The organism is Azospirillum sp. RU38E (assembly GCF_900188385.1).
GTDB lineage: Bacteria > Pseudomonadota > Alphaproteobacteria > Azospirillales > Azospirillaceae > Niveispirillum.
In genome coordinates this window covers 1-57671 of the sequence record NZ_FZOI01000022.1, presented here as the reverse complement: position 1 = coordinate 57671, position 57671 = coordinate 1, and the positions used below count along the sequence as shown (strand labels likewise).

Annotated in this window: 51 protein-coding genes and 1 pseudogene (1 of these 52 running past the window's edge); 39 read left to right on the top strand and 13 right to left on the bottom strand. The window is 65.0% G+C overall.

Going from position 1 to position 57671, the window contains the following annotated elements:
• The 8 genes from CHB97_RS22990 to CHB97_RS22955 all read left to right on the top strand — a co-directional run.
• Positions 1–70 carry the 3' end of an acyl-CoA dehydrogenase family protein gene (locus CHB97_RS22990; RefSeq protein WP_089290362.1) on the top strand. It extends 965 nt beyond the left edge of the window, so only the last 70 of its 1035 coding nucleotides appear in the window; its start codon lies off the left edge, out of view; its stop codon occupies positions 68–70.
• Positions 67–1236 (top strand): acyl-CoA dehydrogenase family protein, encoded by a 1170-nt coding sequence (locus CHB97_RS22985; protein WP_089290361.1) that lies wholly within the window; start codon positions 67–69, stop codon positions 1234–1236. Before CHB97_RS22990 ends, CHB97_RS22985 begins: the two co-directional genes overlap by 4 nt.
• An 88-nt stretch (positions 1237–1324) precedes the next feature.
• Positions 1325–2614, top strand: coding sequence for a MaoC family dehydratase N-terminal domain-containing protein (locus CHB97_RS22980; RefSeq protein WP_200820087.1), 1290 nt, complete (start codon positions 1325–1327; stop codon positions 2612–2614).
• A gap of 26 nt (positions 2615–2640) precedes the next feature.
• Entirely contained in the window at positions 2641–3783 is a 1143-nt protein-coding gene (locus tag CHB97_RS22975) for an acyl-CoA dehydrogenase family protein (protein ID WP_089290360.1), read from the top strand.
• A gap of 58 nt (positions 3784–3841) precedes the next feature.
• Positions 3842–4819: a nitronate monooxygenase family protein gene (locus CHB97_RS22970; RefSeq protein ID WP_089290359.1), complete on the top strand. Its 978-nt coding sequence runs from the start codon at positions 3842–3844 to the stop codon at positions 4817–4819.
• A gap of 11 nt (positions 4820–4830) precedes the next feature.
• On the top strand, positions 4831–5607 hold the full coding sequence (locus CHB97_RS22965; RefSeq protein ID WP_089290358.1) for an SDR family NAD(P)-dependent oxidoreductase: 777 nt from the start codon (positions 4831–4833) through the stop codon (positions 5605–5607).
• 33 nt (positions 5608–5640) lie between these two features.
• A complete protein-coding gene (locus CHB97_RS22960; protein ID WP_089290357.1) occupies positions 5641–6804 on the top strand; it encodes an acetyl-CoA C-acetyltransferase in 1164 nt (387 codons plus the stop codon).
• 24 nt (positions 6805–6828) lie between these two features.
• Positions 6829–8877, top strand: coding sequence for a 3-hydroxyacyl-CoA dehydrogenase NAD-binding domain-containing protein (locus CHB97_RS22955; protein WP_089290356.1), 2049 nt, complete (start codon positions 6829–6831; stop codon positions 8875–8877).
• Between the two features lie 63 nt (positions 8878–8940).
• Here the strand turns inward: CHB97_RS22955 and CHB97_RS22950 are convergent, their stop codons facing one another.
• Positions 8941–9948, bottom strand: coding sequence for an NAD(P)-dependent alcohol dehydrogenase (locus tag CHB97_RS22950; protein ID WP_089290355.1), 1008 nt, complete (start codon positions 9946–9948; stop codon positions 8941–8943).
• Between the two features lie 156 nt (positions 9949–10104).
• On the opposite strand from CHB97_RS22950, the gene CHB97_RS22945 reads away from it, so the two are divergent.
• From CHB97_RS22945 to CHB97_RS22920, 6 genes are all read left to right on the top strand, one after another.
• Positions 10105–10884, top strand: coding sequence for an enoyl-CoA hydratase-related protein (locus CHB97_RS22945; protein WP_089290354.1), 780 nt, complete (start codon positions 10105–10107; stop codon positions 10882–10884).
• Positions 10885–11013: 129 nt separating this feature from the next.
• Positions 11014–11793, top strand: a complete 780-nt coding sequence (locus CHB97_RS22940) for an SDR family NAD(P)-dependent oxidoreductase (RefSeq protein ID WP_089290353.1) — start codon at positions 11014–11016, stop codon at positions 11791–11793.
• 24 nt (positions 11794–11817) lie between these two features.
• Positions 11818–12654: an enoyl-CoA hydratase-related protein gene (locus tag CHB97_RS22935; RefSeq protein WP_089290352.1), complete on the top strand. Its 837-nt coding sequence runs from the start codon at positions 11818–11820 to the stop codon at positions 12652–12654.
• 39 nt (positions 12655–12693) lie between these two features.
• Positions 12694–12933 (top strand): hypothetical protein, encoded by a 240-nt coding sequence (locus CHB97_RS22930; protein ID WP_089290351.1) that lies wholly within the window; start codon positions 12694–12696, stop codon positions 12931–12933.
• 49 nt (positions 12934–12982) lie between these two features.
• Positions 12983–14302: an amidohydrolase family protein gene (locus tag CHB97_RS22925; protein WP_089290350.1), complete on the top strand. Its 1320-nt coding sequence runs from the start codon at positions 12983–12985 to the stop codon at positions 14300–14302.
• 56 nt (positions 14303–14358) lie between these two features.
• Entirely contained in the window at positions 14359–15489 is a 1131-nt protein-coding gene (locus CHB97_RS22920) for a CaiB/BaiF CoA-transferase family protein (RefSeq protein WP_089290349.1), read from the top strand.
• A 266-nt stretch (positions 15490–15755) separates the two neighbouring features.
• On the opposite strand, the gene CHB97_RS22915 is transcribed toward CHB97_RS22920, so the two are convergent.
• Positions 15756–17252 (bottom strand): FadR/GntR family transcriptional regulator, encoded by a 1497-nt coding sequence (locus CHB97_RS22915; protein ID WP_089290348.1) that lies wholly within the window; start codon positions 17250–17252, stop codon positions 15756–15758.
• Positions 17253–17719: 467 nt separating this feature from the next.
• On the opposite strand from CHB97_RS22915, the gene CHB97_RS22910 reads away from it, so the two are divergent.
• The 18 genes from CHB97_RS22910 to CHB97_RS22825 all read left to right on the top strand — a co-directional run bounded on the left by CHB97_RS22910 (position 17720) and on the right by CHB97_RS22825 (position 39679).
• The gene (locus CHB97_RS22910; RefSeq protein ID WP_089290347.1) at positions 17720–18127 is read left to right on the top strand and encodes a Zn-ribbon domain-containing OB-fold protein; all 408 of its coding nucleotides are present in this window, start codon (positions 17720–17722) and stop codon (positions 18125–18127) included.
• Between the two features lie 18 nt (positions 18128–18145).
• Positions 18146–19291 carry a thiolase family protein gene (locus tag CHB97_RS22905; RefSeq protein WP_089290346.1) on the top strand — a complete coding sequence of 382 codons (1146 nt, stop codon included), beginning with the start codon at positions 18146–18148 and terminating at the stop codon, positions 19289–19291.
• A 98-nt stretch (positions 19292–19389) separates the two neighbouring features.
• Positions 19390–20241 carry a MaoC/PaaZ C-terminal domain-containing protein gene (locus tag CHB97_RS22900; RefSeq protein WP_089290345.1) on the top strand — a complete coding sequence of 284 codons (852 nt, stop codon included), beginning with the start codon at positions 19390–19392 and terminating at the stop codon, positions 20239–20241.
• A gap of 46 nt (positions 20242–20287) precedes the next feature.
• Positions 20288–21436 carry an acyl-CoA dehydrogenase family protein gene (locus CHB97_RS22895; RefSeq protein WP_089290344.1) on the top strand — a complete coding sequence of 383 codons (1149 nt, stop codon included), beginning with the start codon at positions 20288–20290 and terminating at the stop codon, positions 21434–21436.
• A 3-nt stretch (positions 21437–21439) separates the two neighbouring features.
• Positions 21440–22381 (top strand): acyl-CoA dehydrogenase family protein, encoded by a 942-nt coding sequence (locus tag CHB97_RS22890; protein ID WP_089290343.1) that lies wholly within the window; start codon positions 21440–21442, stop codon positions 22379–22381.
• Positions 22381–23355 carry an acyl-CoA dehydrogenase family protein gene (locus tag CHB97_RS22885; protein ID WP_089290342.1) on the top strand — a complete coding sequence of 325 codons (975 nt, stop codon included), beginning with the start codon at positions 22381–22383 and terminating at the stop codon, positions 23353–23355. The genes CHB97_RS22890 and CHB97_RS22885 overlap by 1 nt, the downstream gene beginning before the upstream one ends.
• 5 nt (positions 23356–23360) lie before the next feature.
• The gene (locus tag CHB97_RS22880; RefSeq protein ID WP_160106186.1) at positions 23361–24467 is read left to right on the top strand and encodes an acyl-CoA dehydrogenase family protein; all 1107 of its coding nucleotides are present in this window, start codon (positions 23361–23363) and stop codon (positions 24465–24467) included.
• Positions 24468–24506: 39 nt separating this feature from the next.
• Complete coding sequence (locus tag CHB97_RS22875) at positions 24507–25337, top strand: SDR family NAD(P)-dependent oxidoreductase (protein ID WP_160106184.1); 831 nt, start codon at positions 24507–24509, stop codon at positions 25335–25337.
• Positions 25338–25362: 25 nt separating this feature from the next.
• On the top strand, positions 25363–27462 hold the full coding sequence (locus CHB97_RS22870; RefSeq protein ID WP_089290339.1) for an acetate--CoA ligase family protein: 2100 nt from the start codon (positions 25363–25365) through the stop codon (positions 27460–27462).
• Between the two features lie 11 nt (positions 27463–27473).
• Positions 27474–28256, top strand: coding sequence for a thioesterase family protein (locus CHB97_RS22865; RefSeq protein ID WP_160106182.1), 783 nt, complete (start codon positions 27474–27476; stop codon positions 28254–28256).
• 27 nt (positions 28257–28283) lie between these two features.
• Positions 28284–29807 carry a class I adenylate-forming enzyme family protein gene (locus CHB97_RS22860; protein ID WP_089290337.1) on the top strand — a complete coding sequence of 508 codons (1524 nt, stop codon included), beginning with the start codon at positions 28284–28286 and terminating at the stop codon, positions 29805–29807.
• A gap of 142 nt (positions 29808–29949) precedes the next feature.
• Positions 29950–31173 carry a cytochrome P450 gene (locus tag CHB97_RS22855; RefSeq protein WP_160106180.1) on the top strand — a complete coding sequence of 408 codons (1224 nt, stop codon included), beginning with the start codon at positions 29950–29952 and terminating at the stop codon, positions 31171–31173.
• Between the two features lie 484 nt (positions 31174–31657).
• Complete coding sequence (locus CHB97_RS22850; protein ID WP_143271137.1) at positions 31658–34075, top strand: TonB-dependent receptor; 2418 nt, start codon at positions 31658–31660, stop codon at positions 34073–34075.
• 74 nt (positions 34076–34149) lie between these two features.
• Positions 34150–34941, top strand: coding sequence for an enoyl-CoA hydratase-related protein (locus CHB97_RS22845; RefSeq protein WP_089290334.1), 792 nt, complete (start codon positions 34150–34152; stop codon positions 34939–34941).
• Between the two features lies 1 nt (position 34942).
• Positions 34943–36112: an acyl-CoA dehydrogenase family protein gene (locus CHB97_RS22840; RefSeq protein WP_089290333.1), complete on the top strand. Its 1170-nt coding sequence runs from the start codon at positions 34943–34945 to the stop codon at positions 36110–36112.
• Positions 36109–37176 (top strand): acyl-CoA dehydrogenase family protein, encoded by a 1068-nt coding sequence (locus CHB97_RS22835; protein ID WP_089290332.1) that lies wholly within the window; start codon positions 36109–36111, stop codon positions 37174–37176. Before CHB97_RS22840 ends, CHB97_RS22835 begins: the two co-directional genes overlap by 4 nt.
• 2 nt (positions 37177–37178) lie before the next feature.
• Positions 37179–37994, top strand: coding sequence for an enoyl-CoA hydratase-related protein (locus CHB97_RS22830; protein WP_089290331.1), 816 nt, complete (start codon positions 37179–37181; stop codon positions 37992–37994).
• 56 nt (positions 37995–38050) lie between these two features.
• The gene (locus CHB97_RS22825) at positions 38051–39679 is read left to right on the top strand and encodes a GMC family oxidoreductase (RefSeq protein WP_256387135.1); all 1629 of its coding nucleotides are present in this window, start codon (positions 38051–38053) and stop codon (positions 39677–39679) included.
• Between the two features lie 48 nt (positions 39680–39727).
• On the opposite strand, the gene CHB97_RS22820 is transcribed toward CHB97_RS22825, so the two are convergent.
• The 10 genes from CHB97_RS22820 to CHB97_RS22775 form a co-directional block, all read right to left on the bottom strand.
• Positions 39728–40567, bottom strand: a complete 840-nt coding sequence (locus tag CHB97_RS22820; RefSeq protein WP_200820086.1) for an alpha/beta fold hydrolase — start codon at positions 40565–40567, stop codon at positions 39728–39730.
• Between the two features lie 85 nt (positions 40568–40652).
• Positions 40653–41513 carry an SDR family oxidoreductase gene (locus tag CHB97_RS22815; RefSeq protein ID WP_089290328.1) on the bottom strand — a complete coding sequence of 287 codons (861 nt, stop codon included), beginning with the start codon at positions 41511–41513 and terminating at the stop codon, positions 40653–40655.
• Positions 41514–41683: 170 nt separating this feature from the next.
• Positions 41684–42496, bottom strand: coding sequence for an enoyl-CoA hydratase/isomerase family protein (locus CHB97_RS22810; protein ID WP_089290327.1), 813 nt, complete (start codon positions 42494–42496; stop codon positions 41684–41686).
• 16 nt (positions 42497–42512) lie between these two features.
• Positions 42513–43766 carry a CaiB/BaiF CoA-transferase family protein gene (locus CHB97_RS22805; protein ID WP_089290326.1) on the bottom strand — a complete coding sequence of 418 codons (1254 nt, stop codon included), beginning with the start codon at positions 43764–43766 and terminating at the stop codon, positions 42513–42515.
• Positions 43767–43777: 11 nt separating this feature from the next.
• The gene (locus CHB97_RS22800) at positions 43778–45223 is read right to left on the bottom strand and encodes an aldehyde dehydrogenase (RefSeq protein ID WP_089290325.1); all 1446 of its coding nucleotides are present in this window, start codon (positions 45221–45223) and stop codon (positions 43778–43780) included.
• A gap of 26 nt (positions 45224–45249) precedes the next feature.
• Positions 45250–46482 carry an acyl-CoA dehydrogenase family protein gene (locus tag CHB97_RS22795; protein ID WP_200820085.1) on the bottom strand — a complete coding sequence of 411 codons (1233 nt, stop codon included), beginning with the start codon at positions 46480–46482 and terminating at the stop codon, positions 45250–45252.
• A 6-nt stretch (positions 46483–46488) separates the two neighbouring features.
• Positions 46489–47574 carry an acyl-CoA dehydrogenase family protein gene (locus CHB97_RS22790; protein ID WP_089290324.1) on the bottom strand — a complete coding sequence of 362 codons (1086 nt, stop codon included), beginning with the start codon at positions 47572–47574 and terminating at the stop codon, positions 46489–46491.
• Between the two features lie 64 nt (positions 47575–47638).
• Positions 47639–48907: an MFS transporter gene (locus CHB97_RS22785; RefSeq protein WP_089290323.1), complete on the bottom strand. Its 1269-nt coding sequence runs from the start codon at positions 48905–48907 to the stop codon at positions 47639–47641.
• 80 nt (positions 48908–48987) lie between these two features.
• Entirely contained in the window at positions 48988–49665 is a 678-nt protein-coding gene (locus CHB97_RS22780) for an SDR family oxidoreductase (protein ID WP_089290322.1), read from the bottom strand.
• Positions 49666–49681: 16 nt separating this feature from the next.
• Entirely contained in the window at positions 49682–50443 is a 762-nt protein-coding gene (locus tag CHB97_RS22775; RefSeq protein WP_089290321.1) for a methyltransferase domain-containing protein, read from the bottom strand.
• A 134-nt stretch (positions 50444–50577) separates the two neighbouring features.
• Between CHB97_RS22775 and CHB97_RS22770 the strand changes: the two genes are divergently transcribed.
• The 7 genes from CHB97_RS22770 (at position 50578) to CHB97_RS22740 (ending at position 56695) form a co-directional block, all read left to right on the top strand.
• On the top strand, positions 50578–51279 hold the full coding sequence (locus CHB97_RS22770) for a CoA transferase subunit A (protein WP_089290320.1): 702 nt from the start codon (positions 50578–50580) through the stop codon (positions 51277–51279).
• Positions 51276–51941 carry a 3-oxoacid CoA-transferase subunit B gene (locus CHB97_RS22765; RefSeq protein ID WP_089290319.1) on the top strand — a complete coding sequence of 222 codons (666 nt, stop codon included), beginning with the start codon at positions 51276–51278 and terminating at the stop codon, positions 51939–51941. Before CHB97_RS22770 ends, CHB97_RS22765 begins: the two co-directional genes overlap by 4 nt.
• Positions 51942–51980: 39 nt before the next feature.
• Positions 51981–53159, top strand: a complete 1179-nt coding sequence (locus tag CHB97_RS22760) for an acyl-CoA dehydrogenase family protein (protein ID WP_200820084.1) — start codon at positions 51981–51983, stop codon at positions 53157–53159.
• Complete coding sequence (locus CHB97_RS22755; protein WP_089290318.1) at positions 53156–54223, top strand: phosphotransferase; 1068 nt, start codon at positions 53156–53158, stop codon at positions 54221–54223. The genes CHB97_RS22760 and CHB97_RS22755 overlap by 4 nt, the downstream gene beginning before the upstream one ends.
• Before the next feature lie 42 nt (positions 54224–54265).
• Positions 54266–54583: a 2Fe-2S iron-sulfur cluster-binding protein gene (locus CHB97_RS22750; RefSeq protein ID WP_089290317.1), complete on the top strand. Its 318-nt coding sequence runs from the start codon at positions 54266–54268 to the stop codon at positions 54581–54583.
• A gap of 67 nt (positions 54584–54650) precedes the next feature.
• The gene (locus tag CHB97_RS22745; protein WP_089290316.1) at positions 54651–55910 is read left to right on the top strand and encodes an NAD(P)/FAD-dependent oxidoreductase; all 1260 of its coding nucleotides are present in this window, start codon (positions 54651–54653) and stop codon (positions 55908–55910) included.
• Positions 55907–56695: an enoyl-CoA hydratase/isomerase family protein gene (locus CHB97_RS22740; RefSeq protein WP_089290315.1), complete on the top strand. Its 789-nt coding sequence runs from the start codon at positions 55907–55909 to the stop codon at positions 56693–56695. The genes CHB97_RS22745 and CHB97_RS22740 overlap by 4 nt, the downstream gene beginning before the upstream one ends.
• 269 nt (positions 56696–56964) lie before the next feature.
• On the opposite strand, the pseudogene CHB97_RS22735 reads toward CHB97_RS22740, so the two are convergent.
• Positions 56965–57576 (bottom strand): annotated as a pseudogene (locus CHB97_RS22735) (IS3 family transposase); the annotation flags it as partial.
• Between the last annotated feature and the right edge of the window lie 95 nt (positions 57577–57671).

The following is a 57671-nucleotide window of genomic DNA, read 5'->3' as shown; positions in this document are numbered from 1 at the left end:
CGGCGGCTACCGGCAGCAGCAGCGGTTTCTGCTGGAAGAGCCGGCGCCGGGAGAGGAGCCCGTCGCATGAATCTCGACTTTACCCCCGACGAGCGCCATTTCCGGGCCGAAGTCCGCGACTGGCTGCGCACCCATGTGCCCAAGGAGACCCGGCCCGATGATGGGCCGGAGATGCTTGCCTTCGACAAGGCATGGCAACGCCGGCAGTTTGAGGCCGGTTGGGCCGGCATCGCCTGGCCGAAGGAATATGGCGGTGCCGGCCTGTCGCTGATGCAGCAACTGATCTGGTTCGAGGAATATGCCCTGGCCGGCGGGCCCTATCTGGGCTGCTTCTTTGTGGCCTTGAGCCATGCCGGGCCGACGCTGATCGCCCGCGGCACCGACGCGCAGAAGGCCTTCTATCTGCCAAAGATATTGGCGGGGGAGACACCCTGGTGTCAGGGCTTTTCCGAACCCGGATCGGGTTCCGACCTCGCCTCTCTGCGCTGCCGCGCGGTCATCGAGGACGACCATCTGGTGGTGAATGGCCAGAAAATCTGGACCAGCCTCGCCAACTGGTCAAAATATCAGGAGCTGCTGGTTCGCACAGACCCCAATTCCCGCTACAAGGGCATCACCTGGGTGATCGGCGACATGGAACTGCCGGGCGTCACCATTCGGCCGATCAAATGTATGCATGGGGCCGCCGATTTCTGTGAAGTCTTTTATGATGATGTGCGCATCCCGCTGAAAAATGTGGTGGGTGAGGTCAATGACGGCTGGAATGTCGCCATGGCCACGCTGGGGTTCGAGCGCGGCACGGCGGCCCTGGCCGAACAGATCGAGATGAGCCGGGTGGTCGAGGATCTGATCGACCTGGCCCATGACCGACCCGGTCCGGACGGGCTGCGCCCCGCCATTCAGGATGACGAATTCGCCGCCCGTCTCGCCACCTTGCGGGCGGAGGTGGCCGCCCTGCGCGCCATGAGCTATGCCGCCATCAGCCGTGGCCAGCGCGATCTGGTGCCGGGAGCTGAGGGTACCCTGATCGCCCTTTATAATACTGAGACGATGCAGCGCATCTTCCGCACCGCTGCCGACATGATGGGGCCGGAGATGCTGGATCTGGAGGCCAGCCCCAGCCGCTGGACCAGCCAGTATCTCCGCTCCGTCATGCAGACCATCGCCGGCGGCACCTCGGAAATCCGCCGCAACATTATCGGGGAGCGTGTGCTGGGCCTGCCGCGCGGGCGATAGGGGCATGGGATCCCGCCGATGGCTGATCGGCTAAAAATATAAATAGTATACCAAATATAGGTCAAACCTGAGCCAGGGAGGAAGGGGCATGTCCGTGACGGCGGAAACCGAAATCACCAAGAGTGAGGAATGGCGCAAGGCCACCAGCTATACGATCTCGGACGAGGATGTGGCGCGCGGCAGCACGCTGACCGGCTATGATCAGGCGTCCCGCGACGCCGAATATGTGCAGACCGTTTCCTTGGATGCGATCCGCAATTTCGCCCATGGGTGCGGCAATGATAATCCGTTATTCTGCGATCCGGCCTATGCTGGCGGCACCCGCTGGGGCAGCGTCATCGCGCCCGGGATGATGGCGGGGATCATCAATGCGCCGATGCGCGGCGACCCCGCCCCGGACTGGGTGAAGGCGGCCCGCAAAAGCCTGTTCCGGGGCATCCATGTCTTCGTTTCCGGCTCCACCTGGGATTGGTACCGGCCGATTTATCCCGGTGACACGCTGTACAGCTTCCGCGGACAGGAAAGCCTGGAGCTGAAGAAATCGGAATTCTCCGGCCGGTCGGTCATCCAGGTTCTGCGCGATGTGAAGGTCAATCAACGGGCCGAAGTGGTCGCCGTGTACAAGATCCTGCAGGTGCTGACCGAACGGAAATCGGCGGTGGACAAGGGTAAGTACAGCGCCATCCAGCCCGCCCACTATACGGACGAGGATATTGCGGCAATTGATGCGGTCTATGCCCAGGAAGAGGTGCGTGGGGCGGTGGCGCGGGATTTTGCCGATATCCAGGTCGGCGATGCACTGGGCAAGATGGCCAAGGGGCCGCTGACGGTCACCGATGTCGTCTGTTTCCATGCCGGCGGCTATGGTTTCGTGCCCTACAAACCCTGTGTCGGCCGGCTTGCCTGGCAGAACCGCCAGCGTATCCCCGCCTTTTATATCAAGAACGAGCAGGGGATTCCCGACGTGGCGCAGCGGCTGCACTGGGACCCGAAATGGGCCCAGGCCGTCGGCAACCCCATGGCATATGATTATGGCGTCATGCGGGAAAACTACCTCTACCATTATCTCACCGACTGGTGCGGTGACGATGGCGTCGTGCTGCATGTCCATGATGAAATCCGCAAGTTCAACTATATCGGCGACACGCAGTTCATCACCGGGGAGGTGACGGGCAAGCGTGAAGAGAATGGCCGTAACCTCGTTGATGTCGCCGTGCGCTTCACCAACCAGCGCGGGGAAGAGACGATGAAGGCGACGGCGGTGATCGCCCTGCCATCGGCCGGCCGGCCCGTGCTCTATCCTGATGTTCCCGCCGATCTGGCCGAACGTGCTGCCCGGATGATGGCCCGGCACTGGGAATTGGGCCGCCGTTCCTGACCCGCCCGGCAAAGGAGTATTCGAGAATGCTGGTAACCACGACCCGTACCGCCTTTACCGAGGAACATGCCCTGTTCCGCGATACGGTCCGCAAGTTCTTCAAGCGCGAACTGGAACCCAATCTGGAGCGGTTCGAATGCGAGGGGATTGTTGACCGCAAATTCTGGCTGGCCTGTGGGGAGGCGGGGCTGCTGTGCCCGACGGTCAAGCCGGAATATGGCGGTCTAGGTCTGGATTTCGGCTTCAATGCGGTGATTGACGAGGAACTGGCCTATGCCGGGTCCTCGGCCGGGCTGGCGCTGCAATCCGACATCGCGGCGGATTATCTGGAGGCCTATGGCTCGGAGGAGCAGAAGCGGACCTATCTTCCCCGGATGATCAGCGGCGAGGTGATTGCCGCCATCGCCATGACGGAGCCGGGCACGGGTTCCGACCTGCAGGGCATCAAGACCCTGGCCCGTAAGGACGGCAACCATTACGTCATCAACGGGTCCAAGACCTACATCACAAATGGCCAGAATGCTGATCTTATCATTCTTGTGGCCAAGACCGATGCCACGCTGGGGGCCAAGGGTATTTCCCTGATCCTGGTGGATGCCGACACGCCCGGTTTTGCCCGCGGTCGCAACCTGGACAAAATCGGCCAGCATTCCGCCGATACGTCGGAGCTGTTTTTCGCCGATGTGCGGGTGCCGATGACCAATTGCCTGGGCGAGGAAGGCAAGGGTTTTGCCTATTTGATGAATCAGTTGCCGCAGGAGCGGCTGTCCATCGCCATTTCCGCCCAGGCCGCGGCCCAACGGGCCTATGACGAGGCGGTGGCCTTCGTCAAGGATCGCAAGGCCTTTGGCAAGACAGTGTTCGATTTCCAGAATACCCGCTTCACCTTGGCGCAGTTGAAGACGGAATTGCAGGTCGGCTGGGCGCATCTGGATTGGGCCATCAACCGGCATGTGGCCGGCGCCCTGACCACGGCAGAGGCATCGGCTGCCAAGCTCTGGCATTCCGAGCTGCAGGGCCGGGTCTGCGACGCTGCCCTGCAACTGCATGGAGGGGCGGGATATATGAATGAATATCTGGTGGCGCGCCTGTGGCGGGATGCCCGCGTCACCCGCATTTTCGGCGGCACCAGCGAAATCATGAAGGAAGTAATTGGCCGGTCGATCTGACCGCGGCGCGCCAACAGGGAACCCGTCCCGCAGACGGGCCGAACAGAAAGGGTGAGGGATGAAGACGCGGTTCACCGAAGCATTCGGGATCAAATACCCGATCGTCCAGGGCGGGATGCAGTGGATCGGGCGGGCGGAGCTGGTGTCGGCCGTGTCGAATGCCGGCGGGCTAGGCATGTTGACGGCCCTGACCCAGCCCACACCCGACGATCTGCGGCGGGAAATCGACCGTTGCCGGTCAATGACGGACAAGCCGTTCGGCGTCAACCTGACCATCCTGCCCTCCGTCAACCCGCCGCCCTATGCCGCCTATCGCCAGGCCATCATCGACAGTGGCGTGACCATTGTGGAGACGGCTGGTCACAAGCCGCAGGAACATGTGGAGGATTTCAAGGCGCATGGCGTGCGGGTCATCCATAAATGCACCGCCGTCCGCCATGCCCTGTCGGCCGAGCGGATGGGGGTGGACGCCATCTCCATTGACGGGTTTGAATGTGCCGGCCATCCGGGCGAGGATGATATCCCCGGCCTGATCCTGATCCCCGCCGCCGCTGACAAGGTGAAAGTGCCGATGATCGCCAGCGGCGGCTTCGGCGACGGGCGCGGGTTGGCCGCCGCCCTGGCGCTGGGGGCCGATGGCATCAATATGGGCACACGCTTCTGCGCCACGGTGGAGGCTCCTATCCATGAGCGCATCAAGCAGTTGCTGGTGGCGAATGATGAACGCTGCACCAACCTGATCTTCCGCAAGTTCCATAATACGGCGCGGGTCGCCAAGACTCAGGTTTCCGATCTGGTGGTGGAATTGTCGGCCAAGCCCGATGCCGTGTTCGAGGATATCCGCCATCTGGTAACCGGGGCTCAGGGCCGCGCGGCCCTGGAAAGCGGCGATATCGGGGTGGGGCTGGTCTGGGCCGGGCAGGTGCAGGGGCTGATCCATGATATTCCCACCTGCCATGATCTGATCGAACGCATCGTCGGGGAGGCGCGCGCCATCATCACCCAACGCCTGGCCGCCATCGCCGGTCCGGCGTAAGGGGGTGAGAGATGGCGCACTCTCCAATTTTTGACCTTACCGGCCGCACGGCCCTGGTAACGGGGGCGTCGTCCGGCCTGGGGGCACGCTTCGCGCGGATATTGTCGGCGGCCGGCGCCAATGTGGTGCTGGCCGCCCGCCGGGTGGACCGGCTGGAAACATTGCGGCAGGAGCTGGAAGCGGCGGGCGGGCGGGCCATCGCAACGCCGATGGATGTGTCGGATGAGGCCTCCACCCTGGCCGCCTATGACGCGGCAGAGGCGGCCTTCGGGACCGTTGATACAATCATTGCCAATGCCGGCATGAACTGCGAGGGGGCGGCCACCGACCTGCCCATGGAGGCGTTCGATCAGGTGATGGGGGTCAATCTGCGCGGTGTCTATCTGACCGTGCGCGAGGGGGCACGCCGGCTGATCGCCGCCGGGTCGAGGGAACGCCAGCACGGCCGGATCGTCATCCTGTCTTCCATCACGGCGACAAAGGTGGATCCCGGCCTTGCCGTCTATAGCGGCAGCAAGGCTGCCATATTGCAGATGGGCAAGGTTCTGGCACGCGACTGGGCGCGCAGCGGCATCAATGTCAACATGCTGCTGCCCGGCTATATCAAGACGGAGATCAATGGCGACTGGCTGGAGACCGAGGCCGGGGCGCGAATGATCGGCAAGTTCCCCCGCCGTCGCCTGATGGAACCCGGCGACCTGGATGCCGCCCTGCTGTTCCTGTGTTCCGATGCCGCCCAGGCGGTGACCGGGGCCGGCTTCACCATTGATGACGGCCAGTCGCTGTGAGCGATGGCGTTTCTTCCTGCGAAAGGCAATGACATGACCGCAGCCTATCTTGTCGAGGCGGTGCGCACGGCCGGCGGCCGGCGCAATGGCCGTCTTTCCGGCATCCATGCCAATGATCTGGGCGGCATCGCCCTGACCGCCATTGCCGAGCGTACGGGCATTGATCCCGAGGCCATTGACGATGTGATTTTCGGGTGTGTCAGCCAGGCCGGCGAACAGTCGATGCATATCGGCCGCTCTGCCGTGCTGGCGTCCTGCCTGCCGCAATCGGTACCGGCGGTGACCATCGACCGGCAATGCGGCTCCTCCCAGCAGGCCATCCAGTTCGCCGCCCAGGCCGTGATGTCCGGCACCCAGGATATCATCATCGCCGGCGGGGTGGAGAGCATGAGCCGGGTGCCGATGGGCACGCCCTCGCTGCCCGGCACCGGTGCTGCCCCCTGGTCGGCCAAGGTTCTGGACCGCTATGGGGTGGCGGGTTTCAGCCAGTTCAGCGGGGCGGAAATGATCGCCGCCAAGAATGGCTTCAGCCGTCAAGTGCTGGACGAATATGCCCTGGAAAGCCATCGTCGTGCGGCGGCGGCCATCGCGGCCGGTGTCTTCACCCGCGAAATCATTCCCGTCCCCATCACCCTGGCGGATGGAACCAGAGCCATCCATACCCAGGATGAAGGGGTGCGCCTGGATGCCAGCCTGGACGCCCTGGCCGGGCTGAAGACCCTGGTTCCGGACGGGGTGGTGACGGCCGGCAATGCCAGCCAGGTCTGTGACGGGTCGTCGGCGGTGCTGGTGGTGTCGGAACGGGCCCTGAAGGAACATAATCTGACCCCCATCGCCCGTATCGTCAACATGACCGTGACGGCCGGCGACCCGGTGATCATGCTGGAGGAACCGCTGTTCGCCACCGACAAGGCATTGAAGCGGGCCGGCCTGCATATTGATGATATCGACCTGTATGAGGTGAACGAGGCGTTTGCCCCGGTTCCCCTGGCCTGGCTGCGCCATGTCGGCGCCGATCCGGCCAAGCTGAACGTGCATGGCGGGGCCATCGCCCTGGGCCACCCGCTGGGGGCCAGCGGCACCAAGTTGATGGCGACCCTGGTGCACGCCCTGCGGACGCGCGGCAAGAAATATGGCCTGCAGACCATGTGCGAGGGCGGTGGCATCGCCAATGTCACCATAGTGGAAGCGCTTTAATAGAACGTGTGAAGGGGAAGCGCCATGGCCGGCATTGCCAGCTATAGGATTGAAGATGGGATCGGCCTGATCAGCATTGATGCCCCGCCGGTGAATGCGCTGGGGATCGCCGTGCGGCGAGGTGTCTGGGAAGGGTTGGAGCGTTTCATCGCCGATACGGCCGTAACGGCCATTGTCGTGATCTGCGGCGGCCGCACCTTTTTCGCCGGTGCGGATATCAGCGAATTCGGCCGGCCGTTCGAGGCGCCGACACTGGGCGACCTGCTGACCGCCATTGATGACAGTCCCAAGCCCATCGTGGCCGCCATCCATGGTACGGCCCTGGGCGGCGGGTTCGAACTGGCCCTGACCTGCCATTACCGCATTGCCCTGCCCACGGCCAAGGTCGGCCTCCCCGAGGTCAATCTGGGCCTGCTGCCGGGGGCCGGCGGCACACAGCGCCTGCCGCGTCTGGTCGGGGTGGCGGCAGCCCTGGACATGATCACCAGCGGCCGCCCCCTGGCAGCAGCCCAGGCGCTGGAGCTGGGGCTGCTGGACCGGCTGGTGGCCGACAGCGGCACCCTGCAGGATGCCGCAATCGCCCTGGCGCGGGAGGTGGCGGCCACCCGCCCGCTGCCGCGGGTGCGCGACCGGGACGACAGGATTGCCGGGGACCGCGGCAAACCGGAGATCTTCACTGGTTTCCTGGCCCGCAATGCCCGCGCCTTCCGGGGCTTCAAGGCACCGGGCCATATTGTCCAGGCCATTCAAGCGGCGGTCGAACTGCCGTTCGATGAAGGCATCGAACGTGAACAATCCCTGTTCTGGGAACTGGTCGATACGGTGGAATCCCGCGCCCAGCGCCATGTCTTCTTTGCCGAGCGGGAAACGGCCAAGATCCCCGATGTGCCGAAATCCACCCCCGTCCTGCCCATTGCCAGCGTCGGCATCATCGGGGCCGGTACCATGGGCGGTGGGATCGCTATGAATTTCCTGAATGTCGGCGTGCCGGTGACCCTGGTGGAGATGAATCAGGCGGCACTGGATCGCGGCATCGGCGTCATCCGCCGCAATTACGAGGGGACGGCCGCCAAGGGGCGCATGACCAAGGCGCAGGTGGAAGAGCGCATGGCGCTGATCACCCCGTCCTTGTCGCTGGAGGCGCTGGCCGCCGTCGATCTGGTGATCGAGGCGGTGTTTGAAAGCATGGCGGTGAAGCGGGAGGTGTTCGGCAAGCTGGACGCCATCACCAAGCCCGGCGCCATCCTGGCGTCCAACACCTCCTTCCTCAATCTTGATGAGATCGCCGCGGCGACCACGCGGCCGGAATGGGTGGTGGGGCTGCATTTCTTCTCCCCCGCCAATGTGATGCGGCTGCTGGAGGTGGTGCGCGGCAAGCACACCGCCCTGTCCGTCATCGCCACGGCGATGGATCTTGGGCGGAAGATCGGCAAGGTGCCGGTGCTGGCCGGCGTCTGCGACGGCTTCATCGCCAACCGGCTGATGAAGCCCTATATGGGCCAGGGCGATGCGCTGGTCCTGGAAGGGCCAACCCCGGCCGAGGTCGATCAGGCCATTGTCGATTATGGTTTCGCCATGGGGCCGTTCCAGATGATCGATCTGGTCGGGCTGGACGTGATCGGCCGCGACAATCCCGACCGCACCTTGAGCGGTGATCTGGTGGCCCTGGGGCGGCTGGGGCAGAAGCAGAATGGCGGCTTCTATGATTATGACGAGAAGCGCCGCGCCACCCCGTCGCCCGTCGCGGCGGCGGTGATTGCTACCCTGGCGGCGCATAAGGGCGTGACGCCGACGGGGCCCAAGCCGGCGGCGGAGATCGTGGCCCGGCTGCTCTATCCCGTGGTCAATGAAGGCGCCCGCATCCTGGAGGAAGGCATCGCGCTGCGGGCGTCCGACATCGATATGGCGGCAATCCTTGGCTATAATTGGCCGGTCTTTACCGGTGGGCCGATGTTCTGGGCTGATACGGTGGGTCTGCCGGTGGTTATTGCCGGCCTGAAAGCCATGGGCATCCAGCCGGCCCCCCTGCTGGAACGGCTGGTCGCCGACGGAAAATCCTTCACCCAAGGGTGAGGGATGCACCCTTCCTTGCCCGTCCCGCTCCCCCCCGGGGGCGGGCAGGGAAGGGGGTTGCTTTTAGATATCGATCACGATCTTGCCGAAATGGCCGCCCTTCTCCTGCAGGCGGAAGGCGTCGGCCAGCCGGTCCAGGGGAAAGCGCTGGGCATCGATGACCGGCCGGAGGCCGGTGGCCTCAATGGCGCGCACCATTTCTCGTTGCTGGCGATGGGTGCCCACCGTGATGCCGGTGAGGCGGAGCTGCTTGGCCATGATCAGGGTGGTGGGGATGGGGGCCTGATGCCCGCTCAATACCCCGATCACACTGATATGGCCGCCGTGGCGGGCCGCGGCGATGGATTGCGCCAGGGTGCCGGCGCCACCGACCTCCACCACATGGTCAACCCCCCCGCCCGACCAGAGCCGGGCCGCCGTTCCCCATTTTTCGACGGACTTGTAATTGATCACATGATCAGCGCCGAGGCCGCGCAGCCGGTCCAGCCGTGCATCGGATGACGAGGTGGCGATGACGGTCGCTCCCATCGCCTTGGCAAATTGCAGGGCGAAGATGGAAACGCCGCCGCTGCCCTGGACCAGCACCGTCTCCCCGGCCTTGATCCGGCCTTCCACGACCAGGGCCCGCCAAGCGGTCAGGGCGGCACAGGGCAGCGTGGCCGCTTCGGCATGGGTGTACCCGGCCGGTGCACGGGTGAAGCAGCGCGCCGGCGCCACCACCAGGTCGCGGGCGTAACCATCGGCGGAATCGCCGGGGACGGTTCCGGCGATCCCTTCCAGCGGGCGGCCATCCTGCCAGTCGGAAAAGAAGGTGGAGATGACGAGGTCACCGGGCGTGAAAGCGGTGACGCCCTCGCCCACCGCCAGTACATCGCCTGCCCCGTCCGACAGGGGGATCCGGCCATCCTCCACCCTGATCCCACCGGTCACCACGACATAATCGTGATAGTTCAAGGAGGAGGCGCGGAGCCTGATCTTGATCTCCCCCGGCCCAGGCGGCCCCGGATCAGGCAGATCAACGTTGATAAGCTGGCTCAGCGCGGCCGGCTGGCGCAGGCGGACGGCTTTCATCCCATATCCTTTCTGGTCATCTCTGGTCATCAAGCGGGCCGGGTGGACTCGCTGGGCAATCCATGCTGATAATGCTTAATAGGTTACTATTTATACATCGACAATGGCCAGATTGTCGCTTAAAGCAGAAGGCCCCCCTCTGACAGGAGTGCCCGCATGTCCGAACGCCCGATCCTGGTTGCCAGAAGCGGCGATGTCGCGATCATCACCTTGAACCGCCCCACCCGCATGAACGCCATGTCCATGGAGATGATGGAAGGGATGATATCGGCGGTGGATGAGGCGGGCCGCAGCGCGCGGGCCCTGCTGATCACCGGCGCCGGCCGGGCATTCTGCAGCGGCGCCGATCTGCAGGGCGGACCGGCGCTTCAGGAAGGGGCGGATATGGGCCTGTCGCTGGAACAGGTCATCAATCCGCTACTGGACCGCATCGCCGGCCTGCCGATCCCGATCGTCACCGCCATTAACGGGGCTGCCGCCGGGGCGGGGGCGGGGCTGGCCCTGGCCGGTGATTTCGCCATTGCCGGCCGGTCGGCCTATTTCCTGCTGGCCTTCGTCAATGTCGGGCTGGTGCCGGATGCCGGCCTGTCCTTCCTGCTGCCGCGGCTGGTCGGCCGCCAGCGGGCGCTGGCCCTGATGATGCTGGGGGAGAAGCTGCCGGCGGAAACGGCCGAATCCTGGGGGCTGATCCATCGTGCCGTGGCGGATGATGAATTGCCCGACCAGGCACTGCAGCTGGCCACCCGGCTGGCTGCCGGGCCGACCCGTGCCTTTGGCATCATCCGTCGCACCATGCGGACCAGCCTGGATGGCAGTTGGACCGAGACGGTGCAGGCCGAACGGATCGGCCAGCGCGAAGCCGGCTACAGCGCCGATTTCCGCGAAGGTGTGGCCGCCTTCACCGAGCGGCGGAAACCTGTCTTTCAGGGGCGGTAAAAGGATACTGATAAGGCGGCGGCCCCAAATCCACTCTTGCATTTAAATAGTATACCAGTTATTCAGAAGACCGTGGTCGGCGCGGGTCGCAAAGAACCCCGTTAAAGAAACCTGATGAGGAGGAAGTCCATGGACGTGAGCGGTTTGGCGGCGGTGGTCACCGGCGGTGCATCCGGGCTGGGGGAGGCGACCGCGCGGGCCCTGGCGAGCCTGGGCGTCAAGGTAGCGATCTTCGATCTGAATGCGGACAAGGGGAATGCCGTCGCGGCGGAGATCGGTGGCACCTTCTGCCCGGTCAATGTCACCTCAGACGCATCGGTTGATGAAGGGTTCGCCAAGGCGCGGGCGGCCCATGGTCAGGAACGCATCCTCGTCAATTGCGCCGGCACAGGCAACGCCATCAAGACAGCGGGTCGCGACCGCAAGACCGGCGAGATCAAGGCGTTCCCCATGGACGCCTTTGAGTTGATTATCCAGATCAATCTGATTGGCACCTTCCGCTGCCTCAGCAAGTCGGCAGCGGGGATGCTGACCGTCGAGCCGCTGCCTTCCGGCGAGCGCGGGGTCATCATCAATACCGCCAGCGTCGCGGCGCAGGACGGCCAGATGGGCCAAGCGGCCTATTCCGCCTCCAAGGGCGGTGTGGTTGGCATGACCCTGCCGATTGCCCGCGACCTGGGGGCGGAGGGCATCCGTATCAACACCATCCTGCCGGGCATCTTCAATACGCCGCTGATGAACGCGGCCCCCGACAATGTGAAACAGGCGCTGGCGGCGTCCATTCCCTTTCCGGGCCGGTTCGGCCATCCGGCCGAATATGCCAGCTTGGCGCTGGAGATGATCCGCAACCCCTATTTCAACGCCGAACATGTGCGCCTGGATGGCGGCATCCGGATGGGGCTACGCTGAAGCAGCAGGTGGGGAGGAAAACCGGTGACGGAGCAGAGGGCCGAGGGCACGGCCGAAACCATTGCCTATGATCAGGTCAGTCTGGTGATAGACGGACCGTTGGCCACCATCACCCTGGAGGATGGCGCCCGGTTGAACGCGATCAGTCCCGCCATGGCCGAGGCCCTGGCTGAGGCGTTAGGAGAGGTGCTGAAACCGCGCCGGCGGGTGCGGTGCCTGCTGCTGACCGGCGCCGGCCGCGGCTTCTGTGCCGGGGTCAATCTGCTGCAAGAGGCCCGGGCTGTTTCCGCCGGGGCGGGGAAAGTGCCGGCCCTCAGCTCGGTGGAGACCTTGTTTCACCCGCTGCTGCGCCGGCTGCATGCCTTGCCGATCCCACTGGTGGTGGCTGTTAATGGCCCCTGTGTCGGGATCGGCGTCGGCATTGCCCTGGCGGCCGACCATGTTGTCGCCTCGGCCGATGCCTATTTTCTCCTGCCATTCCGCTCCCTGGCCTCGGCCCCGGATTCCGGCCTGACTTGGCTGTTGCCGCGAATGGTGGGGATGGCCCGGGCGCGCCGCCTGTTGCTGCGGGCCGAACGCCTGCCGGCCGCCACGGCGCTGGACTGGGGAATGATCGGGGAGGTATTGCCGGCCGAGGGGTTCGCCGCGGCGGCCCGGACGGTCGCCCTGGATTTCGCCCATGGCCCAACGGCGGCCCTGTCGGAGATGAAGCGGCTGCTGGCCGATGGGCTGCGCCAGGACCTGGACGCGGCGATGGAGGCTGAGGCGCGCGCCGTCGCCCGCACCTCTCGCACACGCGACAATGTCGCTGCCATGCGCCTGTTCGGGTCGAAGGAAAAGCCCGTGTTCCATGGGGAATAGGGCACACCCCCCGCCATCAACCGCACACCAGGAGCGGACATGATCAGCCTGACGCGATTTGCCCAAGAGGGGTACGACGCCGTCCCCGAGGCCAGCACCGAATACACCCACGGGTCGGCGGCTTTCGTCGCCTGGCGGGTCGGACAATGGTTGCGCCGCCATGGCGGCATCCGCCCCACCCACGTCACGTCGGAGTCCGGCTATGCCGTGCGCGTCGATGGCGTGAAGGTGATGATTCCCGCCGGCGCGACGGGGGAGCCTCAGATCGTCGGCGAGTGACACTGCCATCTGAAATAATCGAGGCCGGGAGCCTCACCAAGGGAGGTTGATGATGCGCAAGGAAGACATGGTGATCTTCAGCGTTGATGACCATATTGTCGAAGGGCCGACGATTTTTGACCAGCATATCGGGGCCAGATGGAAGGATGAGGCCCCGAAATGCGTCGAATCTGACGAAGGCTTCACCTGGGTTTATCAAGGCAAGCCCAGTGTCAATTTCGCGCTGAATGCCGTGGCCGGCCGCCCGCGGGAGGAGCTGGGCTTCGAGCCCAATCGGTTCGACCATATCCGCAAGGGCTGTTACGATCCGCGCAGCCGCGTTGACGATATGAGCGTCAATGGCGTTTTCGCCGGGGTCAACTTCCCCACCTTTCCTGGCTTCGCGCTGGAAATGTTCCAGGACCGCAAGCACAAGGACCTGAATACGGCCATTATCCAGGCCTATAATGATTGGCATATTGACGAGTTCTGTGCGGTTGCTCCGGACCGGTTGATCCCGATGGTCAGCCTGCCGCTTTATGACATTGACGCTGCCGTGGCAGAAATGAAGCGCGCCATCGCCAAGGGGGCGCGTACCGTCACCATGCCCAGCCTGCCGCATCAGCTTGGCCTGCCCAACATCCATGATGATTATTGGCGCCCGCTGTGGAAGCTGCTGGATGAGGAGCGGGTGCCGATCTCCATCCATATCTCGGCCCTGGATTCCACCGGCACGGAACATCTGACCCTGGATTCTCCCATGGGGGCCTTTCTGACCAAGGCAGGCCTGGCGTCGATGGCGGTGTTTGCCGAATGGCTGTGGTCAGACTTCATCCATGATTATCCGCACCTGAAGGTCATTCTGTCGGAAGGCGGCATCGGCTGGCTGCCCTATACGCTGGAGCGGGCGGAACTGGTGCATAAGAACCATGGCCCCTGGATGCGCCATAATTGGCGTGGAAAGCGTCCGACCGACGTGTATCGGGAGCATTTTATCTCCTGTTTCATCCAGGATGAAGCCGGGGTAGCCCTGCGCGATCTGATCGGGGTGGAGACGATCACCTTCGAGAATGACTATCCCCATGCCGACATCACCTGGCCCAACACCCCGGAACAGCTCTGGAACGGGGAGTTCCAAAAGGGCGCCATCGGCCAGCGCGACATCGATCTGATCAGCCATCAGAATGCCGCCCGCCTCTATCGGTGGGACGCGGTGGACCGGCTGGGGCGGGAAAACTGCAATGTCGCGGCCCTGCGGGCCCAGTCAGGTCATGTCGATCTGACGCCGCTGAAAGGGGGGGGCAAACCGCCGGCGGAACATTCCGGCACCGTGCGTGCGCGGGACATCCTGCGCCTGTTCCCGCAGAGCAATACGTTCAAGACCGCCTGAACGGTTCCCTGGGTGGCGGCTTCCGGCCCCACCCCGGTATTTTCGGGGATAGACAGATGGCAGGACCATTGGCGGGCATCCGCATTATCGAACTGGCCGGGATCGGGCCGGCACCCTTCTGCGGGATGATGCTGGCCGATCATGGGGCGGAGGTGATCCGCGTCGAGCGGCCGGGCGCCCGGCTGGATCCAGAGGATCCGCTGGGCCGGTCCCGCCGGTCGATCATCGTCGACATGAAGCAGGCGGCCGGTGTGGCAGTGGTCCGCGATCTGGTGCGCCATGCCGATGGCTTCATTGAAGGGTTTCGCCCCGGCGTCGCCGAGCGGCTGGGGTTGGGGCCGGACGTGTTGATGAAGGAGACCCCCCGGCTGGTTTATGGCCGAATGACGGGGTGGGGCCAGTACGGACCCTATGCGCAGGCGGCGGGACACGATATCAATTACATCGCCCTGTCCGGCGTGCTGCACACGGTGGGGGAGGCGGGGCGGCGGCCCATTCCCCCGGTCAATTATGTCGGTGATTTCGGCGGCGGCGGCATGATGCTGGCCTTCGCCATGGTCAGTGCCCTGTTGGCGGTGAAGATGGGGGGCAAGGGCGATGTCATCGACTGCGCCATGACCGATGGATCGGCGCTGCTGGCGGCGATGACTTGGTATGGCCATGCCATCGGCATGAATCAGGACAGGCCGGGCGTTAATCTGCTGGATGGCGGCGCCCATTTTTATGACACCTACGAAACGGCAGACGGCAAGTATGTCGCCTTTGGTGCCATCGAACCGCAATTCTATGCCCAGTTCCGCCAGTGCCTGGGCATTGCCGATGATCCCGACTTCGCGGCTCAGATGGATGAGACGGCATGGCCACGGCTGAAACAGCGGGTGGCGGATATTGTGCGGACACGGACCCGCGATGAATGGTGCGCGCTGATGGAAGCGACGGATGTGTGCTTCGCGCCCGTCCTGTCCCTGGCCGAAGCCCCTAACCACCCGCATAATCTGGCGCGGGGTACCTTTCTGGAACTGGCCCAAGGCGTGCAGCCCGCCCCCGCCCCCCGCTATTCCGGCCGTTCCCTGACCCGCCCCACGCCGCCGACGGTGGCGGGCGCCGATACGGACGGCGTCCTCTCTGCCATGGGATATGATGCGCAACGCATCGGCCGGCTACGGGAAAGCGGCGCGATCCAGTGATACCAGCGGCACGAAATCATGACCGATGGTCACGTTTTCGTGCCCCTCAATCGCCGGCGGGCGCTTCCGCGCCCTTGGCTACGCGGCACGGGCCGCGCGGCGGCAGTCGCCGCCGTACCATCGGTAAAGAATTTTGACCGATGGTATGAGGCCCGCAAACCAGGGACGCCAGGGACAGCCAACGGATGGCCCTCCCCGCGTCCAGATGCACAGCATGGCGGGCCGGCGACGCTGGACCAGCATTGCCGCCTTTGCTTTTCTTGGGATCAGAGCTGGCCGTTGACCCAACGCCGCGAATGGAGGAAGAGCTGCAGGGTCTCGGCCTTCGCCAGCCCGACATCATGGGCCTTGATGGCGGCGACAATATTCATGTGCGCGCGCATCAGCCAGGGAATGCGGATCGGATCGACCGGCGGCAACTCATCAAGCCCGTAATTGACCAGAATGTGGATGAACAGGGCCAGTGCCCGGTTGCCTGCCCGTTCGGCGATCTCATCATGCAGAGCGGAGGCAGTGGTCAGGAAATCGTCCGGTTTTGCCCGTTCCATCCGTCGGATATGCCGGTCCAGTGCTTCCATATCCGCGCCGGTGGCCATCTGGGCAAGTTGCGTGACGGCATAGATTTCCAGGCAGGACTGTGTCTCCCACAAATGGATCATCTTGATCCGCGATGAATGCAGATAGGTCTTCACAAGATCGATCGTGTAAGAGGGGTCGACCCGACCGATGATCACCCCGCCCTGGACACCGCTTTTCACCTGGGCGATGCCGAGCAGTTCCAACTGGCGTAGGGCTTCCCGCAGCACCGCCCGGCTGACGGAATATCGTTGCTGAAGGGCGACTTCCGTTCCCAGGTTCAAGCCCGCCTGCCAGCCGGTCCGGGCAATGTCGGCGACGATGCGGGAGGCGATCTTCTCGCTGAGTTTTTGTGTCCGTTCCGCCGCCTCCGACCAGCCGGGCAGCCGCTGACCCGACTCCATGGTGCCGGTGGCCGCCGCCGTCATCAGCGATGTCATCGCCACCAGCCGGCGTCGCACATCATGCTGCACCAGCAGGTCGGCCCGTTCCCCATCGCGGGCGACGATGGCATTGACCAGTTCCCGTTTAAAAAGGACAGATAATTCCCGGTCACGCTGAAAATCACGCTGGTCCACCTGCAGCACGGCCAGAATATCCCGCAGGACGCCGTTCAGAGCCTCAATGAACAGGGGCAGGGAGGGATTGCCCGTCGCCTGCGCCACCGCCACCCGGATCTTCATGTTACCGGTGATATTGCCGGCAATATCCTCGGCCTGCTGTAGCTCGTCCACCAGGGCCGACAGATGTTCGGCACCGTCCGGCGTGATGCGCTCCGATGCCAGCCGGGCGATGGTGCGTTCCAATTGCTCACGCACCTCATGCTGCTCATGGAAGCTGATGCGGGAAAATTCCAGGAAGGTGATAATGGCGCGGACGGCCGCGTCCCGCGGTGGCGCGGAGACCAGCAGCCCCCCCCCGGCGCCGCGGCGCATGGCAGCGGCGCCATGGCGTTCAACCTGACGGATCGCTTCCCGCAAGGTGGCACGGGAGACACCGTAATGGGCCATCAGCTCCTTTTCCGTGCCGAGATTTTCCCCTTCCTTCCAGCCCTGCTGAATGATGTCGGCGAGGATTCTGGCCGCCACCTTCTCCCCGAGCTTGCGCTTGCGCGCCCCTTCTGCTGGCAGTGCGACGTGTCGCTCTGCTGTGGCAGCCGGAACGCTGGTGTCCGTGGTTGCGCCCAAGATTGAAATGCCCCGCTTGGATTCTGATTTTACGACATTGACCGATCAGCGCCCGCCCCCAATCCCTGTACCGGGATGTGGTAAGCCCTCTGCCGACGCCTAGACCCAATGTAGGCTACTGGAGCAATGACGGCAAGCACATCGCGCAGGCCTGGAGGATTCCCTGCTCTCTGCGGTGTCTGTCCCGGTCATGTAACGAATCGCTATGGGTGAATCCCATTATAGTATGCTGATTTAACCGGTCATTCCGGGGAGGGCAACACCCTCCTCCTCACGCCGGTCAAGGGTGGGGTGGTGTCGCTGCCTGAAAGTACAACCCGTTTCCGCGCTCTCCACTAGGCATCCCGGGCGGAGAGCCGTCCCTTATGACCTATTTGCGCATACGGGCGCGCCGGTGGCTGGACAAGGCGAATTTAAATAGTATACTTGTTAAAAAATGAGGATCCCAATTTAAGGAGGGGAGATCAATGGCCATCCCGAAAAGTGTGGCGCCCTGGCTGGTGGTGGATGCGGAGGGGCGAGCCCATGTCGAAGCACGGCGCTGTTCCGTCTGTGCGGCGATATTGACGGCGCCATCGCTGGCTTGCCCGTCCTGCGGGGCGCGGGGGACCCTGCAGCCCTTCATGGTCACGCCGACCGGTCGGCTGCATAGTTATTCCATCGTCCACCGTTCCTTCCCCGGTGTGACCGTCCCGTTCATTTCCGTCGTCGTCGACATGGATGATGGGACGGTGCTGAAGGGCAATCTGCGCGGTGTGGCGCCGACGCCGGACGCCATCTGCTTCGACATGCCGGTCAGGTTGGTCTTTGACGATGCCGGCCGCCAGGACCGCGAAGGCAACCGCTATGTCAGCTATTTTTTTGAAGCCGCCTGAACGCCGGAGCGCAAGATCATGAGAGACGTCTATATCGTCGGCATCGACATGCTGCGCTTCGGTCGGTTCCCCGGCAAGACCCCCGGGGAGTTGGGGGCCGAGGTGGCGCTGGGCGCCATGGATGAGGCGGGGGTGAGCATCCGCGACATCCAGGCGCTTTATTGCGGCAACCAGTTCGATCCGGTGGGCATGATCGCCCAGGATGTACAAAAGCAGATCGGGCAGACCGGCATCCCCTCTGCCAACATCAAAAATGCCTGCGCCACCGGCGCCACGACCCTGCGCGAAGCCATGTTCCTGATCAAGGCCGGGGCGGCTGACATCACCCTGGCTGTGGGGTGCGAGGTGATGCCGCGCGGTCTGCTGGGTGGCGGGGAACCGGCAGCCGGCATTTCCACCGAGGGGCTGCTGGGCTCTGGTTCCATGCCCTGCGTCTTTGCCGAGGCCGGCCATGCCTATGCCCGCGACTATGGCACCAGCTTCGCCCAGTTCGCCCAGGTCAGTGTCAAGAACCATTGGCATTCGACGATGAATCCAAAGGCGATGTACCAGAAGGAGACGCCGCTGGAAGAGGTGATGCAGGCGGAGATGATCGCCTATCCCAACACCAAGCTGATGTGTTCGGTGAATGTCGACGGGGCGGCGGCGGCCGTGCTGATGAGCGAGGAGGAGGTGCGGCGGCGCGGGCTGATGGGACAGGCCGTCAAAATCCGTGCGTCGGCTTTGGCCTCCGACCCCTATACACCGCGTAATCTGGCCATGTGGGATATCAATACCGCCACCAGGATGGCCGCCGACAAGGCCTATGAACAGGCGGGGCTGGGGCCGGACGATATCGATCTGGTGGAGCTGCATGATTGTTTCGCCACGGCGGAACTGCTGCATTATGAAAATTTGCGGCTCTGCGGCGTGGGTGAGGCCGGTCGCATGATCGATACCGGCGAAACCCGGTTGGGGGGCCGCATTCCCGTCAATGTCTCCGGCGGGCTGCTTTCCAAGGGACACCCGATCGCGGCGACGGGCATTGCCAACATGTATGAGGTGGTGGCCCATCTGCGCGGCACGGCAGGGGCCCGCCAAGTGGAAGGGGCGCGGCTGGGCATGACCCATGTTGTCGGTCTGGGGACCGTCGCCGCCGTGCACATCCTGGAAAAGAGCCTCTGATTCAAAAGGCTGGGGGGCCAGCACCGTCCCGGCCTACTGACCGGTTGCCTGGAATTTGCCAAGGCCCCGCACGCCAAGTGCTGGGCGAGGGGAGAAATATGCCCGTGAATGCGCAAGCCGTCCTGGATTGGCGCTTCGATCCGGTGACAGAGAAATATAACAGGACGCGGACCATCCTCTATGCGCTTGGCCTGGGGGCCGGTGCCGCCGAGGCTGATCTGCCCCTGGTTTATGAAAAGGACCTGAAGGCGCTGCCGACCATGGCGGTGGTACTGGCCGGTGAGCCGATGTGGATGGACGACCCACGGGCCGGCATCACCTTTACCCATGTGCTGCATGGGGAACAGGGGCTGGTCTTGCACCGGCCCCTGCCGCCGGCCGCCACGCTGGTCGGCCAGGCTGTCAACGAGGCGCTCTATGACAAGGGCGCAAAGGGGGCGGTGCTGGTGATGAAGCGGGAATTGCGGGATGCCGCCAGCGGTGAGCTGGTGGCGACGGTGCGTTCCACGGCCTTTCTGCGGGCGGATGGCGGGTTCGGCGGGTCGGGGGAGGGGCAGCCGGCCCCGCATCCGCTGCCCGACCGTGCTCCCGATCACAGCGTCACCCTGGGCACACGGGTTGATCAGGCGCTGCTCTACCGACTGTCGGGAGATTTCAACCCGTTGCATATTGATCCGGTGGTCGCCCGGTCGGCCGGCTTCCCGCGGCCGATCCTGCACGGCCTGTGCAGCTATGGCATCGCCGGCCGCGCCATCATTCAGGCCCTGTGCGACGGGGATCCGGAGCGGTTGACGCGCCTGGATGTGCGCTTCGCCACCCCGGTCTATCCGGGTGAAACCCTGGTGACGGAAATCTGGCGTGAGGGGCCGGGCCAGGCCGCCTTCCGCGTCAAGGTGGCCGACCGCGATGTCGTCGCCCTCAATAATGGCCGCGCGGATTTCCGGGCCTAGAGTCGGTGGGAAGATAAAGGACCGGAAAGGTCCGTGGGAGGGAAGGATGGATTTCGCCTGGACGGAAAGTGAGCAGGCCTATCGGGCCGAACTGGTTTCCCTGCTGGAACAGCAATTGCCGCCGGACTGGTGGGACGCCTATGCCTATGACGGCCCGGCCGGGCCGGAACTGATGGTTCATGCCCGTCGATTCAATGCCGAACTGGCCCAGCGTAATCTGGTGGTGCGGCACTGGCCGCGCGCCTATGGTGGGCAGGAGGCAAGCGCCTGGAGCCAGATCATCCTCAGTGAGGAAATGTGGAGCAATGGTGAGCCCCGCTCCTCCCTCTATCTGGGGGCCAACTGGGCCGGGCCGGCGATCATGAAATTCGGCACAGAGGCGCAGAAGCAGCGGTATCTGCGCCCCATCGCCGACGGCAAGCTGCTGTGGTGCCAGGGATTCTCCGAACCGGAAGCCGGGACCGATCTGGCCAACATGAAGACCCGGGCTGAGCCCGATGCCGATGGCTATGTCATCAACGGGTCGAAGGTCTGGACCTCCTACGCATCGCGGGCCGACATCATGTTCCTGCTGGCCCGTGTGGGCGGCAGCGGCAAGGGCGGGGTGAGCTGTTTCATCCTGCCGGTCAACTCACCGGGAATGGAGGTGCGGCCGATCCCGGCCATCCATAGCCCGCATGATTTCAACGAGGTGTTCTTCACAGATGTGCGTGTTCCGGCCGACGCGTTGCTGGGCGAGCCGGGCAAGGGCTGGGACATCGTCACCACCATCCTGCATTATGAACGGATCGGGGCCGCCCGTTACGAATTTTCCCGCCGCACCCTGGACCGGGTGGTGGCGCATCTGAAGCAGCGGGGCCTGTTCGACGACCCGACGGTGCAGGCCGAACTGGCGACGGCCCTGGCGGCGACGGAGGCGGCGCGGCTGTTGACCTATGTGGTCATTGATGGCCGGGCCAAGGAACGGCCGCCCGGCCCCGACACCTATGTCGCGCGCTATGCCATGGTCCAGGCCGATCACGCCGTCGCCAACATCGCCTCCACCTACCTGTCCGATCTGCTGACGGAGCAGGGGGACGGCATGTTGCGCTCCCATTTCACCTCCGCCATCACCGCCGGCATCGCTGCCGGTGCGGCGGAAGTGCAGTTGAACATGATTTCCGGCCGCTATCTCGGCCTGCCGCGGGGGGCCTGAGCCATGGATCTGGAGCTGACCAGCGACCAGCGCGCCATTCACGATGCCATCGTACAGATGGTGTCCAATCATATGGACGTGCCGCGTTCCGGTGCCACCCTGAAGCCAGTAGAATATTGCTATGCCGACCAGCTGGACCGTGATCTGGCGGAAGGCGAATTCTTCTCCCTGGCTCTGACAGAGGGTTGTGGCGCCCTGGAAGCGGCCCTGCTGGTCTATGAGACGGGGCGGTCGCCGCTGGTCCTGGAGACGGCGGGTGCGGCCTTCATCGGCCCGCTGCTGACCGGCCGCGACCTGCCCCGGCCGGTGGCGGTGGCCCGGCTGGAGGATCTGACTCGCGCCGTCCGCTTCCTGGACCGCGCCCGGACCCTGATCGTCGATTTGGGCGATGATGTCGCTGTGCTGTCGACGGACGGGCTGGCGGTGGAACCGATCCATTCCATGTTCGCCTATCCTCTGGGTCGGCTGATGACTCTGCCTGACTTCACCGCAGCGGAGCGGCTAGGGGCCGCGGCGGTGCCGCGCCTGCGGCGCCTGTGGCGCGTCGGCCTTGCGCTGGAAACGGCTGCCGCCTTGCAGGCGGCCGTGGATTTCACCACGGCCTATGTCAAGGACCGGCTGGTCTTCGGCCGGCCGGTCGGTTCCTATCAGGCCGTACAGCACCGTCTGTCCGCCGATATTCAGCGCGTCCGCGCCGTCTACTGGTTGGCGCTGAAGGCGGCCTGGAGCGGCGGTGACCAGGATGCAGCCTTGGCCGCTCTTTATGCCCAGCAGGCGATCACCCCCATCAATTACGACACCCACCAGTTCAATGGCGCCCTGGGGATGACCCTGGAACATACCCTGCATTTCTGGACCTTCCGTCTGCGCCTGCTGCAAGGCGAGATGGGCGGCGCCCGGACCCAGGCGGCCGCGACGGTGGCCGCAACCTGGGCAGGTGCCTGATGGGCGGGGGAGCGAGAAGTCTGGATCTGGCCCTGCCGCCCGAGGCTGTGGAACTGGAAGAGTCCGTCCGGCGCTTCTGCGAGCGCCGCCTGGGCAAGGATGTCAATGCCCGCCGCGACATGCCGTTTTCCTGGGAATTATGGGCGGAAATGGCGGCCCTGGGCCTGCTGGAAATGGCCGGTACCGACATGGAACAGGCGCAGCTTTTCGCCTGTATCGGGGCCGAGCAACTGGGCTATCACGGTTTTCCCGGCCCGGTGGCGCAGTCCATCGCCGCCGCTGCGGCCGGTCTGGCCGATTGGGATGCCGTGGCCGCCGGGGAGCGGCTGGCGACGGTGGGGGCCGGCACGACGGTGGCCTGGGCCGCTCTGGCCGATGATATCGTGCTGATCACGCCTGCTGGCCTGTGCTCCGGCATAGCCGGCGCCGCCATCGACACGTTGGGACGCAGTGCGGTGGCAGAGGTCGGCGCGGGTGCCGCGCTGCCGGGCGATGCGCACACGGTGCGGGCGCGTTTCGACATGGCGCTGGCGGCTTATACCGGCGGGGCGGGTCGTTTCCTGGTCGATATCGCCGCCGACCATGCGCGCACCCGGCGGCAATTCGGCAAGGCGCTGGGGGAATTCCAGGCCGTCGCCTTCCCCCTGGCCGAAGCCCTGATGCGGTTGGACGGGGCACAGCAACTGGCCCGCGCGGCGGCCCTGGCCATCGATGCCGCCCGAGCGGATGCCGCCGATCTGGCCGCCGCCGCCCGGTTGTCGGCCAGCCGCGCCGCCCTGCGTGCCGCCTTTGCCGCCCACCAGACCTTCGGTGCCTATGGGGTCATGGAGGAAGGGCCCGTCGGCTGGCTGTCCCGCCGCATTCAGGAGTATGCTGTCCTGGAACCCTCCGTGCGCGGCATCCGGCAGACACTGCCCCTGCAGGGCGCCGCGGTCCTTGATCCCGAATTATGGCCCGTCGTGGAGGAAACCTGATGCAATTGGCATATTCATCCGCGGAACGGGCCTTCCTGGCCGAGGTACGGGCCTTTCTGGCCCCCTGGCGGGGGCTGGGACAATATCTGCAGGGTAGGGACCATGCGGGCCTGCGGGCCTTCTACAAGGCGTTGGGGGTGAAGAACTGGCTGTCACTGGGCTGGCCGGTGGATCATGGCGGCCGCGGGCTGCCGCCGATCTATGAGTTCCTGCTGTGGGACGAAATGGCTCATGCCCGCATCGCCCGTCCGCCGCTATCGGCCGGGATTGTCGCCAAGACGATCATCCGCTATGGCACCGATGCCCAGAAGGCGCGCTGGCTGGAGCCGATCCGCACCGGCGAGCTGATGTTCTCCCTGGGCTATTCGGAGCCGGAGGCCGGTTCTGATCTTGCCTCGTTACGCACCCGGGCGGAATTGGGGCCGGAGGGCTACCGTATCAATGGCACCAAGATCTGGAGCTCGTCGGCCCAGGACTCCGATTATCTCTGGCTGCTCTGCCGCACGGGGGAGGTGGCCAGCCGCGCCGCCGGCCTGTCCCTGCTGATCGTCGATCTGCGGGCACCGGGCCTGCGTATCCGGCCGATGGCGAAGATGAGCGGCAATGTCTTCTGCGAGCTGTTCTTCGATGACGTCATCGTCCCTGTCGATCAGCGGATCGGGCCGCAGGACGGCGCCTGGAAGATGATGAATGCCAGCCTGGCCGATGAACGCCATGTGCAGTTTCCGCCCAAGCGAGTGCTGGCCGATTATGAAACGGTGCGCGACTGGGCGATGGCCCACGGTCTGGACCGCGATCCGGTGGTGCGGGAGCGGTTGGCGGAACTGGCGGTCGATGTGCTGGAATGCCAGGCCCATGCGCTGCGCGTCCTGACGGCCCAGGGCGATGATGTGCGGGCCAGCATTGCCGCGGCGGCCAACAAGCGCGCCTCCACCGACACGATTCAGGCCATTGCCCGGGCGGCGATGGATTTCGGAATTCCGGCGGCCCTGACGACGGCGGCCCCCATCGAACAGCTCTGGCGGCAGACGCTGGAGGAATCTCTGGGCGGCGGGACGACGGAAATCATGACCAGCATCATCGCCCGGCAGGGGCTGGGGCTGAAGGCTTGATCCCCGCTGCCAATGAACAAGAACAGTATGGGAGGCACCATGTCGATCAATCTGACGGGGCGGACGGCCCTGGTGACCGGGGTAAGCGCCGGGTTGGGCGAGGGAGTGGCCCGGGTCTTCGCCGCCATGGGCGCCCATGTGGTGGGTATTGCCCGCCGGGCCGAGCGGGGGGAGGTGCTGGCGGCGGAGATCAGGGCCGCCGGCGGTCACCTGGATTTCATCGCCGGTGACATTACCAACCCGGCTTGCCGTGAACGGGCCGTCGCCGCCTGCCTGTCGGCGACAGGGCGGCTGGACATCCTGATCAACAATGCCGGGGTCGGCGGGATCCTGGCCCCAGTTCAGGACTACCCGGACACCGCCTGGGATCAGACCATCGCCGTCAATCTCAGCGCCGCCTTTGGCCTGTGCCGTCTGGCATTGCCGACGATGCGGGCGCAGCGCGACGGCGTGATTCTCAATATCGCCTCCATCAATGCCCACTTCGGCATCACCAAGATGGCGGCCTATTGCGCCGCCAAGGCCGGGCTGGTGCATCTGACCAAGGTGCTGGCTGCTGAAGGGGTGGATGCCAATGTCCGCGCGAATGCCATCATCCTCGGGGGCGTGGAATCGGAAATGAACCGCGCCACCACCATCGCCATGGCGCAATCGGCCACCGGGTCCGGTGCCGTTCCCAGCGATGAAAGGCTGGCGCATTACCGGTCATTGATGATGAAGCCGGCCGATGTTGCCGCTGCCCTGGCTGCGCTGTGCCTGCCGGAAGCGGCCCTGATCACCGGATCGGAAATCGCCATTGACCAGGCCATGACCGCCGGTGCTGCCGCCAGCGCCCTGATCCATGGCGGGGCCGCCGCGCTGCTGGCTTGAAATCCGCTTAAAGGGAGTTTGCCTGATGACCACCAGCCCCCTCCAGCGGCTGTTCAATCCGCGCAGCATTGCCATTCTGGGTGCTTCGGAGAAAAATCCCTGGGGCGCCATGGCGCTGAAGCTGCTGGATAATTTCAACTTCACCGGTCCGATCCATCTGGTGAACCGGCGCGGCGGCACGGTGTTGGGCAGGCCCACCGTTACCGCCGCCACTGGCATCGGGGAGCCGGTGGATGCCGCCTTCATCGCCGTGCCAGCGGCCGGTCTGGCCGAAGCGGTCGAGGAGATGGCGGCGGCCGGCATTCGCCAGGGGGTCGTCGTCACGTCCGGCTTTGCCGAGATCGGGCCGGAAGGGGCGGCAGAGCAGGCGCGGGTCTTCAGCCGCGCCGGCGATCTGGGCCTGACCCTGCTGGGCCCCAACAGTCTGGGCTTCAACAATTTCGTGAATAAGGTTGGGCTGGGCACGCTGCCTCTGGTCACGCCGACCCTGGCTGCCCCCCGCGTCGGCCTGGTCAGCCAGAGTGGGGCCACGGCCGGCATCCTCTGCCGCACGGCGGCCCGGACCAATGTGTCGCTGACCTATGCCGTGGCCCTGGGGAACGAGGCGCAGGTCGGGCTGGCAGAGGTGCTGGATTTCCTGGTGGATGACACAGGCACCCGCGCCATTGCCGTGTTTGCGGAAACCATCCGAGATCCGGCGGCCTTTATTCCGGTAGCGGAACGAGCCTTGGCTGCCGCCAAGCCGATCATCATGTTGAAGGTAGGGGTGGGGGAACTGGCGGCTGCTGTCGCCCAGGCCCATACCGGCGCCCTGGTCGGGGATGACCGGATTTTCGATGCCGTCTGCGCCGAACTGGGCATCATCCGCGTCCAGACGCTGGAAGAATTGCTGACGACGGCCGATTTCCTGGCCTTCACCGGCGTGCTGCCGGACCGGAAATTCGCCGTCGCCTCCATCTCCGGCGGGGCGTGCGAGATGATGGCCGATCTGGGGGAGGCGCATGGGGTGCCCTTCGCCCGCTTCACCGCCGAAACGGTGGCGCGGGTGGCGGCGGAACTGCCGGGCTACGGTGCCGCGCATAATCCGTTGGATATTACCGGGGCGGCAATGGCCGATCCGGACCTGTTCCGCCGGTCCATTGCCGCCATCGCACCGGACCCGGAGGTGGGACTGGTCGCCGCCTGCTTTGAACTGCCGACCGACGCCGCCGAACTGTCGGGCTTCAACCGTCCGGCCATCCGGGCCATTGCCCAGGGCATTGCCGACGCCGGGGTAAAAGGCTTTCTGCTGCAGCAGACCTATCAGCCGATCAGCGAATTCGGCCGGTCCATTGCGCAGGAAGCGGGGCTGGGCCAGGTAGTCAGCGGTCTGGACCATGCCATGCGCGCCGTCGGCGCGGCCTTCGCCTGGTCAGCCAAGGTGCGGGCGGGTCTGCCACCCCCCCTGGCCTTGCCTGCCCCCATCGCCGCCCGTCCGGTGACGGAGCGGGAAACCCTCGAGATGCTGGGGGCCGCCGGGGTGCCGGTGGTGCCGGCCCGCATCGTCCGCAGCCGCGATGCGGCCATGGCAGCCGCCGCCGCCATCGGTGAGCCGGTGGCGCTGAAAATCCTGTCCCCCGATATCCCGCACAAGACGGAAGTGGGGGGCGTGCGCCTCCATCTCAGCGGTGATGCCGTCGTCGGGGAGGCCTACGACGCAATCATGGCCAGCGTCACCGCCGCCCGGCCGCAGGCGCGGATCGATGGGGTGATCGTGTCGCCCATGCGCACGGGCGGCCTGGAACTGTTGGTCGGCGTGGCCCGCGATTCCGGTTGGGGGCTGGCGCTGGCGGTCGGGTTCGGGGGCGTGCTGGTGGAACTGCTGCAGGATAGCAGCCTGCGCCGGCTGCCCGTCTCCCCGGCCCAGGTGCGGGAGATGCTGGTCGGCCTGCGCGGGGCCAGGCTGCTGGCCGGCTACCGCGGGGCGCCGGCCACGGACCTGGACGTGGTGGCAGAAACCATCAGCCGCATCGGCAATGCCGCCCTGGCCCTGGGTCCGGACCTTGCGTCGCTGGAGATCAATCCTCTCTGGGTCAGGGGGGACAAGGTGGAATGCCTGGACGCCCTGGCGGTGTGGTCAACATGAAGACACAGGCAATGACAGCAGAGTCACTCCGGCATTTCTACACCGGGGAAGACGGGTTGTACGTGCCCGGCCCCCTGGTCGCCGGCCCATGGAACCCGGCGCATCAAGGCGGCGTGCCCTTGGCCGGCCTGTGTGCCCATCTTGTCGAACAGGTCCCGACCCTGGTTCCGATGGTCACCACCCGGCTGGTCATCGACCTGCTGCGGCCGACGCCGATGCAGCCGGTGGCGGCTCGGGTCACCGTGCCCCGCGATGGCAAGCGCCTGCAGATGGTGGAGGCGGAAATCCTCGCCGACGGCATTGTCACCGCCCGGGTTTCGGCACTGCGGGTGCGGGTGGAGGCAGGGCCGGCCACCCCGGATGCCGATGACAGGCCGGGAGACCCGCCGCAGGCACCGCCGCTGCTGGCCCCGCGCTCCCGTCTTCGCCATCTGGTCGACAGCCGGCTGGTGCGTGGCGGGCTGGAGGAGCGCGGGCCCGGCACCGTTTGGCTGCGGATCAGCGGGGACATTGTCGCCGGCACCCCGATCAGCCCCTTTGTGCAGGCGGCCATGTGTGCCGATTTCGGCAGCGGCCTGTCGGCCTTTGTCGATTGGCGCGCCTGGAGCTTCGCCAATGTCGACATCACCCTGCATCTGGTGCGAATGCCCGTCGGGCCCTGGCTGAAGCTGGAGGCGCAATCCCTGGGGGCAGGCCAGGGCATGGCGCTGGTGGATGGTCACCTGACGGATGCGCACGGTCCCATCGGCCGCTGTCACCAGACATTGTACCTGAACCGCACAACAACAGCCTGAACCAGCAATGACATGGGAGAGCCAGCGATGCGGACCCTGAAAGAAACCCTGGATGCGATCATGACAATCGATCCACCAGCCAATGCCATTGAATGCCAGGGCATCTGGTGGCGCTGGGCGGATCTTGCCGCCGTGAAGGACCAGTTTGAAGCGGTGCTTGCCGAGGCCGGCCTGGGCGGTGGCATCCGGGTCGGCACGATGCTGCGGAACGAACCGGCCTGCGTGGCCGTTTTGGCGTCCGTCATGGTAGGGGGGCGCTGCCTTGTCACCCTGAACCCGGCATTGCCGGACGAGAAGCTGGCCACCGATATCCGGAATCTGCGGCTTCCCGTCGTGGCGGGGATGGCGCGCGACTGGGCGCGGCCCGCCTTGCGTCAGGCGGCGGAAGCTGCCGGGGTGCTGGGGATTCTGTTGCCGGATCACCGGGACGGCCGGGTGACCCTGGTGCCCGGTCTGGAACGGCTGAGGGCCACCGATCTGTCCACAGCCCCCGGAATTGCCATGGAGATGCTGACCAGCGGCACCACCGGCACGCCCAAGCGCATCCCGTTGAAGGCGGCCCTGTTCGAAAAGATGCTGTACGATGCCGCCCTTTATGAGCGCGGCCGGCAGGAGGATGACACGCCCCGCCTGCGCTCGGGCATCAGTTTCGTCATGGTGCCGTTCGCCCATATTGGCGGCGTCTGGGGGGTAATGAACACCCTGGTCTCGGGCCGGCAGACCTTCCTGCTGGAGCGTTTCGCCGTGGCGCCCTTTGTCGACGGTCTGCGCCGGCACCGGCCGCGCGTCGTTTCCACCCCGCCGGCCGTGCTGCGCATGGTGCTGGATGCTGGGGTGGACAGGGCCGATCTGGCCTGTCTGAAGGTCTGGCGCACCTCCACCGCCCCCCTGGACCCGGATCTGGCCGACCGGTTTCTGGAAACCTATGGCATTCCCGTTCTGCAGGTCTATGGCGCCACGGAATTTGCCGGCGGCGTCGCCGGCTGGACATTGGCCGATTTCCATCACTTCGGCGCGGCCAAGCGGGGCTCGGTCGGCCGGCTCAATCCCGGCATTCAGGGCCGCATTCTGGATCCGGACAGCCGGGAGCCGCTGCCGGCAGGGCGGGAAGGGGTGTTATCCCTGTGCGCCGGCCATCTGGGCAATGGCCGGGACTGGCTGGACACCACCGATCGCGCCGTGCTGGACGAAGACGGTTTCCTGTTCATCCGCGGCCGCTATGACAATGCCATCATTCGCGGCGGCTTCAAAGTCATGCCCGATGACGTGGTGAAGGCGCTGGAGCAGCATCCCGCCATCCTGGAGGCGGCCGTCGGGGGCATTTCCGATCCCCGCCTGGGGGAGGTGCCGGTGGCGGCCTATATTGTCAAAGCCGGTCATGCAGCGCCGGAGCCCGAGGCGCTGAAGGAATTCCTGCGCGACCGGCTTTCCCCCTATCAGATACCGGTGGCCCTGCGCGCCGTGCAGGAACTGCCGCGCACGGCATCGATGAAGGTCAGTGTGCTGGCCATTCGGGAAATGTTCGCCACACAACAGGGCACTGGTTCCTGACCATCCCCCTGGCGCCGGCGGCGCTGCCTTGTTATATTGGTGCACTATTCAAAGATCCGGCGCCTCCGCCTTGTCAGGATGCCACCGCATTCCGCTGGGACGGGAAGGGTGCCGGTCGCAGAAAACCATGAAAGGGCGGGAAATGGCCACAGCCAACTTGTGTCGCGCGGATGAAGCCAGCCTGACGGGCGATGCCGAGATCAAGGCCTTTGTTGAGAATTTCGACCATCATTCGTCGTTCTTCCGGGACCGGCACAAGGAGGTGCTGCGCTATATGCTGGCCCATGCGCCGGTGGTCCACACCTCGGCTCATGGCGGCTTCTGGGTTTTTGCCCGCTATGATGATATCTGCCGGATTGCCAAGGATGATGAGACCTTCAGTTCCGAAGATGGGATCATCATTCCCAAGCCGGTGGGCGGGCTGACCACCCTGCCGATCGACCGCGATCCGCCAGCCTCGCTCGCCTACCGGCTGCCGCTGAATCAGATGCTGTCGCCAGGCAAGATGAAGGCGCTGAAGCCGGAATTACGGGACTTGGCGGACAAGCTGATTGCTGCCAAACGCGCCGAAGGCGGCATGGATGTCGTGCTGGATCTGGCCCAGCCATTGGCCGGCATCATCACCCTGCGCCTGTTGGGGGTGGAGGAGAATGACTGGTTCGCCTATGCCGACCCGGTGCATAATGCCACCTTCGGCAAGGGCACGCAGGAAGAGATGGTGGCCGGAATGATCGGCTTCCTGCAGCGCGTTGCCCAGGATGTGCGTAACCCACAGATCGCCAAGGCCGGCGGCATGATCCAGAAGCTGCATGAGCATGAGGCCAAGGGCCGCCGCCTGACCATTGAAGAGATTCAGAGCATGGTTTCCCTGCTCTATATTGGCGGGCTGGACACGGCCCAGGCAGCCGTCGGCACCTTTGCCGCCCATCTGGGCCGCGCACCCGCTCTGCGCAAGCGGCTGGTGGATAATCCCGACCTGCTGCCGACCGCCATTGAGGAGTTCCTGCGTGTCATGGCGCCGCAGCAGGCGCTGAGCCGCACGGCAACGCGGGATGTAGAGGTCGGTGGCGTCAGGATCGCCAAGGGAGAAAAGGTGCTGATGCTGTGGGCGGCGGCCAATTTTGATGAAAGCCGGTTCTCCTGTCCGTTCAGCGTTGATATCGACCGCAAGGATAACCGTCACCTGACCTTTGGCATTGGCGCCCATACCTGCCTGGGGGCGCCGCTGGCCCGGGTTGAAATCGAGGCGGCCCTGGCGGCTCTGCTGGCGGCGGCCCCTGACTATACGCTGGTGGAGGACGGCATGAAGTTCGCCTCCGATGTCGGCGTCGTCTTCGGTTACGACACTATGCCGATCCGGTTCTGACACCCACGGCCCTTGATCCTGACCGATTGCCCGGATCAGGGGTTCCTCATTTACCGGGCGGCGGTGCCGCAGCCTTGACCTGACTCGGCCCCGCCGCCTTGGCTTGACGCGCATGGGCGGTGCGCTGCCAGTGGCTCCCATAACGACCATTATACCAGTGGCATGAAATCTTGACCGTTGGTCAATCTTTCCTGCCCCTCAATCGCCGGCGCCAGCATCCGCTGGCTTGGCTACGCCGCACGAGCGGCGCGGCGGCAGTCGCCGCCGTACCAACGGTCATGAATTATGACCGTTGGTATTAAACGCTTTGACCGTCTGTATGGTCCGCCTGTCCCCTGTCCCGATAGGGAATGATAATCGGGACAGGGGCTTCTTCAGCGCCGGGGCCCCGAGGCCTCCGCTGTTCCTGCCGACTGGCATAAATTGAGAATTAAGTACACTAGATGAGGAGATGTGAACAGCGATCCTTGCAAGTCGGTCATTTTTGTGCGAAAACAGTGCACCAAATAAAAATAAAGTCCAGGGAGGTTTTATGATGCAGCGAAGTGTGGTTCTTCGTGTCGGCACCGCATTGGGTCTGTTGATGACGGCAATGCCAGCGCTGGCCCAGACGGAGGCGGAGGCGGCCGGCCGGACCGGAGAGGTCGCGGATTCCACCGTCAGCATGTTGCAGGAAATCGTCGTCACGGCGCGCCGCCGGGAAGAAAAACTGCAGGACGTGCCCTTATCCGTGACCGCCCTCTCGGCCGAAGCGCTGGAGCAGAAGGCCGTTCGTGACATTTTCGACTTGCAGATGGCCACTCCTGGACTCAGCGTGTCGGGGACCCAGAGCCAAGGCCGGGCCGCGGGTGGCTACACGATCCGAGGCCAGAAGGCGGCAGCGGATGACGCGCCTCCGGGTGTCGTTGCCTATATGAATGAGGTGCCGGTCTTCGGTGGTGAAGTGTCGCGGGCCGTGTTCGACCTCAGCAATGTGCAGATGCTGAAGGGCCCACAGGGTACATTGTTCGGTAAGAATACCAATGGCGGCGCCGTTCTGTTCACCGGCAAACGTCCGACCTTCGATTTTGAAGGTTATATCACCGGCCGCGTCGGCAATCTGAATGATCGCTATGTGGAAGGGGCGCTGAATGTCCCGATCGCCCCGACGCTGGCCGTCCGCGTGGCCGGCAATCTGCAGCGCCGTGATGGGTTCACCCAGAACAATTCCGGTCCCGACCTGGATAACCAGCATCACGAGAATCTGCGCGCCTCGATCCGGTTCGAGCCGAACAGCGACTTCAGCAATGACACGGTGATCAATTATACAAATATCAACGAGCGCGGCCCCGGCTATGTCATTGCCCAATTCTTCGCGCTGCCGCCGATCCTCGCGGGACTGCCAGCGCCCTTGAACCAAGCCTCGGCAGGCATCATTGCGGCGGCCAATGATCAGATGGCGTCGGGAATTCGCCGAGTCAATAATGACAACCCCGGATTTTCCAAAATCAAGGCTTATGGTGTTTCCAACACGACGGCGTATAAAATCAACGACTCGATGACGATTAAGAACATCTTCGGATTTCATGACCAGGAATTTTCCGGTGTCATGGATTATGATAACCTGTCCTATGATCTTCTGTCGGTCGGCTATGCTCGACACAGCCGTCAGATCACCGATGAATTGCAGGTTCAGACCTCGCTCCTCGAGGATCGGCTCAACCTGATCACCGGTGCCTTTTATCTGACGTCGAAAGAGAATCCGTTCAACGGCGACACCCGGTTCGGTGCCACCTCGGCTGGGGCGGTCATGACGCCGCTGTTCTTCTATAATCCGCAATATGCCCATCGGGATGAAAGCAGCCGCGCCCTGTTTACCCAGGCCGGGTACAAGCTCACCGACACGGTGTCGCTGACGGCCGGATATCGTCATACCTGGGACAAGTCGGAATTGTTCGACCAGCAATACCGGGTGTTCGTGCCGGGGACGATCCTGTTGCCCTTCACGCCCCCGGCCAGTGGGTTGCGTGTCTGCTCCCTCATCCCCTATACGGCCGGCCCGTCGCCATTGACCGTGGACACCGCGGCCTGCGAGCGCCGCGGCACGGTGAATTTCAATGCCGGAAACTATGTCGTCTCGGCGGATTGGAAGCCGGAGCGCGGCACCCTGCTCTATCTCGCGCATCGGCATGGTTACAAGGCGGGTGGCTTCAATGTGACCTCTCCCTTCTCCGGCCCGCAGAATGTCTTCAGGCCGGAATCGGTGAATGATGTCGAAGCCGGCGTGAAGCTGGAGCACAGTCTGAGCAATATGGAAATCCGCTTCAACGCTGCGGGATTCCATTCCTGGTACAATGACTTGCAGTTGACGCAAGTCATCAGTGACGCCTCCGGGCCGCAGTCCCTGACCCAGAATGTCGGCAAGGCGCGCCTGTGGGGGGGGGAGGCCGAGCTGCTGGTCATGCCGGTGCAGGGGCTGACGCTTGGGGCGACATTCAACTATTTCGATGGGGTGTTCGAGGAGGGGATTATCACCGGGGCGAATGCGCAACAGGTTGACCTGAAGGGTCGCGCCTACCATTCCCAGCCGAAATACTCCATGTCGCTCAGCGCCGCCTATACGACAGAAATAGCCGGGGATGGCACCAGCCTTACCGGTTCCGTCTTCTACACCTGGCGCGACAAGACCTATTACAATTATGACGAGGTTCCGGGGAATCTTCAGGAAGCTTATAGCTTGCTGAATGCCCGCCTGGAAGTGAACAATATTGGTGGAACCGGGTTCAGTGTTGCCCTTTACGGGCGAAACATCACCGACAAGAGCTATGCCCTCAGTACAGTGCGGGCGGAGACCTTTGGGTTCATCAGCCGGTTCTATGGTGAGCCCGCCACCTATGGGCTGGAAGCGACCTATCGGTTCTGAGATGACGCCCGGCCGGGGATTATCCGGCCGGGCCTCCTGCTCGCGCTTTTCCTTCTGACCTGAATGAGGTTCCGATGGCCGATGATGCGCCCGACGAGGTGGTCCAGCTGGACCGTCCGGCCGACCATGTGCTGCGTGTCACCTTGAACCGCCCTGCGGTGCGCAATGCCATCAATGGGGCGATGGCGCAGGCGTTGGAAGCCGCCATTGACCTGTCCGAGGCGGATGAGTCTGTTCGTGTCGTCATTCTTGCGGCGGTGGGCGACAAGAGTTTCTGCGCCGGGGCGGATCTGACGACGGCGACCACTGGCCGCGGCGGTGACCTGATCACCGCGCGCGGCGGTTTTGCCGGTTTCGTCCGGGCGCAGCGGGCGAAGCCCTGGATTGCTGCCGTCAATTCCAACGCCCTGGGCGGTGGGCTGGAGCTTTGTCTGGCCTGTGACATGGTGGTGGCGGCCCGGTCGGCCCGGTTCGGCCTGCCGGAGGTGAAGCGAGGCATTTTCGCCGGCGCCGGCGGGGTGTTCCGGCTCCCCCGGGCCATTCCGCGGGCCGTTGCCCTGGAGATGATCGCCACGGGGGCGCCGATCAGCGCCGACCGCGCCTATGAACTGGGTCTGGTCAACCGGGTGGTGGATGATGCTGCCCTGATGGAGGCCACGCTGGCTCTGGCCCAGGCGGTGCAGGTCAATGCGCCCCTGTCGGTCCGTCAGTCCCTGATGCTGGCCCGTCTGGCCGACGAGCTCGACGAGGCGGAGCTCTGGCGGCGGAACGCCGAGGTCGGGCGGCTGATCGTTGCCTCCGAGGATGCGCGGGAAGGGCCGCGGGCCTTTTTGGAAAAACGGTCCCCCAACTGGAAGGGGCGCTGAGATGGAACTGGGTTTCGGGGCTGCCTATGAGGCTTTCCGGGCCGAGGTCCGGACCTTCATCGCCGCCCATTGGCCGCCGGCTGATGGCAATGTCAAAGACCCCGCCGCCATCCGCGCCTTCCGGGACGCCTGCACGGCGCAGGGCTATTACGCCCGTGCCGTCCCCCGCCGCTATGGTGGATCGGAACAGCCGGCCGATATCGTGAAGGCGGAGATCATCCGCGAGGAAATCCGCCGGGCCGATGCCCCGGCAGAGGTGCGGGACGGCGGGATCACTTTGCTGATCCCGACCCTGCTGGAATGGGGCACGGAGGCGCAGCGGCAGCGCTTCATTTCGCCCACCCTGAAGGGGGATTATCGCTGGGCGCAGGGTTTTTCAGAGCCGGGGGCCGGGTCCGATCTGGCGTCCCTGCGCACGCGTGCTGTGCTGGTCGATGATCACTGGGTGATCAATGGCCAGAAGATCTGGAGCAGCTACGCCCACCGCGCCCATTACATGTTCGCGCTGGTCCGTACCGAGCCAGAGGCGCCGAAGCATGAGGGCATTTCCTATTTGTTGATTGATCTGCGCCAACCTGGCGTGACGATCCGGCCGCTGCGCCAGATGACGGACCAGTCCGAATTCTGCGAGGTATTTTTCGATGATGCCCGCACCCCGGCCGACTGGATCGTCGGCGGGCGTGGCCAGGGCTGGCGCATCACCCGCACCACCTTGAAGCATGAGCGCGGTTCCCTGTCCGGCCTGTCCTGGACCGACAGCATGTTGCGCGGCCTGATCCGGCTGGCGCGGGAAATGCGGCGCGACGGGCAACCGGCTATCGATCATCCCACCATCCGCGCCGAACTGGCCGCCATCGAGGCACAGTCGATGGCCCTGACCTATTCCACCTATCGTGCCATCTCCATGACTGTCCATGGGCAAGAACCCGGCCTGTTCAGCACGATGGCGAAGATCGCCAGCACCGATCTGGCGCAGCGGATCGCCAAGCTGGCCCGTGACCTGCTGGCCGATGACCTGCTGGTAATGGACGGCCCGCAGCGCAAATGGATCGACCGGTTCATGATTTCGCTCTCCATGTCGATTGCCGGCGGTACCTCCAACATCCAACGCAATATCATCGCCGAGCGGGGCCTGGGTCTGCCGCGCGAGCAGCGGGCAGGTGAGGCATGAATTTCCTACTTTCTGACGAACAGGTGATGGTGACGGACACGCTGCGGTCGTTGCTGCGCGATGCCTGCGATCCGCGCCAGGTCCATGACATCATTGATCGCCATGACGGGTTCGATGCCGAGCTGTGGCAGCGTCTGGTCGATCTGGGTGTGCCGGGGCTGATGCTGCCGGCGGAAATGGGCGGGGCCGGGCTGGAGATGATCGATCTGGCCCTGGTCGCCGAGCTGCTGGGGGAATTCGCCGCCCCTGTGCCGTTCCTCGGGCATGTGCTGTGCGGCCTTGGCATCCGGCTCTGCGGGACGCCTGACCAGCAGGCACGCTGGCTGCCGGCTCTGGTCTCCGGTTCCATCCTGGGCACGGTGGCCCTGGGAGAGGGGGAGGAGTGCTGGTTGCCAGACGAATGGCAGGTGACGGCAGGAGATCGCCTCTCCGGCGGCAAACGGCTGGTGCCCAACGCCATGGCGGCCGATCTGATGCTGGTGGGCACCCGCCAGGGGCTGGCGCTGGTGGAAAAGGGCAATTGGACGGCCCGACGCCGGGAGGGGGTGGACCGGACACGGTCGCTGGAGGATGTGACCTTCCACGAGGCCTCGGTGGCCTTGCTGGACAGGGTACCGGAAGGGGTCACGCGGCTGATCGATGCGGCGGCCATCCTGCTAGCGGCGGATGCGTTCGGCGGTGCCTCGCGCTGTGTGGCGCTGGCGACAGATTATGCCAAGCTGCGTGAACAGTTCGGACAGCCGATCGGCAGTTTCCAGGGGTTGAAGCATCAGCTTGCCAATATGGCCCTGTCAGTGGAACCGGGGCGCGGACTTTACTGGTACGCCGCCCATACCTGGGACGCGTTGCCCGGCAAGGCCGGACATGCCGCCGCCCAGGCCAAGGCGCATCTCTGCGATGCCTATCTGCAGGCAGCCCGCGACATGGTGGAGGCATTCGGCGGCATCGGCTTCACCTGGGAACATGATGCCCATATCTATCTGAAACGAGCCATGTTTGACTGGGCTTGGCTGGGATCGCCGGTGCGGCACCGGCTGCGGGCGGCGCAACTGGCGGGTTGGTGAGCATGTCGGCTGCTGCGGAAGAACCGGTGCTGATCCATATCGCGGAGGGCGTCGCCGCCCTCACGCTCAATCGGCCTGACCGGATGAATGCCATCAACGGCCAGCTCTCCCGCGCCCTCAACCGCGCCCTGGATACCGCCTCCCGGTCCCCTGAGGTGCGCGTCATTCTGCTGCAGGGGGCGGGGCGTGGCTTCTGTGCCGGGGCGGATGCCCAGGTGCTGGATGAATATGCCGCCGATCCCAAGGCGCCGAACAGCGGGTCCGGCCGGCTGCGCTATGGCGAGTTGATGCGCCTGCCCAAGCCGGTGATTGCCGCCGTGCACGGGGCCTGTGCCGGTGTCGGGCTGGCCCTGGCCTGCTGCGCCGATATCCGGCTGGCTGCCTCCAGTGCCTTCTTCCTCGCCCCCTTTGCCGGATTGGGCCTGTCGGCGGAGGTGGGGCTGGGCTGGCTGCTGCCGCGGTTGGTCGGCACCGGCAGTGCCATGGATATGCTGTTGGGCGGTCAGCGCCTGACGGCCGACGATGCCCGGTCCATCGGGCTGGTGCGCCATGTCTTCCCGGAGGCGACATTCATGCAGGAGGCACGGGCCTATGCTGTGCGCCTGGCGGCCAGCGGGGCGCCCGCCGCCCTGCGGCTGATCAAGCAGCAGGTCTATGACGCCTGGGGGCAGGATTTCGCCACGGCGGAGGAAGCCGCCCTGCGCCTGACCTTTCAGACCCTGGAAAGCCCGGATTTCACCGAGGCGATGGCCGCTCGCCGACAGAAGCGCCCGCCGGTCTTCGCCGCCGTCACAAGCCCGTTCCTGTCGAGTGGTTGATGTAGGCACTTGGCTATATCGTCTGATTTTGCGCCGTTCCTTCCTGTCCCCGTGTTCTGAGAAAGGTTGTTGCCATGACCGATGCCGATATCATCATCGTAGGGGCCGGCAGCGCTGGCTGTGTCCTGGCGGCGCGCCTGTCAGAAGATCCGACGGTACGGGTGCTGCTGATCGAGGCCGGCGGCACCGGGGGTGGCATGATGGTGGAGATGCCGGCGGGGTCGTTCAAGCTGATGGGAGACCCCAAGGCCGACTGGTGCTATCGCACGGAACCGGATCCGTCGCTGAATGGCCGGGTGGTGCAATGGGCCGGCGGGCGGATGCTGGGCGGGTCCAGCGCCATCAATGGCATGGTCTATAACCGGGGTCAGCGGCGCGATTATGATGACTGGGCCGCTGCCGGTGCCACCGGCTGGTCATTCAATGATGTGCTGCCCTATTTCCGCCGGTCGGAAAATTATGACGGGCCGGAGGGGCAGAGCCATGGCAAGCTGGGCACCCTGGCCGTCACCTCCGGCCGCACCCGGCATCGGGTGGTGGATATCTTTGTCGGGGCCTGCAATCAGGTGGGGCTGCCCAGCAACCCGGATTATTGCAGTGGCACGCCCGACGGCGTCTTCCCGACCCTGAGCACGACGGGCGGCGGCAAACGCTCCAGCACCGCCGCCGCCTTCCTGGACCCGGCCCGGTCACGCCCGAACCTGCGCATCCTGACGGATTGTCTGGTCGACAAGGTGCTGCTGCGGGAGGGACGGGCGGTCGGTGTGCGTATCTGGCGCGGCGGGGAGCCGCAGGACCTGACCGCGGCGGCGGAGGTGATTGTCAGCGCCGGCACCATTGGCTCGCCCGCCATCCTGCTGCGCTCTGGAATCGGCCCCGCCGCCGCCGTTCAATCCATGGGGATTATGCTGGCGCGTGATCTGCGGGGGGTGGGGCGGAATCTGCAGGAACATAGCGCCATCGGGATCAGCAAGCTGGTCGATTTCCCCACCTATAACAGCCCGTTCGGCCCGGTCACCCTGGCCGGCAACCTGCTGCAATATCTGCTGTGGAAACGGGGGCCGATGACCTCGCCCGCCGTGCAGGCCATGGCCTATGCCCGCTCAACCCCGGAGAAGGACGTGCCGGATATCGCCCTGAGCCTGCTGCCGCTGGCGATTTCCTTTGCCAATGGCCGGCCGGGAATGCACCCCAAGCCGGGCATTAATATTGCCGGCAATGTCGCCCGCCCCTTCAGCCGCGGGGAAATCCGCCTGCGCTCGGCCGATCCGGCGGACAAGCCGGTGATTGACCATCAATTGATCGGTGATCCCCGCGACATGCAGGTGCTGATCGCCGCCGGCCGGCTGATTGAGGACATCTATCAGGCGCCGGCGCTGAAGAAACATGTGGTGGCGGAGAATATCCCGTCGCCGATCCCGCGCAGCGATGCCGACTGGGAAACCTATATCCGCGCCTCAGCCGGCATCGGCTATCATCCGGTCGGCACCTGCCGGATGGGGCAGGGACCGGACGCGGTCACCGATCCGAACCTGCGTGTTCATGGCATTGCCGGGCTGCGGGTCATCGACGCTTCCGCCATGCCCAACATCGTCTCCGGCAATACCAATGCCGCCACGATCATGATCGCGGAACGGGGGGCGGAGTTGATCCGGGTTGCCCTGAAACAGTCCATGGCGGCGTGATAGCCAGAAAGGGGGCGGCCGATGGTGGGCCGCCCCCTTTTGCGATATTCAGGTTTGATCGACGCCGGCCAGAAAGTCGATGATGGCGCTGTTGAAGGCGTCATTGCGGTCGCCGGCCACCATATGGCCCGCCCCGGCAATGTCGGCATAGGACGCCTGCGGCATCAGGGCGCGGAAATGCGCCACCTCTTCATCGCCGACGATTTCGCTCTGGCTGCCGCGCACCAGTAGGGTGGGGACGTGCAGCCGCATCACCGCCTGTTCCAGCCGCGCCTGATAGACGCTTGGCTCCAGCCGGCGTTTTCCCATGAACTTGGGGTCCCAGTGCCAGTAGAGCCGGCCATTCACCTCGCGCAGGTTTCGCCGCAGGCCAGAGATATCCTTCGGCCGGGGGCGGTTGGGGTTGTACTGCGTCACGGCGTCGGCCGCTTCCTCCAGGGTGGCAAAGCCCTCAGGATGGGCATTCATGAAGGCGCCGATGCGTTTGGCCCCTTCCTGATCGATCTTCGGCGTGACATCAACCATCACCAGCGCCCTGGCGGCAGGCGGGTCATCGGTACCCAGGGTGGCCAGGGCCGTAACCCCGCCCATGGAGGCGCCGATCAGCGCCGGCCGGGGCGGTAGCTGGGTCAGCACGGCCCGCAGGTCGCGCACCATCGCATCCAGGCTGTAATCCCCGGCCGCGTGCCAGTCGCTGTCGCCATGGCCCCGACAGTCCAGGGTATAGACGCGGTAGCCGCGGTCGGCCAGCGCCGCCTGGCCATTCTTCCAACTGCCCCTTGTCTGTCCGCCGCCATGCATCAGCACAACGGGCAGACCATCGGCCGGACCCGCAAGATCGGCGGTCAGGGAAAGCCCGTCAGCGCCGGAAAGCCGTATCGTTTGCACAGGAGGACGGGTCCTTCGGCCCATGGAGGGAATTGGTGCGGTGCAGGTCCGGCCCGGGCAGCGACGGCGACCCGGGCCGCCATTTTCATTCAAACCCGATGGGATCGGTCTCGGGCAGGAAAATCTTGTCGTAATTATCGATGATGCCCTGGACGGTGGGCACGTCCCCTTCCGGCCAGTAGCCCGCCCCCGCCACCAGCCGCAGTTCCTGGATCTTGGACCCGGAGACGGACAGACACTTGCCGGTCAGATGCTTGGCGGCATCGCTGACCATGTACAGCACGGCGGGGGCCAGGCGGTGCGGCTGCCATTTCGCCGCCAGTTCCGGCGGCAACAGCGCTTCGGTCAGGCGGGTGGTGGCCGTGGGCGCCAGGGTCCAGACCCGGATGCCGAACTTGGCCCCCTCAATCGCCAGCACATTGCCGAGACCCCAGATGCCCGCCTTGGCTGCTCCGTAATTGCTCTGGCCGAAATTGCCGATCAGGCCGGAGGCGGACGAGGTATTGACGATGACGCCGCCGCCCTTGTCCTTCATCCAGGCGAAAACCGGCCGCGTCACGGCATAGGTGCCCTTCAGATGGACGCGGACAACGGCATCCCAATCCGCCTCTTCCATCTTCACAAAGCTCTTGTCGCGCAGGATGCCGGCATTATTGATCAGGATATCAACCCGGCCGAAGGCGTCCAAAGCCGTCTGCAGCAGGGACGCACCGGCTTCCACGTCACCGACATCGGCGCCATTGGCGACAGCCTCCCCCCCGGCGGCCTTGATCTCCTCCACCACCTTCTGGGCGGCGGGTGATCCGGGGCTGCGGCCGTCGGGGGAGCCGCCATAATCATTGACGACGATCTTCGCCCCTTCCTTGGCCAGCAGCAGCGCGTATTCGCGGCCCAGCCCCCCGCCGGCACCGGTGATGATGGCGACTTTTCCGTCAAGCATTCCCATGGGATTTTTTCCTTGCGATTGGTCAGCGTGATTTTCGATGGTCGGAATCCGGGCGAGCAACGACCGCCGCCGCCGCGGGTGCAGCGGCGCGTCAACTTGATCGGCAGAGGCGGCCCTGATTTTTCCGATAAACCGATCTCAGAGCCGTTTTCGTTCAGCCCCGACCGGCCTTACCGTCGGGCATTGCGGTCCGCGGTCCAGACCGGCGCACGTTTCTCGGCGAAGGATTTCGGCCCCTCGTCGAAATCCGGGTGGCCCCATTGCAGGCGCAGCAACTGCCAGCCTTTTTCCAGCGCATGGCTGTAGCCCTGTTCGGCCACGCCCCAGATGGCCTGTTTCGACAGACGCAGGGCATTGGGGGAATTGCCGGCGATGGTCCGGGCCAGTTCCTTGGCGCGGGCGAAGGCGGACGCCGCATCGGGTTCCAGAATATCAACCAGCCCGACCTGATGGGCGCGCTCCGCCTCCATCCGATAGCCCTTGCCGGCCAGGGTCAGCAGCAGAGCCGTGCCCAGGGTAGAGCGCAGGGCAATGCCCATATTCTCCAGCGCCCCCACCTGACCGATGCTGGTATGGGTATCCATGAACCTGGCATGGGCAGCGGCGATGACGATGTCGCTATCGACGACGAAATGGAAGCCGGCCCCATTGACCAGACCGTTGACGCAGCAGATCACCGGTTTCCAGACCTTGTTCTGATAGGGTGAGAGGTGGTTGACCTCTTCCATCGTCCCCTGCTGCAGGGCGGTTTCGCCGTCTGTCTTCAGCCCGGCAACAGAAGCGCCGGTGCAGAAATGCCGTTCCCCCGCCCCGGTGACGATGATCACCTTCACCGCCGGGTCGTCATCGGCATGGCGCCAGAGGAAACGCAACCCCTTATGCATGTCATTGGTCAGGGCATTGCCCTCATGCGGTCGGTTCAGTGTGATGACGGCGATACCGTCGGCGTCCAGCGTGTAAAGCAGGCCTTCGGGCAGATCCATCGGGGCATTTCCTTCCTTAATTCTTGCCGATCACGCCCTGGGCGCGCAGCGTATGCAGCCGCTCCGGGCCGACACCCAGGCTGGCCAGTATTTCAGTGGTCTGCTGGCCCAGCGCTGGGGCGGGCTGCACCTCGCCATAGCGCTGGCCGGAAATGATGGCGGGGAATCCCAGATAGCTGATGGTCCCCGCCGTCGGGTGTTCCCCATCAACGATGATCCCCCGGCTACGGATATGCGGATCGTCCCGCACCTCCTCCAGCCGGGGGGCCGGGCCCATGGCGATATCGTGCCGGGCGGCCAGTTCGGTCCATTCCGCCTGGGTCCGGGTGCGGAAAATGGCGGTCAGGTCGCGGCGCAGCGCCTCTTCACCATGGCCGAAATCGACCGGGCCGCTCTGGTCGATGCTGGCGGCCAGATCGTCGCGGCCGATGGCGCGGCAGAAATTCAGCCAGAATTTCGGCTCAATGGCGCAGAACAGCATGAACCGGTCATCGCGGGTCTGATAAAGCTGATAGCGGGCGGAACCGCCCCCCACTTCGCCCGACTTATCCTCGTCCGCCAAGCCGATCCGGCTGGTCAGGCGGTGTTTGTTGAGCGCGAAGGTGCCGCCGATCCAGCTCATCGCCAGCACGGCATCGGCGGCCGACACGTCGATATAGGCGCCTTCGCCCGTGCGCTGGCGCTGCACCAGGGTGGCAACGGCGGCAAGGGCGGCGGCCGGGGCGCCGACGGCGGGACCGGGGCCGGAAGCCTCCGTCCCGCCCATGAATTGCTGGCCGCGCACGAACTGCACGAAACCGTCCGGCCCCACCGCGCACGGCATTCCACCGGCCAGCGCGTTCATCTGCTGGCCGTGGGTGGGGATGCTGGCATAGGGGCCTTCGGCGCCATAGCCCGTATGCTGCACATAGATGATGTCGGGCTTCACCGCCCGCTGCGCGTCATAGCCGATGCCCATCTCGTCACAGGCGCCGGCGCGGAAACCGTCGATGAAGATATCGGCGGTACGGATCAATTCGAAGAACAGCGCCCGCCCTTCCGGCTGGCGGACATCCAGCTCGATGGAGCGCTTGTTCTTGTTGATCTGGGCGTGTGGCGGGCTGACATGGGGGACGATCTGGCCCAGGAAGTCACGCAGATAGTCACCACGACCGGGGCTTTCCACCTTGATGACATCGGCACCCAGATCCCCCAGATGCATCCCGACGGCGCCGCCATTGAACAGCATGGCACTTTCGATCACCCGGATGCCTTGCAACAGCTTGAACATGGGGCTGATCCTCAGAAGGGGATATAGACATTCTTGAGCTGCAGGAACTCATCCAGCCCGGCCTTGCCGCCCTCCCGGCCAAAGCCGGATTGTTTGTAGCCGCCAAAGGGCGTGTTCGGCGCCATCGGGACCCCGGCATTGACCGACACGGCCCCCGCCTTCAACTGGTTGGCCAGCCGGTGGGCGCGGGCCAGATCATGGGTATGCAGATAGGCCCCCAGGCCGAACCGGCTGTCATTGGCCTTGGCCAGGGCATCGGCCTCGTCGCTGAAGCGGCAGACGGTCAGCACCGGCCCGAAAATCTCCTGCCGGGCCACATCGCTGTCATGGGCGGCGGCGAAGACGGTGGGGGCGATGAAATTGCCCTCCGCCAGATCGCCGCCCAGCCGGGTGCCGCCGGTGATCAGGCTGGCGCCGTCGGCCTTGGCCCGGTCGATGACGCCCATGATCCGGTCAGCCGCGCCCCGGCTGATTACCGGGCCGATGAATTTCGTCGGGTCCAGCGGATCACCGATGCTTAAGCTCTCCACAATGGCCTTCACCTTCTCGACAAAGGCGTCATAGACGGCATCCTGCACGTAGGCCCGCGTCGGCAGCACACAGCCCTGGCCCGACAGCACGGCCGTGCCATGGATGGCGGCCATCTGGGCGGCGGCATCCAGATCGGCATCGGCGAAGATCAGGTTGGCGGATTTGCCGCCCAGTTCCAGGGCCAGCGGCTTCAGATGCTCGGCGCAGTTGCGCATCACCACCCTTGCCACGGTATCACCGCCGGTGAAGCTGATCTTGGCGACATCCGGATGGGCGACCAGGGCGTTACCGGCCTCGGCATCGCCGGGCACGACATTGAACACGCCATCGGGCAATCCCGCTTCCAGGGCCAGTTCGGCGATCCGCAAGGCCAGGAAGGGCGTCAGCGTCGGCGGCTTCAGCACCACGGCATTGCCCGCCGCCAGGGCCGGCGTCACCTTCATGGCGCTGGCGACGATGGGGGAATTCCAGGGAATGATCAGTCCGACCACCCCATAGGGTTCATGGCGGGTATAGTTCAGGCCGGGGGCACCGATCGGCTCCACCAACTCGCCGGTGATCTTGTCGGCCCAGCCGGCATAATAGCGCAGCCAGTTCAGGGCCAGCCCGATACCGCCGCCCAGCATAACCGGCGTGCCGCTTTCCAGCGCGATCAGGTGGGTGAGGGCCGCCGCTTCCGCCTCGATCAGACTGGCCCATTTCTCCAGGACCTGTCGGCGCTTGTCCATCGGCATCGCCGCCCAGGCCTGCTGGCCCTTGACCGCGGCGGCCACGGCTTCGTCGATCTCCCGCCCGCCGCCGACATGCAATTCGGCCTGGACCCGGTTATTGGCCGGGTTCAGATGCGGCACCGGCCCCAGCGAGGTTTCCGCCAGCCAGCGGCCGCCGATCAAGGGGGTATTGCGTGCGAATTCCTGGCTTGCCATGATTTTCCTCCCGTATCCGTTTTTCTTCAACCCTTCGGGGCGGTGGGAATGTCACTGAAGGCCATCCGGTTGTCCGGGCGATCTTCCTGCGGCAGGCCCAGCACCCGTTCCGCCAGCACATTTTTCAGCACTTCGTCGGAACCGCCCGCCGCCCGCTGGGCCGGGCCGAAATGGAACATGTCGCGGTAGATCCGGTGCCGGTGGCGCCCCGGCGGCAGGGCCAGCCCCTGGCTTTCCAGCAGGTCCAGGGCATAGGCAGCCATATCCTCGATCATCACCCCGCCGACGAGCTTTACCGTGCCGGCCTCCGGTCCCGGCGTGCGGCCTTCGGCAATGGATGTCAATTGCCGGGCCACGCAGGCCCGCAGGCCCCGTTCGGCAATGATCCAGTCGGCCAGCTTCTGGCGCACTGCATCCTGGGCGATGGCACCCGTCTCGCAGGCCAGATCGACCAGGGCGCCGGTATCCACATCCAGCATGGCGCCGATGGCCATACGCTCGCTGTTCAGCGTGACGACGGCGGCTTTCCAGCCGGCGCCCACGGCACCCAGCCGCTGGTCATCGGGAATGAACACATCATCGAAGAAGACCTCGTTGAACTCCGCCTCGCCGGACATCAGTTCGATGGGGCGGACGGTGACGCCGGGTGTGTCCATGCGCAGATAGAACATGGTCAGGCCCTTATGTTTGGGTACCGACGGGTCCGTCCGGGTCAGCAGCGTGCCCCATTGGGCCATATGGGCGCCGCTGGTCCAGACTTTCTGGCCATTGATCCGCCAGCCACCTTCCACCCGCTCCGCCCGCGTGCGCACGGCGGCCAGATCCGATCCGGCCCCCGGTTCCGAGAACATCTGGCACCAGATATCATCGGCCCGGGCGATGCGGGGCAGCAGATCCGCCTTCTGGGCCGGGGAGGCAAAGGCCATCAGGGTAGCGGCGCACATGAACTGGGTGATGACCAGATAGCCCTGGAACCGGGCCAGCACCCCTTCCTCCTCGGCGAAGATGGTGGCGAGGTTGGGGGCGTCCCGGCCGCCATATTCCTGCGGCCAGGTCAGCACGGCATAGCCGGCATCATATTTGCGGGCGTTCCATTCCCGCGCCAGCCGCCACAGGTCGGGTGAGGGCAGGGGGGTGCCATTGGCGGCCAGCCCCTTCAGGCTCTCCATCGTCACCGCATCAAAGCGGTTGGCGGCGATCCAGGCGCGGGCAGAGCGGCGAAAGGCGGCTTCTTCAGGCGTGTCGTGAAGGTTCATCATTGCCTCTCAAACGGCAAGGGCCGGATTTGCGCGGCGGGCCAGCACCGCCTGGATCAACGTCTCGCGCCACTGCGCCGGGCTGCCGATGGTCATGCCCAGGGCCTGAGCGCGGCGGTAATGGAGATGTGCATTGCTTTCCGCCGTCACCCCCAACCCGCCATGGTAATGGACATTGGCCCGGGCCGCCTGGCGATAGGCGTCGGTGGCGGAGACGCGAGCCGACGCGGCGGCCAGGGTCAGATCGGGATGAGCCTCCGCCAGGGTGGCGGCGGCGTACCAGGCATTGGACCGGGCGATCTCAATGGCGGCCAGCACATCGGCCAGCCCATGCTTGATGGCCTGGAACGAGCCCAGCGGCCGCCCGAAGGCAAAGCGCTGCACCACATGGTCGCAGGCCATTTTCAGCGCGGCATCGGCCCCGCCGATCTGGGCGAAGGCCAGCAGCACGGCATGATGGGCCAGGATGCACTGCCACAGGGTCGTTCCGGCCTCTCCCTCGGCCACGATCCAGGCCGAGCAGCCGGTCAGACGCAGGCTGGCGGCGGGGGTAAGGGGGTCCAGCGCATCCCGCCGCTGGCGTTCAGCGCCAGCCAGATCGACCAGGAGGACGCGATCCTCCTGCTGGGTCAGCAGGTGGGTCAGCACCTGCCCATCGGCGATGGCCGGGGCCAAGCCGTGTGCCGTGCCTTCCGCAAGCCGGAACTCTTCCCAGGCATCCCCGGGGACCACGCCGCCGATGACCGTGCCTGCGACCACACCGGCCATCAGCGCCGTGGTGCCGGGATGGTTGCACAAGGGCAGGGCGGCGGCGAAGCCCAGGATCGCGCTGGCATAGGGAATGGCCGCCAGGTGCCGTCCCACCGCCTCGGCCAGCAGACATTGCAGCAGCACATCCTGCCCCTGCCCGCCATGTTCTTCCGCGATGGTGGTGCCCAGCCAGCCCAGCTCAGCCAGCTGGCGCCACAAAGCCTTGTCCCAGCCTTCGGCGCTGGCCATGACAGCGCGCGCCCGCTCGGCCGTGGCCTCGGCGGCGAAGACGCGCTCGAAAACGTCGCATAGCGAGCGGTGTTCTTCGGAGAATGACAGACGCATTCCGGGGCTCCAAAAACAGTGTACTATTTAACGGAATAAGGGGATGCTGCGCAAGTCCGTCTCTTCAGCCCCCGTGTTTCAGGGCGCGCGACACGGCAATATGGCACAGGGCCGCCCCGCAACTGAGCGCCAGCACGAGGGTCAGTGCCGGGGTCAGCCCGTCGCCGCCGAACGGTGGGGCCAGCATTGTGCTGAGGCCGCCGACGACAACGGGACCAAAGCCGGCCCCCACCAGATTGATGATCACCTGTGACACCGCTGTGCAGGATCCCCGGATGGTCGGCGGCGCCAGATTCAGCAGCAGTCCATAGCCGCTGCCCAGGAAGCTGGCGACCAGGGTGCCGTACCCGGCAATGCCGATAATGGTGACGATTTTTACCGGCGACAGCACGCCGATGATGCCGATCACCGCCGCCGCCACGGATGTCCAGGCGATCAGCAGCGGCGGATAATGGCGGCCCCGCCGCCCCAGCCGGTCGGACAGCAGGCTCCACAGCACCGACCCGCCGCCACCGCCCAGCCCGATGCACAAGGCGACCACCGATGCCGCCTCCCCCAACCCCATCTCATAGCGGCGCACCAGCAGGGAGATGACGAAGGCATTGAAACCGCTGGTCACCGTGGCGGCAATGATGATCCCCAGCAAGGTCCAGCGCAACGGCACATTGCCGGCCAGTTCCTGCAGGATGCTGCGCAAATCGGGCCTTACAGATGGTGTGGCCTGCGGGGGATCGAAACGGCCACGCGGTGGTTCCCGCACGGTCAGGATCAGCAGCAGGGCCAGGGCCACACCAGGGGCGCCGGCAATGAAGAAGGCGGCCCGCCAGCCATGATGATAGGCGACCAGCCCGCTGACCATATAGCCGAACAGGATACCGGAGGTGACGCTCAGGAAGAAGATGCCGGTGGCGCTGGCGCGCCGGTGCGGCGGGAAATAATCTGACAGGATGGACATGGCGGTGGGCGATCCCCCCGCCTCCGCCGCTCCCACCGCCATGCGGGCCACCAACAGCGACAGGAAGCCGCCGGCCAGACCGCTGGCCAGCGTCAACCCGCTCCAGATCGTCAGCAGCAGCGCCAGCAGGCGGGTGCGGTTGCGGCGGTCGATCAGCAGGCCCAGCGGCAGGCCGGCCACGGCAAAGGCAATGGCATAGGCCGGCCCGGCCAGCAGGCCCAACTGGGCGTCGGAAAGATGGAATTCCGTGCGGATGGGCTCCAGGATGGCATTGATCACGCTGCGATCGACATAGTGCATGGTGTAGACCAGCATCAGGACCGCCAGCACATACCAGCGATAGTGCCGGTCGGGCTCACCGCCGTCAGAGTTCCCCACGGAACATCCCTCCCTGCATTTTTTATTGACCTAACTAGTATACTATCTGGAGGGGGCTGTCGATAGCGTTACTGGCGGGATCAGACCCTGCCGGTCACTGGCAGCAGGGCACCGCTCACGGCACGGGCCGCGTCCGACAGCAGGAAGGCGATGACCTCGGCCAGGGCCGCGGGGGCAACCCAGCGGTCAAATTCGGCCTGCGGCATGTCGGCCCGGTTCAGGGGCGTGTCAAGGATGCTGGGCAGCACCGCATTGACCCGAACGCCGCGATCCTTCAACTCCGCGGCCAGGCTTTCGGTCAGGCGGGCGACCCCGGCCTTGGACGCGGCATAGGCCCCCATGCCCATATCCGCCTTCTGGGCGGCGGCGGCACCGATATTGACGATGGCGCCGCCTTCTGCCAGCAGCAGGGGCAGGGCCGACTGGCTGGCCAGCAGGGCCGAGCGGACATTCATCGCATAAAGCCGATCCCAGGTGTCGATCTTGCCGTCTGCCACAGCCTCCCAGCGGAAGCCGCCGGCCACATTGACCAGCCCGTGCAGGGCCGGAAAACGGTCGCCGATGCGGGCGAAGGCCCGGGTCACCGCCACCGAATCGCACAGATCCACACCGCCCAGCGCCAGGACCAGGTCCGGCCCTTCCGCTTGGGCGGCAAGGTCGATGCCAATCACTGTTGCACCGGCGGCCGCGAGGTGGCGCACCACCGCCGATCCCAGGGCGCCGGCACTGCCGGTTACCGCAATGATCCGATCCTTCATTCTCATCTCCTGAAGATTATGTTTCCGGCTCGCTGCGAATGCTGATCAGGGCGCGGATGACGCCCGTATCGAACAGTTCCGCCCCCTTCAGCCCGATATGGAGCGGGGGCGCGTCCAAGGGGGCGATCAGCCCGATATTGGACACGGTGACATAGGCCGCCCCGCCGGGTTTCAGATGATCGGCTACGCCCGCGACGAAGCGGTGCAGCACCCTTCCGCCCGGATCGCACAGCATATGGCGTTCCAGATCGTTCCGCGGCACCCGGTCATACAGGGGGGCATTGAAGAAGATGGCGTCGAATCGCTCCCCCGCCAGGGAGGTGAAAAGGTCGGAATGGTGCAGGGTGATCTCCACCCCGTTGCGCGCCGCATTCTCCGCCGCTGCCGCCAGGGCCGTCCTGGAAATATCCACACCGACATAGCGTCCGGCCCCCAGCCGCCGGGCCAACGAAATCAGAATAGCGCCGCTGCCGACGCCGATTTCCAGTATGGATGGCGGCTTGCCCACGGCCAGCCCGTGCAGATGCCGCAGCAGGAAACTGGTGCTGGAGCCCGGTGTGGCGTGATAGACGCCGGGGGGGCAATGGATATCGGCCCCCTCCACCAGATAATGGGCGTCGGTGCCCTGCAGCTCCAGATGCTGCTGATGGGCGGCGGCCACGGCTTCCCGGTCAAATTCCGCCCAATGCCGCAGCCCCAGCTGGTTTAACACCTGCTCATGATGGCGGCGCTCCTGGGCCGGCAGAGATCGAACATGGCTTTCCGGTCGATGCAGCATTCTGGGGTCCAGATGAAGGGAAGGGGCCGCGCTGCGGCCGGTCGCGCTCAAACTAGTAGACTCTTTGCGTATTTTTGTGAATAGTCATCTGCAACAACAAACTTCGCCCCGAAGGGTGGGGGGACGGGAGAGAGATGAACAAGCAGTTTGCCGATGCGGCCGCTGCGTTGAGTGGCCTGTTACACGACGGGATGACGATCGCCGCCGGCGGCTTCGGCCTGTGCGGCATTCCGGAAAATCTGATCGCCGCCATCCGGGATTCCGGTGTGCGCGACCTGACCATCATTTCCAACAATGCCGGCGTCGATGATTTTGGCCTCGGCCTGCTGCTGGCCTCCCGTCAGGTACGCAAGATGATCTCCTCCTATGTCGGGGAGAACAGGGAGTTCGAGCGTCAATATCTGGCCGGCGAACTGGAACTGGAATTCAATCCCCAGGGCACCCTGGCCGAGCGCATCCGCGCCGGCGGAGCCGGGATTGCCGGCTTCTATACCCGCACCGGGGTCGGTACCCTGGTGGCGGCGGGCAAGGACCATAAGGTCTTCAAGGGCGAGACGTTCATCCTGGAAACCGGGCTGGTCGCCGACCTGTCCATCGTCAAGGCCTGGAAGGCCGATCCCTGGGGCAATCTGGTGTTCCGTAAATCGGCGCGCAATTTCAATCCCATGGTCGCCACCTGCGGCACGGTCTGCGTGGCAGAGGTGGAAGAGATCGTGGCGCCGCAGGCCATCGACCCTGACCATGTGCACACGCCCGGTGTCTATGTCGACCGGGTGGTCCGTGGCCGGTTTGAAAAGCGCATCGAAAAGCGCACCACCCGTGCGGAGGCCCCATGACTTTGTCCACCCCCCCGGTGGCCGGCTGGTCGCGGGAACAGATGGCAGCCCGGGCGGCGCGGGAACTGCGCGCCGGCTTCTATGTCAATCTGGGTATCGGCATCCCCACCCTGGTCGGCAATTACATACCCGGTGACATGCCGGTGGTTCTGCAGTCGGAAAACGGCATGATCGGGCTGGGCCCGTTCCCGCAGGAGGATCAGGTCGACCCCGACATCATCAATGCCGGCAAGCAGACCATCACCGAACTGGACCATACGGCCTATGTCTCCTCGGCGGACAGTTTCGCCATGATCCGGGGCGGCCATATGGATCTGTCGATCCTGGGTGCCATGGAGGTGGCCGGCAATGGCGACATCGCCAACTGGATGGTGCCGGGCAAGATGGTCAAAGGCATGGGCGGTGCCATGGATCTGGTCGCCGGAGCCAGACGCATCGTCGTCGTCATGGACCATGTGGCCAGGGATGGGACGCCGAAATTCGTGCCCGCCTGCACCCTGCCCCTGACCGGCGCCAATGTCGTGGACATGCTGATCACCGATCTGGCCGTCTTCGCGCGACCCGACCGGAAGGGGGCGGCCTTTCGCCTGATCGAACTGGCACCCGGCATCTCGCTGGATGAGGTTCGCAATAAGACGACGGCGGCGTTCCAGGTCGATTGAGAATGGTGAACGGCCCAAGCCGCTCCCTGGGAGGAAGAATTGGCGACGACTATCGGCATAGAACAGGCGGCGGAGATCGCTGCGCGGGTTGAGACCTTTGTCCGCGAAATTATTGTTCCCTATGAGAAAGACCCGCGCCGGGACGCCCATGGTCCCAGCGATGCACTGGTGCAGGAAATACGGGCCAAGGCGCGGGCGGCCGGTGTGCTGACGCCGCATATCCTGGCCGATGGCAGCCATCTGTCGCAACGGGGCACGGCGCTGGTGCTGCGCAAGAGCGGCCTGTCCCCGTTGGGGCCGCTGGCCTGCAACACCGCAGCGCCGGACGAGGGCAACATGTATCTGCTGGGCAAGGTTGCCAGCCCGGCGCTGAAACAGCGCTTCCTGCTCCCCCTGGTGAGCGGGGAGGCGCGGTCGGCCTTTTTCATGACCGAACCCGCGGCGGAGGGGGGGGCCGGTTCCGACCCGTCCATGCTGAAAACCACCTGCCATCGTGACGGCGATGAATGGGTGATCAATGGCCGCAAAGCCTTCATCACCGGGGCAAGCGGGGCGCAGATCGGCATCGTGCTGGCAAAGTCCGCCGAGGGTGCCTGCATGTTCCTGGTCGATCTGCCCGATCCCGCTATCCGCATCGACCGGGTGCTGGACACGATCGACAGTTCCATGCCCGGCGGCCACAGCGTCATCACCATCGATAATCTGCGCGTTCCCGCCGATCAGATGTTGGGCCATAGCGGGGAGGGCTTCACCTATGCCCAGGTCCGGTTGAGCCCGGCCCGCCTGTCGCATTGTATGCGCTGGCTGGGGGCCTGTACCCGCGCGCATGAAATCGCCGTCGATTATGCCTGCCGGCGCGAGGCGTTTGGCAAGAAGCTGATCGATCATGAAGGTGTCGGCTTCATGCTGGCGGAAAACCTGATCGACCTGAAACAGTCGGAATTGATGATCGACTGGTGCGCCGACATCCTGGATGGCGGTTCGTTGGGCACAACGGAAAGCTCCATGACCAAGGTGGCCGTGTCCGAAGCCCTGATGCGCATCGCCGATCGCTGTGTGCAGGTGATGGGCGGTACGGGCGTGACCGGTGACACCATCGTCGAACAGGTGTTCCGGGAAATCCGCGCCTTCCGCATCTATGACGGCCCTACCGAGGTGCATAAATGGTCACTCGCCAAGAAGGTGAAGCGCGACCATGCCAAGGGGCACACGGCATGAGCGGGGCCAGCGCGGAAAATAATGTCGGCACCACGCCGGTGCGCGACGGCTATGGCTTTGACGGCGCGGCCCTGGCCGACTGGATGCAAACCCATGTCGAGGGGTTTGCCGGCCCGCTGTCGGTGGAACAGTTCAAGGGCGGCCAGTCCAACCCCACCTATAAGCTGGTGACGCCGTCGCGCAGCTATGTGCTGCGCCGCAAGCCGCCCGGCGATCTGCTGAAGGGGGCCCATGCGGTGGACCGCGAGGCGCGGGTGCAGATGGGGCTGGCCCGGGCCGGCTTTCCCGTCGCCAGGGTCCATGCCCTGTGCACCGATGATGCGGTGATCGGCACCTGGTTCTATGTGATGGATATGGTGGACGGGCGCGTCTTCTGGGATGCCACCCTGCCAGAGATCGACCGGGCGCAGCGACCTGCCTATTTTGACGCCATGAATGCCACCCTTGCCGCCCTGCATCAGGTGGATTATCAGGCGGTGGGTCTGGGCGACTATGGCCGTGCCGGTAATTATTTCGCCCGTCAGGTGGGGCGCTGGTCACAGCAATACCTGGCAGACACGGCGGCCGGCCGCGACCCAAACATGGATGCGCTGGTCGACTGGCTGGCCGCCCATATTCCGGCGGGGGACGAAACCACCATCGTTCATGGCGATTTCCGCATCGATAACATGATCTTCCACCCGACCGAGCCGCGGATCGTCGCGGTGCTGGACTGGGAATTATCGACGCTGGGCCATCCGCTGGCCGATTTTGCCTATAACGCCATGATGTACCGGATGCCGCCCGACATTGTCGCCGGGCTGGCCGGGGCCGATCTGGCCGCCCTGAACATCCCGACCGAGGCCGATCATATCGCTGCCTATTGCCGGCGGACGGGGCGGGACGGCATTCCCGGCTATGGCTTTTATCTCGCCTTCAACTTCTTCCGCATGGCGGCGATCTTCCACGGCATCAAGGGCCGGGTGATCCGCGGCACCGCCGCCTCCGCCAGCGCCCGCGAACGGGCGCAAAACTTCCCCCGGCTGGCCCGCATCGCCTGGGAAACGGCGCAATGCGTGGTTTGAAACGCTTCTCTTCTGCCCCTTCAGTCTCACAAAGGAAATGACATGACGAAGATCACCATCATTACGCGGGCCGGTGCGGAACATGAGACCGAGGTTGAAAATGGCTTGTCGGTCATGGAAGCCATCTGCAGCAGCGGCATCGACGAACTGCTGGCCCTCTGCGGCGGTTGCTGCTCCTGCGCCACCTGTCACGTCCAGGTCGACCCGGATTTTGTCGACAGGCTGCCGCCCCTGGGGGGGGATGAGAATGATCTTCTCGAAAGTTCCAGTTACCGCACGGCCACCTCGCGCTTGTCCTGTCAAATGAAGGTCACCAGCGCTCTGGACGGGTTGCGGGTGACCATCGCGCCGGAAGATTGAACCCGCGGGCCGACCGGGAGCATCCGAGTAGAGGACATTGGCACGGTGATGGACGAGGTGACGGGCGATGCGATCAAACGAAGTGGTGATTGTCGGGGCCGGACATGCTGGCGCACAATTGGCTCAGGCCCTGCGTCAACAGCACTTCGTCGGCACCATCACGGTCATTGGTGAGGAGGTCGATCTTCCCTATGAACGGCCGCCCTTGTCGAAGGATTATCTGGCGGGGGACAAGCTCTTTGACCGCCTGTTCCTGCGCCCGGCCAGATTCTGGACCGAGCGAGGGGTGGACTTCCAGCTTGGAGACAGGGTCGTCGCCGTCGATCCGCTGCGCCATGTCGTCACCACGGAGGGGGGGCGGGAACAGCCCTATGGCACCCTGGTCTGGGCGGCCGGCGGGGCGGCCCGGCGCCTGAACTGTCCGGGGGGCGATCTGGCCGGCATCCATACCATCCGCACCCGGACCGATGTCGATCAATTGCGGGCGGAACTGCCCGCGGTGCAGCGGGTGGTGGTGATCGGTGGTGGCTTTATCGGGTTGGAGGCCGCCGCCGTCCTGAGGAAGGCCGGCAAGCAGGTGACCCTGCTGGAGGCGCAGGACAGGGTGCTGGCCCGGGTGGCGGGGGAAGCGCTGTCCAGCTTCTATGCGCAGGAACATCGGGCCCAGGGAGTCGATATCCGTTCGGGTGTTACGGTGACCGACCTGTCCGGACGGGCGGGGCGGGTGACGGCGGTCAATCTGGCCGATGGTTCGTCGCTGCCGGCCGATCTTGTCATTGTCGGTATCGGTATCGTCCCGGCGGTGGCGCCCCTGCTGGCGGCGGGGGCGGTCGGGGGCAATGGCGTCGATGTCGATGCCCAGTGCCGGACCAGCCTGCCGGATGTCCATGCCATCGGCGACTGCGCCGCCCAGGCCAGCGCCTATGCCGCCGGTGCCAAGGTGCGCATCGAATCCGTGCAGAACGCTATGGACCAGGCCGTCATCGTCGCCCGGCACCTGACCGGTGGCGCGGTCGGGGTGCCCGGCGTGCCGACCTTCTGGTCGAACCAGTATGATCTGCGCCTGCAGACCGTGGGGCTGTCGATCGGCCATGATCAGGCGGTGGTGCGCGGCGATCCGGCACAGCGCAGCTTCTCGGTGGTCTATCTGCGCGACGGGCAGGTGATCGCGTTGGATTGCGTCAATGCGATGCGGGACTTCGTGCAAGGCAAGGCGCTGGTGGCCACCGGGGCCAGGGTGGCGGCGGAGCATCTGGCCAATGCAACCATCCCCCTGAAAGACCTGATATCGGATACGGGGCCGGCAGCCTCGGGAGAAAGCGGATGAATGAAGAGCCCTTGCTGGTCACCCTGGATGGCCCCGTCGCCACCCTGACCTTGAACCGACCGGGCGTCGGCAATGCCATCGACCTGCCCCTGGCCCAGGCGCTGATGCGGGCCGCCATCCGCTGCGATCAGGATGACCGCGTCCGATGCGTGGTGCTGACGGGGGCGGGGCGGCTTTTCTGTGCCGGCGGGGATCTGTCCGCCTTTGCGGCAGCGGGCGATCAGGTGCCTTCCTTCCTCAGCGAGCTGGCCGGCACCCTGCACATGGGGATCAGCCGGCTGCAGCGTATGGCAAAGCCACTGCTGGTCCTGGTCAATGGTCCGGCGGCCGGGGCGGGCCTGTCGCTCGCGCTGATCGGCGATATCGTCATCGCCGTCCGCTCCGCCCATTTCACCGCCGCCTATGGCAGCGTCGGCCTGTCGCCCGATGGCGGCATGTCCTGGCTGTTGCCCCGGCTGATCGGCCTGCGCCGCGCCCAGGACATGATCATCGCCAACCGCCGGGTGCATGCGGAAGAGGCGGCCGGCATCGGCCTGATCACCCGTGTGGTGGAGGATACCGAACTGGTATCGGCGGGGGCGGAGGCCATCCGGTCCCTGGCAAACGCCCCTACCCGCGCCGTGGGAGCGGCGCGCGCCCTGTTGCTGGACAGTTTCGATGGCGCGCTGGAGGCGCATCTGGACCGCGAAGCCCGGCATATTACCGCCTCCGCCGCTACCCGCGACTGCCGGGAGGGGGTGGCAGCCTACCTCGGCAGACGGAAGCCGGACTTTGTCGGAGCGTGATGGGCGAGGCGGCAGTCGCCGCGCGGTTCGTGCCACTGGTATACCCTGAATCCGAGAGAATTCCTGCGAGGGGTTTACATGATTTGAGATTTCTGATTCGCTATGTTTATGAGCGAATTGGTTCTGAGCCATGCGGATCGGGTTTATTTTCGAGCGATGACGCGGCGTCAAATCAACAGCGCCGTTCATCGTCGGATGAACACGTTGCTGCTCCTTGACGCTGGTTGGTCTGAACCGCACCGAGTTTGCCGGAGGCTTGAATTCAATAGTTACGCAGCCATGGCTTTGGTTTCCAGAGTTGCGTAGAAGTTGGCCTCGGCTTGCACGGGTGGAATGTTTCCGATTGGCTCGAGCAGGCGTCGGTTGTTGAACCAGTCGACCCATTCCAGCGTGGCGTATTCCACGGCCTCGACGCTGCGCCACGGGCCACGACGGTGGATAACCTCGGCCTTGAACAGCCCGTTGATTGTCTCCGCCAGGGCATTGTCGTAACTGTCTCCGACACTGCCGACCGAGGGTTCGATGCCGGCTTCCGCCAGCCGTTCGGTGTATCGGATGGACAGATATTGGGACCCACGGTCGCTATGGTGAACCAGACCCATGGCCTTGGCGGGGCGGCGGTCGTGGACAGCCTGTTCCAAGGCGTCGAGCACGAACCCCGCATGCGCCGAGGTGCTGACGCGCCAGCCCACGATCTTGCGGGCATAGGCGTCGATGACGAAAGCCACATAGACGAACCCTTTCCAAGTGGCGACATAAGTGAAATCCGACACCCACAGCCTGTTCGGCGCAGGTGCCCGGAACTGCCGGTTCACCTTGTCTAGCGGGCACGGTGCTTTCTTGTCGGGTATCGTCGTCCTGTGCGGCTTGCCACGGATGATGTGTAAAAGCATGGATTTGATCTGACAGTCACGCTCACCGATGCGGGTGTCCGGTGATGTTGAGCTGTCCGACGTTCACGCGGCAGCGATCTGCT

Bases quoted from the DNA above. Each gene is read 5' to 3' on its own strand.
- CHB97_RS22890 (WP_089290343.1), top strand. From the start codon at position 21,440: ATGGATCTGGAGCTGACCAGCGACCAGCGCGCCATTCACGATGCCATC.
- CHB97_RS22870 (WP_089290339.1), top strand. From the start codon at position 25,363: ATGACCACCAGCCCCCTCCAGCGGCTGTTCAATCCGCGCAGCATTGCC.
- CHB97_RS22875 (WP_160106184.1), top strand. From the start codon at position 24,507: ATGTCGATCAATCTGACGGGGCGGACGGCCCTGGTGACCGGGGTAAGC.
- CHB97_RS22795 (WP_200820085.1), bottom strand. From the start codon at position 46,482: ATGATGAACCTTCACGACACGCCTGAAGAAGCCGCCTTTCGCCGCTCT.
- CHB97_RS22830 (WP_089290331.1), top strand. From the start codon at position 37,179: ATGTCGGCTGCTGCGGAAGAACCGGTGCTGATCCATATCGCGGAGGGC.
- CHB97_RS22940 (WP_089290353.1), top strand. From the start codon at position 11,014: ATGGACGTGAGCGGTTTGGCGGCGGTGGTCACCGGCGGTGCATCCGGG.
- CHB97_RS22810 (WP_089290327.1), bottom strand. From the start codon at position 42,496: ATGGATCTGCCCGAAGGCCTGCTTTACACGCTGGACGCCGACGGTATC.
- CHB97_RS22805 (WP_089290326.1), bottom strand. From the start codon at position 43,766: ATGTTCAAGCTGTTGCAAGGCATCCGGGTGATCGAAAGTGCCATGCTG.
- CHB97_RS22755 (WP_089290318.1), top strand. From the start codon at position 53,156: ATGAGCGGGGCCAGCGCGGAAAATAATGTCGGCACCACGCCGGTGCGC.
- CHB97_RS22780 (WP_089290322.1), bottom strand. From the start codon at position 49,665: ATGAAGGATCGGATCATTGCGGTAACCGGCAGTGCCGGCGCCCTGGGA.
- CHB97_RS22750 (WP_089290317.1), top strand. From the start codon at position 54,266: ATGACGAAGATCACCATCATTACGCGGGCCGGTGCGGAACATGAGACC.
- CHB97_RS22860 (WP_089290337.1), top strand. From the start codon at position 28,284: ATGCGGACCCTGAAAGAAACCCTGGATGCGATCATGACAATCGATCCA.
- CHB97_RS22985 (WP_089290361.1), top strand. From the start codon at position 67: ATGAATCTCGACTTTACCCCCGACGAGCGCCATTTCCGGGCCGAAGTC.
- CHB97_RS22815 (WP_089290328.1), bottom strand. From the start codon at position 41,513: ATGGGAATGCTTGACGGAAAAGTCGCCATCATCACCGGTGCCGGCGGG.
- CHB97_RS22885 (WP_089290342.1), top strand. From the start codon at position 22,381: ATGGGCGGGGGAGCGAGAAGTCTGGATCTGGCCCTGCCGCCCGAGGCT.
- CHB97_RS22960 (WP_089290357.1), top strand. From the start codon at position 5,641: ATGACCGCAGCCTATCTTGTCGAGGCGGTGCGCACGGCCGGCGGCCGG.
- CHB97_RS22910 (WP_089290347.1), top strand. From the start codon at position 17,720: ATGGCCATCCCGAAAAGTGTGGCGCCCTGGCTGGTGGTGGATGCGGAG.
- CHB97_RS22965 (WP_089290358.1), top strand. From the start codon at position 4,831: ATGGCGCACTCTCCAATTTTTGACCTTACCGGCCGCACGGCCCTGGTA.
- CHB97_RS22945 (WP_089290354.1), top strand. From the start codon at position 10,105: ATGTCCGAACGCCCGATCCTGGTTGCCAGAAGCGGCGATGTCGCGATC.
- CHB97_RS22775 (WP_089290321.1), bottom strand. From the start codon at position 50,443: ATGCTGCATCGACCGGAAAGCCATGTTCGATCTCTGCCGGCCCAGGAG.
- CHB97_RS22740 (WP_089290315.1), top strand. From the start codon at position 55,907: ATGAATGAAGAGCCCTTGCTGGTCACCCTGGATGGCCCCGTCGCCACC.
- CHB97_RS22955 (WP_089290356.1), top strand. From the start codon at position 6,829: ATGGCCGGCATTGCCAGCTATAGGATTGAAGATGGGATCGGCCTGATC.
- CHB97_RS22855 (WP_160106180.1), top strand. From the start codon at position 29,950: ATGGCCACAGCCAACTTGTGTCGCGCGGATGAAGCCAGCCTGACGGGC.
- CHB97_RS22790 (WP_089290324.1), bottom strand. From the start codon at position 47,574: ATGCGTCTGTCATTCTCCGAAGAACACCGCTCGCTATGCGACGTTTTC.
- CHB97_RS22770 (WP_089290320.1), top strand. From the start codon at position 50,578: ATGAACAAGCAGTTTGCCGATGCGGCCGCTGCGTTGAGTGGCCTGTTA.
- CHB97_RS22865 (WP_160106182.1), top strand. From the start codon at position 27,474: ATGACAGCAGAGTCACTCCGGCATTTCTACACCGGGGAAGACGGGTTG.
- CHB97_RS22925 (WP_089290350.1), top strand. From the start codon at position 12,983: ATGATGCGCAAGGAAGACATGGTGATCTTCAGCGTTGATGACCATATT.
- CHB97_RS22980 (WP_200820087.1), top strand. From the start codon at position 1,325: ATGTCCGTGACGGCGGAAACCGAAATCACCAAGAGTGAGGAATGGCGC.
- CHB97_RS22900 (WP_089290345.1), top strand. From the start codon at position 19,390: ATGCCCGTGAATGCGCAAGCCGTCCTGGATTGGCGCTTCGATCCGGTG.
- CHB97_RS22765 (WP_089290319.1), top strand. From the start codon at position 51,276: ATGACTTTGTCCACCCCCCCGGTGGCCGGCTGGTCGCGGGAACAGATG.
- CHB97_RS22840 (WP_089290333.1), top strand. From the start codon at position 34,943: ATGGAACTGGGTTTCGGGGCTGCCTATGAGGCTTTCCGGGCCGAGGTC.
- CHB97_RS22895 (WP_089290344.1), top strand. From the start codon at position 20,288: ATGGATTTCGCCTGGACGGAAAGTGAGCAGGCCTATCGGGCCGAACTG.
- CHB97_RS22950 (WP_089290355.1), bottom strand. From the start codon at position 9,948: ATGAAAGCCGTCCGCCTGCGCCAGCCGGCCGCGCTGAGCCAGCTTATC.
- CHB97_RS22930 (WP_089290351.1), top strand. From the start codon at position 12,694: ATGATCAGCCTGACGCGATTTGCCCAAGAGGGGTACGACGCCGTCCCC.
- CHB97_RS22920 (WP_089290349.1), top strand. From the start codon at position 14,359: ATGGCAGGACCATTGGCGGGCATCCGCATTATCGAACTGGCCGGGATC.
- CHB97_RS22905 (WP_089290346.1), top strand. From the start codon at position 18,146: ATGAGAGACGTCTATATCGTCGGCATCGACATGCTGCGCTTCGGTCGG.
- CHB97_RS22970 (WP_089290359.1), top strand. From the start codon at position 3,842: ATGAAGACGCGGTTCACCGAAGCATTCGGGATCAAATACCCGATCGTC.
- CHB97_RS22835 (WP_089290332.1), top strand. From the start codon at position 36,109: ATGAATTTCCTACTTTCTGACGAACAGGTGATGGTGACGGACACGCTG.
- CHB97_RS22800 (WP_089290325.1), bottom strand. From the start codon at position 45,223: ATGGCAAGCCAGGAATTCGCACGCAATACCCCCTTGATCGGCGGCCGC.
- CHB97_RS22975 (WP_089290360.1), top strand. From the start codon at position 2,641: ATGCTGGTAACCACGACCCGTACCGCCTTTACCGAGGAACATGCCCTG.
- CHB97_RS22745 (WP_089290316.1), top strand. From the start codon at position 54,651: ATGCGATCAAACGAAGTGGTGATTGTCGGGGCCGGACATGCTGGCGCA.
- CHB97_RS22845 (WP_089290334.1), top strand. From the start codon at position 34,150: ATGGCCGATGATGCGCCCGACGAGGTGGTCCAGCTGGACCGTCCGGCC.